The 55641-nt window shown below is 60.8% G+C and carries 56 protein-coding genes and 4 pseudogenes (1 of these 60 running past the window's edge); 21 read left to right on the top strand and 39 right to left on the bottom strand.

From position 1 onward, the window contains the following. The 4 genes from IVB13_RS12440 to IVB13_RS12425 all read right to left on the bottom strand — a co-directional run. A protein-coding gene (locus tag IVB13_RS12440; RefSeq protein ID WP_051113078.1) for a hypothetical protein crosses the window boundary here: on the bottom strand, nt 1-391 show its 5' portion. The gene continues 62 nt to the left of window position 1, outside the view; the window shows 391 of its 453 coding nt (coding positions 1-391); the start codon lies at nt 389-391; its stop codon lies beyond the left edge, outside the window. Then, nucleotides 363-557 (bottom strand): hypothetical protein, encoded by a 195-nt coding sequence (locus tag IVB13_RS12435; RefSeq protein ID WP_018460409.1) that lies wholly within the window; start codon nt 555-557, stop codon nt 363-365. The genes IVB13_RS12440 and IVB13_RS12435 overlap by 29 nt, the downstream gene beginning before the upstream one ends. A 1001-nt stretch (nt 558-1558) precedes the next feature. Further along, a complete protein-coding gene (locus IVB13_RS12430) occupies nt 1559-2446 on the bottom strand; it encodes a sigma-70 family RNA polymerase sigma factor (protein WP_018460410.1) in 888 nt (295 codons plus the stop codon). Nucleotides 2447-2466: 20 nt separating this feature from the next. Further along, on the bottom strand, nt 2467-2775 hold the full coding sequence (locus IVB13_RS12425) for a hypothetical protein (RefSeq protein WP_026234026.1): 309 nt from the start codon (nt 2773-2775) through the stop codon (nt 2467-2469). A 197-nt stretch (nt 2776-2972) separates the two neighbouring features. Here IVB13_RS12425 and IVB13_RS12420 point away from each other — a divergent pair, with 197 nt between their 5' ends. Together IVB13_RS12420 and IVB13_RS12415 are read left to right on the top strand one after the other, a co-directional pair. Continuing rightward, a complete protein-coding gene (locus IVB13_RS12420; protein WP_018460412.1) occupies nt 2973-4379 on the top strand; it encodes a DHA2 family efflux MFS transporter permease subunit in 1407 nt (468 codons plus the stop codon). A gap of 1185 nt (nt 4380-5564) precedes the next feature. Continuing rightward, nucleotides 5565-6041 carry a hypothetical protein gene (locus IVB13_RS12415; protein ID WP_247489076.1) on the top strand — a complete coding sequence of 159 codons (477 nt, stop codon included), beginning with the start codon at nt 5565-5567 and terminating at the stop codon, nt 6039-6041. A gap of 51 nt (nt 6042-6092) precedes the next feature. Here the strand turns inward: IVB13_RS12415 and IVB13_RS12410 are convergent, their stop codons facing one another. From IVB13_RS12410 to IVB13_RS12390, 5 genes are read right to left on the bottom strand one after another with little or no spacing between them, the layout of a single operon-like run. After that, nucleotides 6093-6755 carry an ATP-binding cassette domain-containing protein gene (locus IVB13_RS12410; protein WP_039801403.1) on the bottom strand — a complete coding sequence of 221 codons (663 nt, stop codon included), beginning with the start codon at nt 6753-6755 and terminating at the stop codon, nt 6093-6095. Between the two features lie 5 nt (nt 6756-6760). Beyond that, nucleotides 6761-7504, bottom strand: coding sequence for an ATP-binding cassette domain-containing protein (locus IVB13_RS12405; RefSeq protein WP_018460416.1), 744 nt, complete (start codon nt 7502-7504; stop codon nt 6761-6763). Further along, nucleotides 7504-8460, bottom strand: coding sequence for a branched-chain amino acid ABC transporter permease (locus IVB13_RS12400; RefSeq protein WP_085359164.1), 957 nt, complete (start codon nt 8458-8460; stop codon nt 7504-7506). Before IVB13_RS12400 ends, IVB13_RS12405 begins: the two co-directional genes overlap by 1 nt. Continuing rightward, a complete protein-coding gene (locus IVB13_RS12395; protein WP_018460418.1) occupies nt 8460-9359 on the bottom strand; it encodes a branched-chain amino acid ABC transporter permease in 900 nt (299 codons plus the stop codon). Before IVB13_RS12395 ends, IVB13_RS12400 begins: the two co-directional genes overlap by 1 nt. Nucleotides 9360-9414: 55 nt before the next feature. Continuing rightward, a complete protein-coding gene (locus IVB13_RS12390) occupies nt 9415-10716 on the bottom strand; it encodes an ABC transporter substrate-binding protein (protein WP_018460419.1) in 1302 nt (433 codons plus the stop codon). Between the two features lie 265 nt (nt 10717-10981). On the opposite strand from IVB13_RS12390, the pseudogene IVB13_RS12385 reads away from it, so the two are divergent. Next, nucleotides 10982-11980 (top strand): annotated as a pseudogene (locus tag IVB13_RS12385) (IS256 family transposase); the annotation flags it as partial. Between the two features lie 297 nt (nt 11981-12277). Here IVB13_RS12385 and IVB13_RS12380 read toward each other — a convergent pair. Further along, on the bottom strand, nt 12278-13495 hold the full coding sequence (locus IVB13_RS12380) for an IS110 family transposase (protein ID WP_247489123.1): 1218 nt from the start codon (nt 13493-13495) through the stop codon (nt 12278-12280). Nucleotides 13496-13763: 268 nt separating this feature from the next. Here IVB13_RS12380 and IVB13_RS12375 point away from each other — a divergent pair. Then, a pseudogene (locus tag IVB13_RS12375) lies at nt 13764-13979 on the top strand (transposase); the annotation flags it as partial. 1320 nt (nt 13980-15299) lie between these two features. Here IVB13_RS12375 and IVB13_RS12370 read toward each other — a convergent pair. The 12 genes and pseudogenes from IVB13_RS12370 to IVB13_RS12315 all read right to left on the bottom strand — a co-directional run bounded on the left by IVB13_RS12370 (nt 15300) and on the right by IVB13_RS12315 (nt 24620). Further along, nucleotides 15300-16333, bottom strand: a pseudogene (locus IVB13_RS12370) (Gfo/Idh/MocA family oxidoreductase). Between the two features lie 6 nt (nt 16334-16339). After that, nucleotides 16340-16786 (bottom strand): type II 3-dehydroquinate dehydratase, encoded by a 447-nt coding sequence (gene aroQ, locus IVB13_RS12365; protein WP_018460420.1) that lies wholly within the window; start codon nt 16784-16786, stop codon nt 16340-16342. A 13-nt stretch (nt 16787-16799) separates the two neighbouring features. After that, on the bottom strand, nt 16800-17546 hold the full coding sequence (locus IVB13_RS12360; RefSeq protein ID WP_018460421.1) for an amino acid ABC transporter ATP-binding protein: 747 nt from the start codon (nt 17544-17546) through the stop codon (nt 16800-16802). 62 nt (nt 17547-17608) lie between these two features. After that, nucleotides 17609-18436, bottom strand: coding sequence for a transporter substrate-binding domain-containing protein (locus IVB13_RS12355; RefSeq protein ID WP_018460422.1), 828 nt, complete (start codon nt 18434-18436; stop codon nt 17609-17611). Between the two features lie 51 nt (nt 18437-18487). After that, the gene (locus IVB13_RS12350; RefSeq protein ID WP_018460423.1) at nt 18488-19144 is read right to left on the bottom strand and encodes an amino acid ABC transporter permease; all 657 of its coding nucleotides are present in this window, start codon (nt 19142-19144) and stop codon (nt 18488-18490) included. A 12-nt stretch (nt 19145-19156) separates the two neighbouring features. Further along, nucleotides 19157-19825 (bottom strand): amino acid ABC transporter permease, encoded by a 669-nt coding sequence (locus IVB13_RS12345; RefSeq protein WP_007601261.1) that lies wholly within the window; start codon nt 19823-19825, stop codon nt 19157-19159. Between the two features lie 51 nt (nt 19826-19876). After that, the gene (locus tag IVB13_RS12340) at nt 19877-20731 is read right to left on the bottom strand and encodes a shikimate dehydrogenase (protein WP_247299819.1); all 855 of its coding nucleotides are present in this window, start codon (nt 20729-20731) and stop codon (nt 19877-19879) included. Between the two features lie 15 nt (nt 20732-20746). Beyond that, the gene (aroE, locus tag IVB13_RS12335) at nt 20747-21574 is read right to left on the bottom strand and encodes a shikimate dehydrogenase (protein ID WP_018460426.1); all 828 of its coding nucleotides are present in this window, start codon (nt 21572-21574) and stop codon (nt 20747-20749) included. A gap of 3 nt (nt 21575-21577) precedes the next feature. Beyond that, on the bottom strand, nt 21578-22804 hold the full coding sequence (locus IVB13_RS12330; protein WP_018460427.1) for a CoA transferase: 1227 nt from the start codon (nt 22802-22804) through the stop codon (nt 21578-21580). Next, complete coding sequence (locus IVB13_RS12325; RefSeq protein WP_018460428.1) at nt 22801-23271, bottom strand: MaoC/PaaZ C-terminal domain-containing protein; 471 nt, start codon at nt 23269-23271, stop codon at nt 22801-22803. The genes IVB13_RS12330 and IVB13_RS12325 overlap by 4 nt, the downstream gene beginning before the upstream one ends. 13 nt (nt 23272-23284) lie before the next feature. Further along, a complete protein-coding gene (locus IVB13_RS12320; protein WP_026234029.1) occupies nt 23285-23671 on the bottom strand; it encodes a VOC family protein in 387 nt (128 codons plus the stop codon). Between the two features lie 4 nt (nt 23672-23675). Then, nucleotides 23676-24620, bottom strand: coding sequence for a ketopantoate reductase family protein (locus IVB13_RS12315; RefSeq protein WP_026234030.1), 945 nt, complete (start codon nt 24618-24620; stop codon nt 23676-23678). A gap of 102 nt (nt 24621-24722) precedes the next feature. On the opposite strand from IVB13_RS12315, the gene IVB13_RS12310 reads away from it, so the two are divergent. Next, nucleotides 24723-25703, top strand: coding sequence for a LysR family transcriptional regulator (locus IVB13_RS12310; RefSeq protein ID WP_018460432.1), 981 nt, complete (start codon nt 24723-24725; stop codon nt 25701-25703). A 707-nt stretch (nt 25704-26410) separates the two neighbouring features. Here the strand turns inward: IVB13_RS12310 and IVB13_RS12305 are convergent. After that, nucleotides 26411-26731 (bottom strand): hypothetical protein, encoded by a 321-nt coding sequence (locus IVB13_RS12305; protein ID WP_247489060.1) that lies wholly within the window; start codon nt 26729-26731, stop codon nt 26411-26413. A gap of 268 nt (nt 26732-26999) precedes the next feature. Between IVB13_RS12305 and IVB13_RS12300 the strand changes: the two genes are divergently transcribed. Further along, nucleotides 27000-28052 carry a MobA/MobL family protein gene (locus IVB13_RS12300; protein ID WP_247489059.1) on the top strand — a complete coding sequence of 351 codons (1053 nt, stop codon included), beginning with the start codon at nt 27000-27002 and terminating at the stop codon, nt 28050-28052. A gap of 135 nt (nt 28053-28187) precedes the next feature. Here IVB13_RS12300 and IVB13_RS40315 read toward each other — a convergent pair whose 3' ends face one another. From IVB13_RS40315 to IVB13_RS12250, 9 genes and pseudogenes are all read right to left on the bottom strand, one after another. Next, complete coding sequence (locus tag IVB13_RS40315) at nt 28188-28598, bottom strand: hypothetical protein (protein WP_276578368.1); 411 nt, start codon at nt 28596-28598, stop codon at nt 28188-28190. Nucleotides 28599-28706: 108 nt separating this feature from the next. Next, a pseudogene (locus IVB13_RS12290) lies at nt 28707-29615 on the bottom strand (2-dehydropantoate 2-reductase); the annotation flags it as partial. A gap of 268 nt (nt 29616-29883) precedes the next feature. Next, a complete protein-coding gene (locus IVB13_RS12285) occupies nt 29884-30309 on the bottom strand; it encodes a cupin domain-containing protein (protein ID WP_247489057.1) in 426 nt (141 codons plus the stop codon). A 318-nt stretch (nt 30310-30627) separates the two neighbouring features. Then, nucleotides 30628-30867: a hypothetical protein gene (locus tag IVB13_RS12280; RefSeq protein WP_247489055.1), complete on the bottom strand. Its 240-nt coding sequence runs from the start codon at nt 30865-30867 to the stop codon at nt 30628-30630. A gap of 234 nt (nt 30868-31101) precedes the next feature. Then, the gene (locus tag IVB13_RS12275; RefSeq protein WP_247489054.1) at nt 31102-31368 is read right to left on the bottom strand and encodes a hypothetical protein; all 267 of its coding nucleotides are present in this window, start codon (nt 31366-31368) and stop codon (nt 31102-31104) included. Nucleotides 31369-31803: 435 nt separating this feature from the next. After that, a complete protein-coding gene (locus tag IVB13_RS12265; protein ID WP_247489050.1) occupies nt 31804-33129 on the bottom strand; it encodes an adenylate/guanylate cyclase domain-containing protein in 1326 nt (441 codons plus the stop codon). 296 nt (nt 33130-33425) lie between these two features. Continuing rightward, nucleotides 33426-34511, bottom strand: a complete 1086-nt coding sequence (locus tag IVB13_RS12260; protein WP_247489049.1) for an IS5 family transposase — start codon at nt 34509-34511, stop codon at nt 33426-33428. 401 nt (nt 34512-34912) lie between these two features. Further along, nucleotides 34913-35677: a substrate-binding domain-containing protein gene (locus IVB13_RS12255; protein ID WP_247489047.1), complete on the bottom strand. Its 765-nt coding sequence runs from the start codon at nt 35675-35677 to the stop codon at nt 34913-34915. Between the two features lie 226 nt (nt 35678-35903). After that, nucleotides 35904-36824 carry a hypothetical protein gene (locus IVB13_RS12250; RefSeq protein WP_247489044.1) on the bottom strand — a complete coding sequence of 307 codons (921 nt, stop codon included), beginning with the start codon at nt 36822-36824 and terminating at the stop codon, nt 35904-35906. 96 nt (nt 36825-36920) lie between these two features. Between IVB13_RS12250 and IVB13_RS12245 the strand changes: the two genes are divergently transcribed. Further along, entirely contained in the window at nt 36921-37508 is a 588-nt protein-coding gene (locus IVB13_RS12245) for a hemerythrin domain-containing protein (protein ID WP_247489042.1), read from the top strand. 199 nt (nt 37509-37707) lie between these two features. Then, nucleotides 37708-37926, top strand: coding sequence for a hypothetical protein (locus IVB13_RS12240; RefSeq protein ID WP_247489041.1), 219 nt, complete (start codon nt 37708-37710; stop codon nt 37924-37926). A gap of 162 nt (nt 37927-38088) precedes the next feature. Here the strand turns inward: IVB13_RS12240 and IVB13_RS12235 are convergent, their stop codons facing one another. Together IVB13_RS12235 and IVB13_RS12230 are read right to left on the bottom strand one after the other, a co-directional pair. Further along, a complete protein-coding gene (locus tag IVB13_RS12235) occupies nt 38089-38358 on the bottom strand; it encodes an antibiotic biosynthesis monooxygenase (protein WP_247489039.1) in 270 nt (89 codons plus the stop codon). 281 nt (nt 38359-38639) lie between these two features. Beyond that, the gene (locus IVB13_RS12230; protein WP_247489037.1) at nt 38640-39602 is read right to left on the bottom strand and encodes an AraC family transcriptional regulator; all 963 of its coding nucleotides are present in this window, start codon (nt 39600-39602) and stop codon (nt 38640-38642) included. 148 nt (nt 39603-39750) lie between these two features. Here IVB13_RS12230 and IVB13_RS12225 point away from each other — a divergent pair, with 148 nt between their 5' ends. From IVB13_RS12225 to IVB13_RS12215, 3 genes are all read left to right on the top strand, one after another. Beyond that, nucleotides 39751-40686, top strand: coding sequence for a hypothetical protein (locus IVB13_RS12225; protein ID WP_247489035.1), 936 nt, complete (start codon nt 39751-39753; stop codon nt 40684-40686). A 44-nt stretch (nt 40687-40730) separates the two neighbouring features. After that, complete coding sequence (locus IVB13_RS12220; RefSeq protein ID WP_247489033.1) at nt 40731-41303, top strand: OsmC family protein; 573 nt, start codon at nt 40731-40733, stop codon at nt 41301-41303. Between the two features lie 319 nt (nt 41304-41622). Continuing rightward, nucleotides 41623-41892: a hypothetical protein gene (locus tag IVB13_RS12215; protein ID WP_247489031.1), complete on the top strand. Its 270-nt coding sequence runs from the start codon at nt 41623-41625 to the stop codon at nt 41890-41892. A gap of 644 nt (nt 41893-42536) precedes the next feature. Here the strand turns inward: IVB13_RS12215 and IVB13_RS12210 are convergent. The 3 genes from IVB13_RS12210 to IVB13_RS12200 form a co-directional block, all read right to left on the bottom strand. Continuing rightward, the gene (locus IVB13_RS12210) at nt 42537-42812 is read right to left on the bottom strand and encodes a DUF2934 domain-containing protein (protein ID WP_247489029.1); all 276 of its coding nucleotides are present in this window, start codon (nt 42810-42812) and stop codon (nt 42537-42539) included. A gap of 174 nt (nt 42813-42986) precedes the next feature. Further along, nucleotides 42987-43187, bottom strand: coding sequence for a hypothetical protein (locus IVB13_RS12205; RefSeq protein ID WP_247489026.1), 201 nt, complete (start codon nt 43185-43187; stop codon nt 42987-42989). A gap of 455 nt (nt 43188-43642) precedes the next feature. Next, entirely contained in the window at nt 43643-44800 is a 1158-nt protein-coding gene (locus IVB13_RS12200; protein ID WP_247489025.1) for an MFS transporter, read from the bottom strand. A 947-nt stretch (nt 44801-45747) separates the two neighbouring features. Here IVB13_RS12200 and IVB13_RS12195 point away from each other — a divergent pair. The 8 genes from IVB13_RS12195 (at nt 45748) to IVB13_RS12160 (ending at nt 53374) form a co-directional block, all read left to right on the top strand. Next, on the top strand, nt 45748-46584 hold the full coding sequence (locus IVB13_RS12195) for an N-acyl homoserine lactonase family protein (RefSeq protein ID WP_247489023.1): 837 nt from the start codon (nt 45748-45750) through the stop codon (nt 46582-46584). 106 nt (nt 46585-46690) lie between these two features. Then, nucleotides 46691-47638, top strand: a complete 948-nt coding sequence (locus IVB13_RS12190) for an ABC transporter ATP-binding protein (RefSeq protein ID WP_247489021.1) — start codon at nt 46691-46693, stop codon at nt 47636-47638. Further along, on the top strand, nt 47635-48336 hold the full coding sequence (locus tag IVB13_RS12185) for an ABC transporter permease subunit (RefSeq protein WP_247489019.1): 702 nt from the start codon (nt 47635-47637) through the stop codon (nt 48334-48336). The genes IVB13_RS12190 and IVB13_RS12185 overlap by 4 nt, the downstream gene beginning before the upstream one ends. A 10-nt stretch (nt 48337-48346) precedes the next feature. Beyond that, complete coding sequence (locus tag IVB13_RS12180) at nt 48347-49945, top strand: Gldg family protein (RefSeq protein WP_247489017.1); 1599 nt, start codon at nt 48347-48349, stop codon at nt 49943-49945. Then, complete coding sequence (locus IVB13_RS39970; RefSeq protein ID WP_247489015.1) at nt 49927-51003, top strand: DUF4340 domain-containing protein; 1077 nt, start codon at nt 49927-49929, stop codon at nt 51001-51003. The genes IVB13_RS12180 and IVB13_RS39970 overlap by 19 nt, the downstream gene beginning before the upstream one ends. Beyond that, nucleotides 51000-52091 (top strand): HupE/UreJ family protein, encoded by a 1092-nt coding sequence (locus IVB13_RS12170; protein ID WP_247489013.1) that lies wholly within the window; start codon nt 51000-51002, stop codon nt 52089-52091. Before IVB13_RS39970 ends, IVB13_RS12170 begins: the two co-directional genes overlap by 4 nt. A gap of 646 nt (nt 52092-52737) precedes the next feature. Continuing rightward, the gene (locus IVB13_RS12165; RefSeq protein WP_247489011.1) at nt 52738-52938 is read left to right on the top strand and encodes a hypothetical protein; all 201 of its coding nucleotides are present in this window, start codon (nt 52738-52740) and stop codon (nt 52936-52938) included. Between the two features lie 16 nt (nt 52939-52954). Continuing rightward, nucleotides 52955-53374 carry a hypothetical protein gene (locus IVB13_RS12160; RefSeq protein ID WP_247489008.1) on the top strand — a complete coding sequence of 140 codons (420 nt, stop codon included), beginning with the start codon at nt 52955-52957 and terminating at the stop codon, nt 53372-53374. Between the two features lie 168 nt (nt 53375-53542). Here the strand turns inward: IVB13_RS12160 and IVB13_RS12155 are convergent, their stop codons facing one another. Both IVB13_RS12155 and IVB13_RS12150 read right to left on the bottom strand, forming a co-directional pair. Next, nucleotides 53543-53869: an MOSC domain-containing protein gene (locus tag IVB13_RS12155; RefSeq protein ID WP_256467691.1), complete on the bottom strand. Its 327-nt coding sequence runs from the start codon at nt 53867-53869 to the stop codon at nt 53543-53545. Between the two features lie 26 nt (nt 53870-53895). Continuing rightward, nucleotides 53896-53979, bottom strand: coding sequence for a hypothetical protein (locus tag IVB13_RS12150; RefSeq protein WP_247489119.1), 84 nt, complete (start codon nt 53977-53979; stop codon nt 53896-53898). A gap of 184 nt (nt 53980-54163) precedes the next feature. Here IVB13_RS12150 and IVB13_RS12145 point away from each other — a divergent pair, with 184 nt between their 5' ends. Together IVB13_RS12145 and groL are read left to right on the top strand one after the other, a co-directional pair. Further along, on the top strand, nt 54164-54478 hold the full coding sequence (locus IVB13_RS12145; protein ID WP_027518760.1) for a co-chaperone GroES: 315 nt from the start codon (nt 54164-54166) through the stop codon (nt 54476-54478). Nucleotides 54479-54522: 44 nt separating this feature from the next. Next, nucleotides 54523-55641: chaperonin GroEL (gene groL, locus IVB13_RS12140; RefSeq protein WP_247489006.1), on the top strand; the 1119-nt coding region annotated here is incomplete at its 3' end.

The raw sequence follows: 55641 nt of genomic DNA, 5'->3' as shown, positions 1-55641 counted from the left end.
GGATCCTCTCCGCCGGAATGTGCCGCGAGATCGCCGGGGCAAGCTCTGGTTCTGAGGGAGGTTGTTGGGTGGCAATCGGCGCTTGGTCCGGACGAGCTTCCATCAGACCGAGCACGGCGCGGCCCTTGGCCGTGATGCGCCACCCGCCATTTGTCCGGTCGATCAGCCCTTGCGAAAAGATGTCCAGCCCCGGCACCCGCCCGGCGAGCCGCCGGGTGCGCTCGGTCCAGTCGCGACCGCTGGTCGCCAGAATGGCCATATCCCGCTTGAGATCCTCCATGGCCGCGAACCCATCCGGGTAGCTCACCAGGATCTTGAGGACCGTCACGTGGAAATTCACCCCTGCCCCCACATGACCATCATCACATCGTCGGGACTTCTGAAAGGGCATTGCGGGCCGCTAGTTTGAGACGATCCGCAGAGATGTCGCCCCTGCTTGCAGTCTCCAGAAGCTTCGAGGCTACGCGAGTCCTGGCGCCGATCTCACAGCGTGGAACAGCTTCACACACCTCGTCGAGAACGGTGCGCAACAACGCCTTGGTCGCGGTATCGATCATGGAAAGCCCCGGCGGAAAGGTTCACGGTAGGGCAATCGCTCCGGCCAGGGATTCAACATTGTTAATGATCTTAAAATTTCGCTGCCTGGCCACTGCCGGCTTGGCGATGTCTTGGGCCTGCTGTGCGCGACCTTGCGGGCTCCTGCTCGGCATTGCTCGTGAAATCGGGGAACCTCCGTCGTCGGCCAATCGTTCGCATGCCATGGAGATTGTCGTTTTCGCGGTCCTCGTCCTCCTGGTTGCGACTGTAGTTCGGCATGCGTGATGGCGAACCGCGCAGCTTCGCATCCTCGCGGCTGATTCCGCCCGAGCTTTGCTTCGTCGCTTCACCCTCTTGTCCAAGAGGGCGCAGGGAAGGCCGGGTGCCGGCTGGCACCCGCGGTCCGCTGCGCGAAAATGTAGCGCAAGGGAACCGCACAGCAGCATACAGGTGTAGCCAATCACTCGGCCTTCCCTGCGCGATGGTTGGACGGCTTATGCCGTGCTCTCCCGGGAGCCGAGTTCGTTCTGGCCTCCCTCGTCCCAGCGAAAGTCACCGGCACCGGGCAGATGCCGCATTCGCCAGGGCTTGACCGTAGCAACGATGGCCAGGACCACACGGTTTTTGCCGTACGCACGGCTCGCCATTTCGCCGCAGTTTTTCCAGCCCTGTCGACGGAGCCGGAAACTTACAGACGAGACGAAGCCTAGCAGCGCCGCTCGTCGGAACGCAGCCTTGGGCTCACGGAGAGCAATCCGCCCTGCCCTTGGCCTCTCGCACCCGAACGCTGCCGCGTCCACCGCAAGCCCGGCTCGCGAACATGACGACCACAAGATCGCCCCTCAAGGATGAGCCGGGATGGCCAACACATACGCCGTTTCCGAATTTCGGTAAAGCGGAATATATTTGTGGAGAGGGGTTGACGGGATGGCGGGTGTTTTGCCCGACGGGCAGTCCTCCCATTCAACCTGCCACGGCCTTCTAGTCAAGCGACGCGCCTGCTCCGATGGAGAAGGCGAGTTCACCCTCTATCCACCACGCACTCCGCACCATCAATAACATAGGCTGCGTGACGAAAATCCCTGATGGTGGCGAGCTTGCCGGCGGACCAGTCGAGAAGCATGAAATATTTCGCCCGCCCGGCCGGCTTATTCGGATCGAACACGAGGATCGCGGGACGTCCCTCGACCTGCCCCGTCACCAGGTGCCAGTCGCTGTTCTTCGAATAATTGCCGAAATAGTTCGACACCTCGGCCTTGCCTTTCAGCCTGGTACGGTTGACGAGCTCGAGCCTGACGTCGTCGGCGATCATGGCGCGGATCGCGTCGAAGTCGCGGGCATTGAAATGGCCGACATAGGCGTTGAGTCGCGTGCGATCTGCTTCCGACAGGCCCGGCTGCGGCACATCGTCGGGCTCTCCGGCGAACTCCCGCAGCTGCGTGCGTCCGCGATGCAGCGCGGCCTTCACCGCCGGCAGGCTGAAATCCATGATGTCGCAGACCTCGGCAAGCGAGCAGCCGAGCACGTCCATCAGGATCACGCTGGAGCGCTGCGCCACCGGCAGCCGCATGAAGGTGCGAAGGCTGGTCGCGGCGATCTGGCGGCTTTCCACATCATCGAGCTGGTCGGCAATCATCTCCACCTCTTCAGCCGAGTGCAGCGCCTCCTGCCGGTTGCGGCGACGCAGGAAATCCAGCGCGGTGTTGTGCGCGATGCGAAACAGCCAGCCCTCCGTATTGACGGGCGTGACCGATTGCAGCGCTTCCATCGCCTTGATCAGCGCATCCTGCAACACATCCTCACCGTCGATGACCGAGCCGACCATGCGGGCGCAGTAGCGATGCAGTTTCGGCCGCATCCGCGCCAGCAGGGCCTCGGTATCGATGGTGGCCAGCGGGTCTGGCGCCATTGCTCCTCCGCTTCGCTTGTTCAGGACTCGTCCAGCATACGATAGTTGCCGACGATCCTCACATCACGAACCAGCGGCGGCTCCGCGCAGCGGTCGCGGATGCCGTCCTGGAACGTCTGAAATGCCTTGAGTTTCGGAATCGGGCTCGAGCCGTTTTCGGCCGCGGCCTCGACAAGATGGATGAAGGTGTCGTCCTCCAGCCGTAGCGTCAGGTAGCGCACGCCGTCCGGGCCGGCCGCCTTCAATTCGGCAAATACGGCCGAAACCAGCTCGGCATTCCGATCGGCCAGCTCCGGCCTGGCCTTGTACCTGATCAACGTCCTTCTCATCGCGCGCTCCTTGCTGATGTCGCGACCTGGTTCGCTCAAAATCGGGCAAATGGCCGCATCACCCCTAGGACGTTTGCCGGCAGGCGAAGGATGCGGCCCGGAACAAATTATTATTGGGCGCATCCTTTGCCGCTCAGCCCTCGTCTAGCCCGCAGAACGCGCCGCGACAGGCTGGCGCGACACACGGAGACAGGGCGATGCAGACCCCGATCAATCGCGCCGCGCAGAACTGGGTGCTCGGCGTCACCGCGCTGGCATCCTTCATGATGGCGCTCGATGCCATGATCATCACGACAGCATTCGCGACCATCCGCGCCGAATTCGGCAGCCCGGTCGAGACGCTGCAATGGACCGTCAACGCCTTCAATCTGACCTTTGCCGTGCTGCTCCTGACCGGCTCCGCACTCGGCGACCGCTTCGGTCGCCGCCGGATGTTCGCGGCCGGGCTCGCCCTGTTCGTCGTTGCATCGGCGGCCTGTGCGCTCGCAGGCAATGCCACCGCGCTGATCGCCGCCCGCGCGCTGCAGGGCGCCGGCGCCGCGCTGGTGATGCCGCTGGCAATGGCGATCCTGAGCGGCACGTTCGGCCGCGAGGAGCGCGCTCGCGCGCTCGGCATTTTCGCCAGCATCACCGGCTGCGCGCTGATCATCGGTCCCGCCATCGGCGGCTTCATTACCGAACATTTCGGCTGGCGCTGGGTGTTCTGGATCAACCTGCCGATCGGCCTGATCGCGATCGCCCTGGTACTGGCACGCTTGCGCGAAAGCTTCGGCCCGGCCGCCGCATTGGACATCCCCGGACTGGCGCTTGTCGCGCTTGCGGCGCTGGCGTGGGTGTGGAGTCTGTTGCGCGGCAACGCCGTGGGTTGGGCGAGCGCCGAAATCATGGCCGCGCTGATGGCAGGCCTGGTGTTCACAGCCGGCTTCGTTCTCTGGGAATTGCGCGCGACCGCGCCAATGGTGCCGATGCGGCTGTTTGCATCGCGGGCGCTTGCCTCCGGCATGTCCGCCAGCGTGCTGTTCTACGCCGCGATGTACGGCGTCTTGTTCCTGCTGCCGCAGTTCCTCCAGACCGCGCTGGGCTTCGACGCCTTCGGCGCCGGACTTCGCCTGCTGCCCTGGACCGCGACGCTGTTCGTCACCGCCCCGATCGCCGGCGCGGTCGTCAACAGGTTCGGCGAGCGGCCGCTAGTGGTGACGGGATTGCTGATGCAGGCGATCGGACTTGGCTGGATCGCGGAGCTCGTGAGCTCTGCGGTTACCTACTCCGCCCTGGTCGCGCCGCTGGTGCTGGCCGGCGTCGGCGTCTCGATGGCGATGCCGGCAGCACAGAACGCCATCCTGAGCTCGGTCGCGGTGGCCGAAATGGGCAAGGCGTCCGGCATCTTCAACATGGGCCGCTTCCTCGGCGGCATGTTCGGTATCGCCGCGCTGGTGGCGAACTTCTCGGCGCATGGCGGGGTCGATTCGGCCGCGCATTTCGAGAGCGGATTTGCCGCGGCGATGAGCCTCGCCGCGACGCTGTCACTGGCCGGCGCGATTGCGGGGTGTTTCCTGCCGGCACGGCGGCGGACCGCCGGAGCAGCCGCGCCGCAAGATGCGTGACACTGACAGCCATCAAAGCCGGAGGCGAGATGATCGCTTCGCGACCAAGTGCTGGCCTTCAATGATCGGCTAGCAGGTAGAATACCGGTTGCAGTTTCGACCACGCCGCCGCCGCGCCCAAGGCACTGTCAGGGCGCGGCGGCCTTGCGGACGATGCCGGCTGCGCGATCGGACTCGCGCTGGAGCTCTTCGCGGGTAACGATCCCGGTTGGCCCTGTGGCCGCGTCGACATCGACCGCGGCGACGCCCCCCGGCAGCGCCTTGACGTCGCTCCTCGATCACCTGCCCCGGCGAACAAGCGAATGCGCACGGGGCCGCGACGCCTTGGAGAAATTCTCTGGTTGGCGAAGCTATCGAGGCACGAAACCGAGAGATACTCGGTGATCTTCTCGGGCTCCAGGAGCCCGAGCTGGAACGAATGCGCAAAGACGGGGTCATCTAGCCCGTTGGGCAGCATCCTGTGACGATACCAACCGATTCTGCAGCAGCGGTCCCCTGCGGCGACGGGGCAGAAACAAAGGAAAGTCTCGCAGCAATCCGACCGCAAAAACGCCGACAACAAAACGTCGCACGAGACCCGTTTTGTTCTCAGCGACCCTTCTCGTCAGTTCTTGAAGAAGAGGGCTTATGCTTGGTGGGCGCACCAGGGCTCGAACCTGGAACCCGCAGATTAAGAGTCTCATCTTTCACAATAACTTTCAGCTACTTAGCTGTAAAACGCCGTCACAACAGCACTATCGAAATCAACAGGTTACAGACGAAATGTAAATTGCTCGGCGGCGCCTTCTGTACCTGCGACCGCTGCGTCCCGAACGCAGTGAACATCTTCTAAGTTGTTGATCTTTCTCTCATCGGCAGGTGCTTCCGTCCCGTTTTTGTTCACGCTCGTTTCACCCAATTCGTTGCGATTTCGTTGCGGCGGCGGCGAGGGAGAACGGCGCTCGGCGCGTCAGTGGGATCTTGGACTTGCGGCGGAGCAGCCGAGGCCTGCGAGGGTAAGCGTATTAGATTATGCGGTGATCTGTCGGGGGTTCGAGTCACTAGGGTGCTACCGTCTTTCCCCACACCAACCAGACCTGCGATATCTGATCCGATCCTTCGCGTGAGGCAGTTCATGGGCCTCGCACGATGGTCTGCACGGGTTGAACCATAATGGGCACGCACAGCAAACGGTCGCTGCCGTAGATGCTCGACACCCGGGCGCCACCGAAGTGCCGCCTACCGCTCGACACACGACACAACGACCCGGCAGAAATTGAAGGTGAAGCGTCCGTAGAGAAAGCCGCTTCCTGGCTCCAGTGCAGCCAGGCGATACGAATTGCCGAGAGCGCGGATAATCTCGACCATTTCCATGAATTCATGGTGCGTCAGCGCCGGGTGACGAAGCATGACATCGCGACACTCTCGAATGACATCGTCGCGGGCAAGTTCGGCAAGCCCTCCGTCAGCAACGCACGTCATATGCGCAAGGCCGCCTCGGGGTTGTTCAACTGGGCGGCTGAAGCGGGCCGCGACCATGTGACGGCCAGCCCCTGCGGACAAACTAAAACACCTGCACTAAGCCGACGTGCCCGAAATCCAACGTCGGTCGATCTGAATCGCGACGATTACGAGGAACGGTCGAAACAGAGTGCCACGATCACGTGGCAGAGCGGACGCTGAATCGGTAAACCGCCGAGGTCTGCTTAGGCCGGCGGCTCCTCCACCGCGTCTTCAATTAGCTTGGCGGGCCTCGATCTCACCTCTTTCAATGGTAAGCGTCACGTCGGCAAAGGTTTCGAGCAGCTTTGGATTCGACTCGGTGATCAGCAGCGTAATGTCCTTATCCTGCAAACGAAGCCGCCGGAGTGCTTCCGCATATCGCTGCGCTAACACAGGCGCGAGACCCTGAAATGGCTCATCCAGGATAAGCAGCCGGGTACCAAGCATAAGCGCCCTCCCAAGCGCCACCATCTTGCCTTGGCCGCCCGAGACCGATCCCGCCGGACGTTTGGCAAGCTCTTTGAGTTCCGGCAGCACCGAATACGCTCGCTCCAGCCGCCGCCGCGTCTCGTCCGGATTCAGCTTGGCGACACGACCGGGAAGCAAAATATTTTCTTCGACGGTGAAGGCGGAAAACAGACGCCGGTCCTCAGGCGCGTAGCCAAGACCCAGCGACGGCCGGCGATGCGGCGCGATCGCTCCAAGATCTTCGCCGCCCAGACGAACGGTGCCGCTCGCTTTTGTGAAGCCCATGATAGTGCGCACGGTCGTGGTCTTGCCGGCGCCGTTTCGCCCGATAAGCGCTGCGCTCACACCCGGCAGCAGCGAGAAACTCACATTTCGCAACACAGGCGCGTCAGCAATCGCGACGTTGACATTCTCGAAACTCAGCATCGGTGTCATATCCCGATCACCTGTTCCCGGACCTTCGGGTCCGCCAGAACCTCAGCCGGCGTCCCAACCATCTGGATCTTGCCGACATTCCACACGGCGACGCGGTTGGCATAGCGCTCCACCATATCCATGTCGTGCTCGACGAAGACCGAGGTGACTTTCTCCTTTGCCAGCGCCGTGGTTAGAATGTCCATGATGGTGAGTTTCTCTGATGACGCGACGCCCGAAGTCGGCTCATCCATCAGGAGGAGCTTTGGCTTCAGCGCGAGCGCGAGTGCAATATCGACCAGCTTGCGTTGCCCTTCGGGCAGTTCGCGCGCCGTTCGTTCCGCATACGATTTGACACCGACGAGATCCAGCAGCCGCTTCATTTCCGGCACTTCCGGCATGAGAGAAAGAGCCTGGAAACCAGACGGACGGCCTCGCAGGGAGGCGGCCGCGATCAACATGTTCTCCATCACGGTCTGGTCGAGGAACAGCTGTGGTATCTGGAAGGCGCGGGCAATGCCGAGCCTGGTGATCGTACGTGGCAGCTGCGCGGTGATGTCGTGGCCGAGAAAGGTAACGGTGCCGGCTTGCGGCCGAAGATAACCGGTCGAGATGTTGAGGAACGTCGTCTTGCCGGCCCCGTTCGGCCCGATGATGGCAAGGTTTTCGCCTTCCAGGACGTCGAGGTCGATGCCATCGGCGGCGATGACGCCGCCGAACCGGATCTTGATGTTCTTGGCAGAAAGCAGGACGTTGGCCATTAATGCCCTCCCCGCCCGGATTGACCGTAGCGCTGGCGGAGGCCGATAAGGCCGTTCGGCGCGTAAAGAATGATGACGACCAGCACGACGCCGAGAATGAGCTGCCAAGAATCCGCCAGATGCGCCGCGGCATAGAACCGTACGCATTCGAACATCGCCGCGCCTGCAAACGCACCGAAAGCATGGGCGCTGCCACCGAGGATCGCGATGAACACGAACTCGCCGGACTTGGTCCAGAAGCCGAATTCGGGGGTCGCGATCTGCTGAATGATCGATACCAGAGTGCCGCCTATGCCGCCGAGAAATGCGGAGAACACGTAGCCGATGAGCAGCACGCGCCGCGCCGACATGCCAAGATATTCGAGCCTGGTTTCGTTAGATTTCATTGCCCGCAACATGTGACCGAGCGGGCTGTCGAGATAGCGTTGCACGCCGTAGAAGGCAGCAATCGCGACCAAAAGGCTCACGTAGAGAATAACGTATTGGAACGTCTCCGGCGTGAACGAAAACCCAAACAAGCCAGGACGGGCGACCCGGATGCCGTCCGCGCCGTTAGTGTAGTGGAACATTTTCTCGAGCAGCGACCACAAGACCATGGAGAATGCCAGGTTCAGCATTCCAAAGAAAATTTCCCTGTAGCGAACCACGAACAGGCCGACGATCAGGCCAAAAACGGTAGAGGTTATGCCTCCCAGCGCGAGAAAGATCAGGATATCGCCGCCGCCGATGTACTTGCCCCAGAACGCCGCGGTATAGGCGCCGGTGGCGAAGAACATCGCGTGTCCGAACGATACTTGTCCCGCCTGCAGCAACAGGACGATGCCGAGCACCACGATGCCCTTGGCGAGGATGAGCGCGAATAACGTCGCCCAGCTCGCGACGAAGAGCGGCAGTACCGCGCTGGCCAGAAACAAGATGATTGCGACTGCCGTGATCGGCTTGATACGGCCCGCCATCAGATTTTTCTCATCTGCACCGTACCGAACAGTCCGAACGGACGCACCAGAAGCACCAGTACCATCAGCAGATAGGGTACGAGAACTTCGAACTCCGGCTGCAGATAGATGACGAAGGCGCGCGTCAAACCGATCATAAGGGCCGTAAGGGCGGTGCCCTCGATCTGCCCCAGACCCGCAGTGGCTGCCACCGCGAACGAGAGCACGATCATGTCCGCGCCCATGCCGGGCACCAGCGACGTGGTCGGCGAAGCAAGCGCGCCGCCGAGCGCCGCCAGGCTCGCCCCGATGATGAACGTAATAGAGTAGACGCGTTGGGCGTCGATGCCGATGGCGGTTGACGCCTCCCGATCCTCGGTTACTGCTAGAATCACGGCTCCCGCAAGAGTTTTCCGCAAGAAGTAACGCAGTCCGAACAGCGTCGCGACTGCCACGCCTGGAAGCAGGACGACCTGGTAGGACGTATAGTTCACGCCGAATACGCTGATGTTCGGCAACAGCTTCAAGGGCTCAGCAGCGAAGATGGGCTGCACGCCCCAGATCAGACGCTGCAGATTGTCCATGATCATGAAGGCCGCGAAGGTGATCAGGAGCTGCAACACGTCGTCTCGTCCGTAAAGCGGCCGCAACAGGAAGCGCTCGATGAAACCGCCGCACACAAACCCTATGACGATGGAGGCAACCAGCAATGCGGGATAGGTAAGCCACGGCGACACCTGCGCAATCACGAGGCTCAACGTCGCGGCGAGATAGGCGCCAAAGGCATAAAGCGACCCGTGCGCGACATTCACCACGCGAAGCACACCGAAAATCAGGCTCAGCCCGACGGAAACCAGGAACACCAAGGCGGCGTAACTGATCCCGTCAAGGACGGCCAATATGGCGAGAGTCGAATTCATGGAGACCTTCAGGAAAGCCGTCCTGCGGTTTTTGCCCGGAGGACGATGATCTGGCCTACTGCTTGAAGGTCGGAACGTCCATTTTAACGAATTCCGGCTTGAGCGTCTTCAGCCACTCGACCGAGCGCACGCCCGCCGGATTGGTGATCACCTTCGGATCAAAGATCATCATGTTGTCGAGCAGTTTGAAGTCATAGCCCGGGAAAGACTTGGTGACGCCGACGAGCTGCGCTTCCAGACCTTGGTTGTCCTCGGGCCTCAGCGTGATCGGCCGGCCGAAACCGGTCGCGAACTCGGTGCCGGAGGTTGCGTCTACGACCTGCTCCCGTGTCGGCCAGTTGCCGCCATTGGCCTTGATCGCCTTGTCATAGGCAGCTTGCAGCGCCGTGAAAGCCTGCGCCATGTGGTAGACGGGGTAAATCGGCCAGGCGCCGGTCTTTGCCTTGAATGCCTCGGCAAACGCCTTGAAGGCCGGATCGTTCTTCTTTTCAGGATGCAGGAACCAATGATCGCCACGCGCGCCGACGATCAGGCCTTCCGGCAGATCCTTGCCCAGTCGCTGGATCGAGGATTCGCCGATGCCCAACACGAAGGTCGACTGTTGCAGCAGGCCGCGTTGACCGGCCTGACGGACCAGCGTGTCGAGATCGCCGCCCCAGGAGGTGGTTAGAACGACATCCGGCCGCAATGCCAGTAAGCGCGAAACTTCGGTGGAATAGTCCGGCGCACCGAACTTCGGAAAAAGCTCCGCCAACACCTGAACGTCGGGCTTCAGCGCCTTCAATGCGGTGGAGAAGATTTCCCAGCTTTCGCGGCCCCACGCGTAGTCCTGATTGACGACCGCGATGGTCTTAAAGTCGGGCTTTGTCTTAAGGAGATAGACGAGCACCGCCAGCATCTCCGGCGTGCCGTTAGCCTGCGTGCGGAAATTGTAGCGGTATTTCTTCGTCTCCAGAATAGAAGCCGCACCGCAATCCCACATAAAGTTCATGACTTTGAGGTCTTCGGCGACCGGGACAAGCTGATTGCAGCTGCCCGAGGAGATGGAGGCGAAAGTCACGTCGACCTTTTCGTCTTGCACCATGCGCCGGTAGTTCGAGACCAATGCCTCGCCGCCGGCGCCTTCATCGATGAAAGACAGTTTTACCGGTACACCGCCGATTCCGCCCTTCTTGTTGAGGTCTTCTGCAATCATCTCGGCCGCGGCCTTTGCCGGTACGCCGAATACGGAAGCCGGTCCCGACAGGAAAGTGGTGATACCGATCTTGATTTCCGGCGGCTTGCTCTGCGCAAGCGCAGCGCCCGTAAAAGCTGTGATGACTAGACCGGCTGCAACTGCGGCTTTCAGCAAAAGCATTTGAATCTCCCCATTTTTAACTTGCGTTGACCGGGCGGCCATCGCGATTTTTCTTGCCGCGACGCTACTTATAATTCTGAAATATTGCCAGCACTTACTAGTTGCTGGGGTCGTGTCCCCGGTGGTGGTGTAGCTCGGTAGAGCAAAGCCGCCCGGATGCGCGCCTTCAAATAGCGCCGTAGCGGGCGGGCAGCTTTGCGGTGGTCACCGGCAGTTCTCCGGTAGGATCGGGTTGCGACACGCCAACGCAACCGAGGAACCACCGATGACCGAAGACATGATGAACCTGCGCACGCTCGTAGAGAAGACCCCCGACGCCGATCTGCTGCGCGAGATGATCGGCTTTGCCGCCCAGCGCCTGATGGAGCTGTGGAAGGCCAGACCGGGGCGGCCTACGAAGAGAAGAGCCCCGAACGCCTGGCCCAGCGCAACGGCTACCGCGACCGGATCTGGGAGACCCGCGCCGGCGCGGTTGAGCTGCACATTCCCAAGCTGCGCGAGGCTCCTACTTCCCGGGCTTCCTGGAGCCGCGACGCATGGCCGAGAAGGCGCTCACCGCCGTGGTGCAGGAAGCCTATGTGCAGGGCGTCTCGACCCGCTCGGTGGACGACCTCGTCCAGGCCATGGGCATGACCGGCATCTCCAAGAGCGAGGTCAGCCGGCTGTGCGGCGAGATCGATGACAAGGTGAAGGCCTTCCTCGCCCGTCCGATCGAGGGCGACTGGCCGTATCTGTGGATCGACGCCACCTACGTGAAGGTGCGCCAGAATGGCCGCATCGTCTCAGTCGCGGTGATTGTCGCGGTTGGCGTCAATAGCGACGGCCGACGCGAGGTCCTCCGCATTGGCATCGGCCCTTCCGAGGCCGAGACGTTCTGGACGGCGTTCCTGCGCCAGCTCGCCCGCCGCGGCCTGCGCGGCGTCAAGCTGGTCGTGTCCGACGCCCACGAAGGCATCAAGCCCACCGTGGCCAAGGTGCTCGATGCCAGCTGGCAGCGTTGCCGCGTCCACTTCATGCGCAACGCGCTGGCGCATGCCGGCAAGAGCGGGCGGCGCGTCGTCTCCGCCTTCATCGCCACAGCGTTTGCCCAGGACGACGCCGAGGCCGCGCGAACACAGTGGCGCAAGGTCGCCGACCAGCTCCGCCCCAAGCTGCCCAAACTTGCCGGCTTCCTCGACGAGGCCGAGACCGATGTGCTCGCCTACATGACCTTTCCGCACAGCATCGGACCAAGCTGCACTCGACGGATGAGATGGACAAGCTATTTTTTTCAGGACCGAGATGACGATTGCAGAAATCGCGTACGTCCATTCTTTTGTTCGGCTGCGCCGCGGGCCATTCTTCCGTCCCGGCCATCGATCTCGCAGGGGCGGTCAAGGCTGGCCGCGTTTGCGGCCACCGCAAGGCTTGGCCTTGACCGGCCCGAGCACGGCGGCATGCTGGCGTGGAACGGGACTGCATTCCTGGCTGGCACTTGCCCTCAGGCGGGATTATCCTTGGCGGGCGCGGGCGACCTCGTGGCGAAGCGTGGCGCATCGGCTGCAAGCGCCACCAGGCTGCCCTATTTTGTCTTGCCGAGCTGAGGCGCCCGCGCGCCGGTTTTTGGCCGCCGTGGTTTCCATTGCGTCACCAGGCGCTCGTAGCTTTGCTCCGCCTGTGCGGCAATCAACATCTCGCGGTCGCGCAATGCCTTGATGTTGTAGGCATACGCTGGCCCACGCCGGCTGCCTTTCTGTTGCGGATGTCCGGCTTGAAGCTGCATCGCGCGGGTCTTGATGGCGACCAGTGCCGGGCGCGCCCACAGGTAATCCTCGCCCTTCGTCAACAAATGCCAGCAAAGCACGGTGAGCTTCCGGGCCACGGCCACCGCGGCGATCTGATGGCCGCGCCGGGCGCGGATGCGCACGAAAAACGCATGCAGCGGACCGGGCGCCTTGGCCGCTGCCCAGGCCGCCTCGACCAGCATGGCGCGCGCGTGACTGCGGCCGATCTTGCTGATGCGGCCGTGATGGGCGGCGCCCAGTCCGGACTGCCGCACCCGCGGATTCAGCCCAAAATAGCTCACCAGCTTCTGCGGGCTGTTGAACCGGCTGATGTCGCCGATCGCCGCCATGATGCCGGCAGCGACCGCCAAGTTGACGCCGGTGATCGTCATCAATCTGTTGACCGCGGAATCGTCGATGGCGTCCTGCGCGATCTCGCGGTCGAGCAGGGCCAGATCTTCCGCCAGCCGGTCAAGCTCCCGGACGTGCCGATCGATCGCCGCGCGCTCATCGTCCGGCAACGCTTGGGCGGCCAACCACGCCCGGCCGCGGCCGTTGAAAAGATCGGCATGCGGGCACTTCGGGATCAGGTGCGCGTGCAGGATCGAATGCACCTCGTTCTTGAGCCGCGTGCGATGCCGCACGACCTGGTAGCGCCGCGCCACCAGCCGACGCTTGCGTTCCGTCTCCGCGTCAGGCGTCCAGATCTGCGGCAGGTACCCAGCCGCCTGCAGACTGGCGAGCGTGCCGGCATCGATCTTGTCGGTCTTGACGTGAGCCTGGGCGATCGCCTTCACCTGGAGCGGATTGGCGATAATCACCCGTGCCACGAACGGTGCCAGAACCCGCGATACCGCCATGCTGTTGCCGGTCGCTTCGACCACCACCTCATCACTGGCCAGCAGGGTCTTGCCAAATCCCTCCAACGCAGTCCGCGTCATATCAACCCGGCCCGCATGTCGGAGCCTGCCATCCTCCCAAATCACCACCTCCCCGAAAGTTCGGTGGACGTCGATGCCAATCACCCGTCGCATTCGCACCTCCTGCCAATCAGACCATATGACGGGAGCTACGGGCGACACGACAACTACGGATTCGCGCTCTCAGCGCAACCGGGCGAGTCGCAGAGGCGGCCAGCTACTAACTCGAGCTCGCGGCTCATCAAATGCATCGGCCTGCCCGCACCTTCGTGCTCCCGGTGCCTCTGTCCCGATGGTCGCACCATAAGCTACGATCTTGAATATCGCAGCGGAACATCGGCACCGAGAAACTCTCATACCGGTTACCAACCCGATCGAGCGTCTCAACGGCGAGATCAAACGGCGGACCGAGGTGGTCGGCATCTTCCCCAACGATGACGCCATCACTCGCCTCATCGGCGCGATCCTGCTCGAACAGAATGATGAATGGGCCGTCCAGCGTGCCCGCTACATGGCACTGGAAACCATCGCGCCGTTGAGCGATGATCCGAGCGTCAGCATCACGGCTATCGCCAGCTGACCAGCCCGGCTCTCCAGCCGGCGAACGCGGTGACCCGCCGCCAGCTACACCACGCCACGGGACACGATCGGTGCTGGTGGGAAGGGCTTCCGCGGCTCGACAGTATATAATGAGATTGGTTCAGTATGCTCATGAACCTTACCGACCGTCCCACTTGCCCCCACTCGGAGCGGTTATCGACTGCGAAGCGTGAATGCGCGCTTGGCTACGTATGCCTCTGGAGAGAGAAGTGATCAATTTAAAGGGTGTGGTTGCACTCGCTTTCAAAGCGAACGCGCTGTCGCATCACCACTGTCCCCTGTGAGCCCTGCCGCGCATGCGATAGCAATCGTTCGACAGAGCCGTTTAGCAATTTCGAGTTCCGTTTTCCGCTTCTGCAGAATAGCTATCGCCATCGCAGAGCCAATAGTCGTCGAGCGGTTTGAAACCGTCAAAATTCACTGCCACCCCCACTGTCCAGTGGTGATCGAACCGGTCTCTGCCAATCGTCTCCACGGAAAAAGGTAATTTCTGCGGTTTGGGCTGGAGACTTTCGACGACTTCTCGCCAAGGTTGCCGGTTTCAGAGGAGCAGAGACTTTAGAGAGCCGCACAAAAATCCCGTAAAATGCGGCACTTTCAGCCAATACGGTCCCACTCTCTATAATTGAGTGACTGCTTGGCTGCGGCGGGAGAGATCGAACCTCCGAATGGCGGAATCAAAATCGCCGATGCACAAATCGGTCTATCGGCGCTTCGAGACCGGATCGGTTCTCCTCTATGACCGCATGGCGGCTTATTGGCCAGACAACATAAGAGTTCACATCGACTTCAAGCACTATTTCGGTGGAGGCGCTGCGCGGCTACCCAATGCGTCGCTGATGAAATTGAACAGAAGTGGAAAAATGCCGGCTATGTCGGGCGGCTCTGATCTACATACAACATCAAGGAAGTGGTTCTGCCGGACGGCCTTCGAGTCGCCTTGGCCTCCGTCGAGACGGACAGAGTAGATCACAATGCCGAGAGTGGACTCGCCGGCTGGCCGTCAAGAACACCGTTTGAAAAACCGTTTTAGTCCGTCGGTCTCAAACGGTTTCTCTTGCTAAGGTCTTGATTTATTTGGTGGGCGCACCAGGGCTCGAACCTGGGACCCGCTGATTAAGAGATAGCGACGGGTAGAGAACAATCAATGACTTACCAATCGCACCACTGGGTTTATCCGGCCGAAAACGGGCCTTCGTCGCAGGATCATAGTGCTCCCAGCATTGTCTATCAGCGGCACCTTGATGGTTCGCCAAATAAAATATCGATACTTCAGCGTAGACACCTGTGCTTACCAGAGTCAAAACGACACGAGATCTCCGGTTTCCGCTGCGCGCTTGACCGCGTCGATCACCCTGAGCGTTTTTAGCCCTTCGCGCCCGCTCACCACAGGCGTGGCCGTGCCGCGGATAACGCCACAGAAATTTGCGATCTGCAGGCCAAGCGGGTCTTCTTTCTCGAACCTCAGCCGCTCGCGCTCGATCGGCGCCCACCAGCTGGCCTTGCTCGGGTGATGCCACAGATCGAGTTGCGGAATGGCCAGCGATGCCCTCGTGCCGCCGATCTGGTAGCAGGTCTCCAGCGTATGCTGTAGGCCGGATTCTCTCCGGTGGTGAATTCCCAGCTCCAAGGCGACTGGATGGTATCGGAGACATTGACCGTTCCCAGCGCGCCGGACGCGAAGTGCAGGATGATCACCGCGGTCTCTTCGACCGCATTTCCACGCAGCCGATTGGATTGGGCAGCCTGTACCGCCACGATATCCCCGCACAGGTACCGCAGCAGGTCGACATCGTGGATGAGATTCACGAAAGCGGGACCCGCTCCTTTCTCGCCGCGCCAGGGCACTTCAAAATAATCGTCCGGCTTGATCAGCCAGAACATGCCATGCACTGACACGATCTGACCGAGCCTGCCGCTGTCGATCTCCGCCTTGGCGCGCTGGATCATCGGGTTGTGGCGACGGTGGTGGCCGGTTAGCAGCGGCACGCCCGCCCGCTCGGATGCTTCGACCAACGTCTGTGCCGCCACGATATCATCCGCTAACGGCTTCTCGATCAGCGCCGGGATGCCCGCAGCGATACAATCCATGCCGTTGGCCACGTGCATCTGGTTGGGGGTGGCGACAACCACCCCCTCCGGCCGGTTTTCAGAGATCATGTCCTGAACGGACGAAAACCAGTCCACCTTGAGCGATACCGCCAACTCCCGTGCAACCGGCATCGGATCGACGATTGACGATAAGACCGCCTCCGGCCGCGCGAGAATATGTTCAATGTGTCGCTTGCCGATGAGACCCGCTCCCATGACCGTCAGGCGGACGGGTGCACTCATACGATTCTATCCCTTCTCATCGAGCAGCTTGGCCAACCGACGCAAACCGAGCAGATAACCCTGAGTGCCGAAGCCTGCAATAACGCCATCAGCTCGTTTGGAAACGAACGAGCGGTGGCGGAATTCCTCGCGCTTGTGCACATTGGAAATGTGCACCTCGATTACTGTCCCCTCGAACGTGTTCAAAGCGTCTAGGATGGCGACCGAGGTATGGGTGAAAGCCGCGGGATTCATGACGATGCCGACAGCCGTCTCGCGCGCCTCGTGGATCCAGTCGATCAGCTCGTATTCCCTGTTCGACTGGTGAAAGCGCATCTCCAGAGCCAGCTCCGTGGCTAGCCCCCGACAATCTCGCTCCACATCCGCAAGCGTCTCGTGGCCATAGATGTGGGGCTGACGCTTGCCAAGCAAATTGAGATTTGGCCCGTTGAGGACGTAGACAAGACGGCTCATGGAATAACTCCGTTCAGTGATGGGCGAGGATCTCGCCAAGGAACTGCTTGGTGCGAGCGTGCTGCGGATTGCGGAAGAAAGCGTCGGGCACACCTTCTTCGATGATCTGCCCTTCAGCCATGAAGATGACACGGTCGGCAACCTGGCGGGCAAAACCCATTTCATGGGTGACGCAAATCATGGTCATGCCGTCGTTGGCGAGGCCAATCATCGTGTCGAGCACTTCCTTGACCATTTCCGGATCGAGAGCCGAAGTCGGTTCATCAAACAACATGACCTTGGGCTGCATGCAGAGAGCACGCGCGATCGCGACACGTTGCTGCTGACCGCCCGAGAGTTGCGCCGGATACTTCTCGGCCTGCTCGCCAATGCGCACCCGCTCGAGATATTTTCGCGCGCTCGCCTCCGCTTCGGTCTTGCTGATGCGGCGCGCGCGAATGGGCGCGAGCATGCAGTTCTGCAAGACCGTCATATGCGGAAAAAGGTTGAAGCTCTGAAAGACCATGCCGACGTCCTGGCGTACGACATCGATGGCTTTGATGCTGTCGTCAAACCGATGACCGTTCACCACGATACTGCCCTGCTGGATTGCCTCCAGGCGGTTGATACAGCGTATCAGCGTCGACTTGCCCGAACCGGACGGACCGCAAAGCACGATCTTTTCCCCTCTGCGCACAGTGAGGTCAACGTTGCGGAGAGCCTGATACCCGCCGTACCATTTCTGCACGCCCTTCATTTCGATCAGGATCTGGTCCTGCATGGATTCGGCCTCCGTTATCGGACGGCGGCCAACGCGCCCAACGCGTCGGCCGCTTGCAGTGACTATTGAACTGTGAACGGAACGCCGGGGACCGAGTCGGGGAAGACCGGCACGGGCGCCTTCATCCACTTGGCGTAGAAAGCGGCCAATTTGCCATTGGACTTGATCTGGTCGACGAATTTGTTCGCCGTCTCGTTCCACTCCTTCTCTCCGAGGCGCGTGCAGGCCCCGTTGTACAAGGCGGTGAAGTGAAGCTTGGGCTCGAACCCAAGTTCCGGCTTTGCAGCGTTCAGACGCTGCGGGTAGAAGCTGTTTGCCCCGACCGCCTGCACCTGACCCGAGAGCAGTGCCTGGATCGTGGCCGCGTCATCATCAAACCTGCGGATTTCGGCGCCCGCAGGAGCATTATTGGTTACCTGGGTGTCCTGCGTGGAGGAGCGTGGGACGCCGATAACGTACTTCCCCATATCGGCGTTACTGTTGATCGGCGTTGCCTGGGCAGCGACAAGTGTAATCTCATTGGCAACATAGGGTTTGGAATATTGTACCACCTTCGCACGCTCGGGCAGCATGGCCATGGTCGCGAACAGAATGTCTACGCGGCCTGTGGTCAGCGCCGGAATACGATTGGCCACCGCCAGCGGGACGAACTCGGCCTTCACGCCGAGATATTCAGCGAAGGCACGCCCCATGTCGGCATCGATCCCATCCTGCTTTCCTGAGCTATCGACATAGCCCCAGGGCGGATTATCGCCCTGAATGCCGATGACGACGACGCCCTTCTTCTTCACGTCCTCCAGAGTGCCCGCCTGCGAGCCGCCTGCGACAACGATGGCCGACAGCGTCAGCAGCGTAACGCCGAGTTGGCGGCGATTGAGCGAAAACAACATGAGTATCTCCTCCTGGTGATGGCTGTGTTTGATTGAGTAGGTGCGCCGAACCTACCTTTGACCGGCCAGGGCGAGCCTGGCCTCCATCCGACTGCCCCACCACGAGAGTGGCCAGCAGAGGATGAAATACATCGCGCCGACCACACCGAAGACGAGCAACGGCTGGTAGGTCTGGTTCGACACGATTTGACCGGCGCGGGCGAGTTCGATGAAGCCGACGATGGCAGCGAGCGAGGTACCCTTGATGAGCTGCACGAGATAGCCAATGGTCGCCGGCAGCGCGATGCGAATGGCTTGCGGCAGCACGATGTCGCGCATGCGCGCGGAATAGTGTAGACCGAGCGCCATCGCGGCCTCGGTCTGACCGCGAGGCACGGCCTGGATTGCGCCGCGCCAGATCTCGCCCAGAAAAGCCGAGGCGTTGACGGTGAACCCAATCGCGACCGCAACGAATGCTGACAGCTTCAATCCGAGGAGCGCCAAGCCGTAATACACCACGAACAGTTGCAGCAGCAGCGGTGTCCCCTGGAAGATTCCGATATAGATCCGAACTATCCATTCCACGGTCGTGCGACCGCAGGTGCGCAACAATGCGACGACCAGGCCGGCGGTACAGCCACCGACGAATGCAACCAGCGTCAGGAGTACCGTCCATTGCAGACCACGCAGGAGGAAGCCGAACTCGGGAACGCCGAAATGCGGTGTCATGATCTGTGCTCCTCAGCGCGTCGGATATGAGAAGAAGCGGTGAGAGATGATTGCGAAGCCCGCCATCAGCAGCCAGGAGATCGCGAGGTAGAGGAAAGTGACGAAAAAATAGACCTCGAAGCTGCGGAATGTGTCGCTTTCGATTCGCTGCGCGACCGACGTCAATTCGTAAGCCGACACAGCCGAACAGATCGACGAGGTCAGCGTCAGCATGATGAACTGTCCCGTGAGCGAGGGATAGATCGCGCGAAGCGCGGGCTTGAGTACGATGGAACGGAATACCTGCCCTTTGTGCAGTCCGAGCGCGTAGCCAGCCTCGATTTGCCCTTTGTGAATCGATTGCACGCCGCCGCGGATGATCTCGATGGCGTACGCGCCTCCGTTGACGCCGAGTGCGATAATGGCCGTGGCGGTCGGATTGAGCTTTACCCCGACGAGCGGCAGTGCAAAGAACAGAAAGAAGATCTGCACCAGGAACGGCGTGTTGCGCACGATTTCGACGAAGCCGATCACGATGGCGCGCAACCAGGCCGCCTTCGCATCGCGGGCCGCGACGCCCGCGACGCCGATGATCATTGCGAGCGTCATGCCAGCAAGCGCCAAACCCAACGTCCCCACGCAACCCCACAGCAACGCGGGCATTGCGTGCCAAACCACCGAGAAATCGAGCGTGTAGCCCATCTTGCGTTTCCTCTCGGGCGTTGTGCGTGCCGCTCGCCCATCGGCCGGGTGTCACCCTCCCAGGGATGCGAAAGTTGCGAAGAAGACGTCTGGATCAGGCGAGACGCCCGTGAACAGGCGGAACGCTTCGGTGCCCTGGAAGATAGCCATTCCGCCACCATCGACCGTGCGGCAGCCGAGGGCCCGCGCCGCGCGCAGCAGCGCGGTCTCCAGCGGGAAGTAGATGATCTCGGCAACCCAGAGACCGGAACACAGCATCGCCAGCGGCAGCGGCGTTCCCGGATATTTGTCCATGCCGATCGGCGTCGCGTTGACAATTCCGTCTGCGGCCGCCACGGCGGCGGCAACATCCTGGCCGACCCTCAAGCGCCCTTCTACAAATCGAGAGGACAAGCCGTCGACCACGCTCTGCGCCTTGGCCAGGTCGACGTCTATGATGGTCAGTTCCTGCACGCCAAGCTTCATCAGCGCGAAAGCAACCGCCGCACCGGCGCCGCCTGCGCCGAATTGCACGACGCGACCAAGTGGTGCACCTTGCATGTTGCGGCGGAAATTCTCCGCGAAGCCGAACCAGTCGGTGTTGTGGCCGGTCATTCGGCCGTTCCTGACGACCACGGTGTTCACCGCACCAAGCGCCTCGGCGTCGGGCGAAAGCTCGTCCAGCAGTGGAAGGATCGCCTGCTTGCAGGGATGGGTTACGTTCAAACCGTCAAAGCCCATCCGCCTTGCGGCCGTGAGCAATTCCGGCAATGCTTCGACGCCGAGGTTCAACTCGGTCAGATCGATCTTCTTGTAGAGATAGCGGATGCCAGCGGCGTCGGCGGCCGCTTCGTGCATGGGCGGCGTGCGAGACGCCGAGATGCCGCTGCCGATCAGGCCGACGAGAAAGCCGGGTTTGCGATGCATTGTCGGCGTCGTCCGTCAGCTCAATGGAACAGTCAATTCGGCGATGACCTGGGCCGTGCTCGGTCGCACGCCGCGCCACCAGACGAAGGCTTCCGCCGCCTGCTCGACCAGCATGCCGACGCCGTCAGCCAGTTTGGCCACGCCTTCGGCGCGGGCCGCTTGCAGAAAGCGAGTCAATCCTTTGCCATAGGCAAGTTCGTACGCCAGCTCCGCGCCCTGGAAGACATTCCCCGGAAGCGGCGGCATTTCACCTCGCAGGCTGGCAGAGGTCGCGTTGACCACGACGTCATAGCCCTCGGCAAGGTCCGCCAGTTCAGCGTAGCCGCTCACCATCAGGGGACCACAGCCGGCAAACTCTTCGGCCAATGCCACGGCTTTGGACAGCGTTCGATTGACGAGAACCAACTCGGACGGTTGCTGGCGCAGGAAAGGCAGCAACGCGCCACGCGCCGCTCCCCCGGCGCCGAGCATCAGGACGCGCCGACCGGCCATTTTGACGCCGAGATTGGCAGTGATGTCCTGCACCAGCCCTACCCCGTCGAAATTTTCGGCGATGATCCGGTCGCCCTCGAATTTCAGGCAGTTTGCGGCACCTGCCCGTCTGGCGCTCTCTGAAAGCTCATTTGCATAAGCGAAGGCATCGAGCTTGAAAGGGGCGGTGATGTTCAGCCCCTTGGCACCCTCTGTCCGGAATTGGTCGACCCGTCGGCTGAAGCCATCGATAGGTCCCTCGATCGCCTCATAGACGAGATCCTGTCCCGTCATTCTGGCGAAAGTGCCATGGATCAAGGGTGATTTGCTGAAGCCGATCGGATTGCCAATCACCGCATAACGATCGCTCATCGCTCACTCCCGCACTGCAGCTTCGTTGTAAAGCACGCCGTCGCGCACCATCGCGTCGACGGCTTCGGCCGACAGTCCCAGCGATGCGGCAATGCGGCGATTGTCCTGCCCAAGCAGTGGCGCCGGAGTACGCACCGTAGTGTCGCAATCGGAGAACCGGAACGGCAGGTTCGGCAGCGTTACCTTGCCGAGCACCGGATGCTCCTGCTCGACCAGCATGCCGCGCGCATGGATCTGCGGATCCCTCGCGACCTCTTCGATGGTCTGCACGGGAGCGGACGGCACACCTGCTTCCTCGAGTGCCGCAAGACACGCATCCCGAGACGGCTGTGATAGCGTCCAGTTGCGCACAATCTCCATGGCTTCAGCATAATGGGCGTTCCGCGCGGCGGGCTTGGCGAAACGCTCGTCCAATGCCAGCGTGTCTCCTCCAATCAGGCTCGCCAATCGTCGCCACGCATCATCGACTTGCGCAGCGATGACAAGATTGCCGTCCTTGGCCGGAAAGACCCCGTAAACGGTCGAGTCCGGCTGTCCGCTGCCGGTTTGCTTCGGCAGGTCAGCGCCGCCCGAGAGGAAGTAACGCTGAACCGCATAGTCGTGCATCGAGACCATGCAATCGTACAGCGCCAGATCGATATGTTGGCCGCGCCCGGACGACGCACGGCCAACCAGCGCCGCATTGATAGCAGCGACGCCATGAATGCCAGTGTACATATCGGCCAGCGGCATCCGCAGCAGTGGCGGCGCTTCGCCGGGATTGCCCAATTGCGCCAGGGCCCCCGACATCGCCTCTGCGATCAGGCCGAAGCCCGGACGATCGGCATAGGGACCGGTGTGACCATAGGCGGAGACCGAGCAATAGATCAGCTTCGGATTCCGCCCCGATAGCGCTTTGTAACCAAGCCCGAGACGTTCGAGTGCGCCGGGTCGGTAATTCTCGATGAAGACATCGGCTGTGTCGACCAGCTTCATCATCATGTCGAGACCACGCTTGTCGCGCAGGTCGATGCAAAGTCCCTGCTTCCCCATATTCTGCTGTAGGAAGTAGCCGGATTGTTCGTCCTTGAAATATCCATGGGCCCGGCCTGCGTCGCCGCCCTTTGGACGCTCCACCTTGATGACCTCCGCGCCCATCGCGGCGAGGCAACGGCCCATGAACGGGCCGGCCAGGAAATGGCTGTAGTCGATGACGCGGACGCCTTTGAGCGGCAGATCTTGCGCGGTCATGCGCGCTCTCCCGCGACGCCGGTCTTCGGGCGCATCGGAATCATCAGCCGATGCTCACCGAGCTGCACCACTTCGCCGCGCTGATTAATCAGCTCCGAGGGCAGCACCACGATGCCCCACCCGTCCCGCTTTGTCTCGCGCATTGAACCCACGCGGAACTTCACGTGCACGGTGTCCCCGAGCTTGATCGGCAGCTTGAAATCCCACGTCCAGCCCAGCGACATTCCCGGGAGGAAGCGGTAGTAGGCACGGGTCTTCAAACCGTCGGCCAGCGACAGACCAAACAGCCCGTGCGCGACGCGCGTGCCGAACGGCGTTGTCTTCGCGTACTCCTCGTCGACATGGACCGGCGTGAAATCGCCCGTCAGTTCGGCGTAGGCATTTACCATTCCTTCTGTGACCGTCACCGGTGGCGTAACGCATTCATCGCCGACCTTGGCATCGTCCCAGTAGCGCTCATCTGTCATATCGCGTCTTCCTCTAGGCACGGGGATTGATCGCCAGGGCGGCTTCCACGGCGCCTGCGCTGGCTTGCAAGATTTCGACGTTGAGCCCGCCCGGCAGCTCGAGCCAGTTCGGCCCGGCGGGCAACGCCTTGGCGCCCCAGGCGGCGGCACGGGTGAGTACACCTTCGTAATCGTCGACCATGATGCCGAGATGGGCGAGACGCCCCTCTGGTCCGACGAAATTCGGATCTTCAATGAGTTGCACGCTTCCGAGCACCCAAACCTGACGCGGGCGCGTACCATCGGCGGGTTGCTCATCGCGATTGGCGAGACCAAGCACCTCACGAAAGAAGTCGACGTGACGATCAACGTCCGGCACACGGATCGCGACGTGTTCGACATAAGCGCGGGGCAATGACATTGTCTCAAGACCTTCCAGGATAGTCGCTGCGGGCGTATTCGATGCCTTTGACCAGCGCGACGAGGGTGGAATTGACGGGGGTCGGCACGTTGAGCCTGGCGCCCCAACGCACGACGGAGCCGTGGATGTAGTCAACCTCGGTCAGATTGCCGGACTGCAAGCTCTGCAGCATCGACGTCTTGAACTCGGGCGGAAGTCCGGCGGACGCCATCGTCCAGGCGCGTCGCGGATCGGTAATCGAGATCTTCACGCCGGCAGCTTGCGCAACCGCGATGCCCTCCGAGATTGCGGCCAGCGCGCAATCTTCCAGAACTGGCAGCGAATACAGGCCGCCATAAGTCAGCCCGGTAACGGCGGTAATTCCTCCTCCGGCGACGTTGATGAACAACTTGTCCCACATCGTGCCCAAGATGTTGTCGCTGAGCCGCGTGAGAATTCCGGCGCGATTAAAAGTCCCGGAGATTAGCTGCGCACGTTCCGTCAAGCGACCGTCAAGCTCGCCGATGATGGTCTCCTTGCCGAGGACCCCGGAACGAACATGACCAGGGCCGAGCAGCACACCGCCGACGTAGGTCTTGCCCGCCATGACCCGGTCACGACCAACCTCCTCCGACAGGATGTCCTCGTGACCAAGACCGTTCTGAAGCGACATCACGACCGTCCGCGGCCCGATGATCGGCGCCGCGGCACGGATGGCATCCCGCGTGTGGTAGGATTTGACGAGGACAATGACGAGGTCTGCCTCTACGCCAACCTGGGTCGCGGAAGTGCACGCAGTGACCTTCACAACGGTCTCGGCGCCAACTTCGAGCACCCGTAGGCCGCCGGCATTGATAGCGTCGACATGAGCCTGGAACGGATCGATCAGCCAGACCTCGGCCCCGCCGCGCGCCAGCGTACCGCCGATGGTCGAGCCCAAGGCTCCCGCTCCGATAAAGCAGATCCTCATCCGAACGCTTCTCCCGCGCCATTCTCGGCGTTGGAAGCACGGTAGCCGGCCGCTCGATATTTAGATATATTATGATCTTTATAGCAATTATTGTGAATCGCAATGAAGCACCAGGATCCCATCGAGACCAACCTGCTGGACCCGCGCCTGCTCAGGCTGTTCGACGCATTGTTCGCAACGGGTAGCGTCACCAAGGCAGCCGAGAAGCTCGGTCAAAGTCAGCCGACCATTTCGATCTGGCTGGCCCGTCTGCGAAAGGAATTAGACGATCCGCTCTTCGTCCGGTCAGCAGACGGCATGCTGCCGACGCCGCGCGCGGAGGCTCTGATCGGCACGGCGAGGCAGGCGCTGGAGATGCTGCGTCGCCTGGCCGAGCTTCGCAGCGACTTCGATCCGACAACCGCGAAACGCCGTTTCGCCATTTGCATGACGGATGGAAGTCACGTCACGCTGCTTCCCTCCATTCTCGCTCAGGTCCGTCGCGTTGCGCCTGGCGTTCGTATCGAGGCGACACAGATCGGCCCCGACACCCCAAGAATGCTGCAGTCCGGAAAGGCCGATCTGGCGCTCGGCTACATCTCGGATCTCGACGCGGGACACTTCCAACAGGCACTGTTTCCGCAGGATTGGGTCTGCCTGGCGAGCGCGAAACATGCCCGGATCCGCGACCGCATCACGGCAAAGGATTTCAGGCGTGAGGCACACGTCCTCATTCGCTCCGGCACCGGGCATCAGTTGCTCGCCGCTGCGCTGCAGGAGCAGAAATTAGTCCTAGACGTTGGGCTGGAGCTACCCGGCTTTTTGGGGTTGCCTGCAATCGTCGGGACGACTGACCTGATCGCCACCCTTCCAAGGCACATTGGTGAAACGCTGGCTCACTATTACGGACTGCGCGTGCTCGACTGCCCGCTGGCAATCGCCGGATTTACGGTGAAGCAATACTGGCACGCCCGCTTCCATCATGACCCGGCAAGCCAATGGCTGCGTGGCGTCTGCGCGGAGCTCTTTCAACAGCAGGAAGTGCGGGGTCTATATCGTTCCGGTCGGCCAAGGAAACGAAGGCCACGCGATTTGCAGTCGTAATGGTCCCCGGTAGCGGGGCAACGACCGCGCCCGAGGCCACCGGCCGGGCCGACTGCGGCACGGCTGCAATTCCGCACATGCGCATCTGGACCGGTTGTCCGCTTCGTTCGCCGTAGCACCCTATTCTACGATGAGGGCAAAACACCTGCCCGCCCAGCTTCCACGGTATATGTTCGGATGGAAGCCTCGGAGATAAGCCAGCATGGCCACGCCGTTTAGTTCGATTCTGGACCGAGCCTTAAAATCTGTGTTTCCAAACGCGCCCAAAGTGAAACTGCTTACCGAATGAACTCAACAGCTTGACATCTGGCTGGGGCGGGAGGGTACTGAGCCAGATTTCGCCCCGTCGCCGCTATAGCTACACACCTGAAAACACTGAAGAAAATTCGGGCGACACTGGGGATGTGTAGCACCCACGTGCTTCATCATCAAGTGCGCCAATGAGCTGAGGACAGCGCGTCGTCAGACAATGCGTTCGTTGTACGCGCCACGATGGTCAGGAACACGCGGTCGAGACGATCGCGAATCGGTATATGGCGGGCAGCAGGCTCCGGGTTTGCGGCCTCGGCAATGGCCTCGACGTCGACGGAAACGACGGCTAGAAGGGCGGGGGCCCGCCGCTCTCACAGAGCGGGACCAGTACGCACACGAACGCGTGCCGCTCCTTTGAGTGTTGGGCGTCCGTTTGCAGGCGACCCAGCGCATTGCTACTCGAAGATCGTGCCGCGGAAGGCGGCGGCCTGCGCCGGCGTCAGATGGACGCGCAGCTCGGCCCGGATCAGATCAATCACGGCATCGCCCAGCTCGGCCTGTTCGATCAGATGCCACACCGCTCGCCCCACCTCGCCGTCGCGAATACCCTGCTCTCGCACCGAGGCGTTGCGCAGCTGACGCCGGCCAATAGCGAGCCGGCGGCGCGCAGCGTTAAGGCGCTCCTCCGCAATCTCGACCCGGCTGCGCGGCAGCTCGCGCGGGTTCGGATCCGTTTTGACGGCCACATAGCAGGGCGCGAGCCGGGGGAAGGACATGGAGAGCTCCTGTTCGATCGATTACTGGAGCGGTTCATTATCCAGTTTGCGCAGCAAGGCGCCACCCCTCTCGCGAGGGTTTCTGGGCGACGATGCCGCGGCCATTTTCCGGAAGGGGCGACTGAAACGGAAACCCGTTCGGAGGCGGCGACGTCGCGACCTCCTGGTAGCGGTCGGTCCTGTCAACCACTCGGCCGCTTCCCACGGGCTTCGACGCAAGGACCAAGGGTCAGTCTCTTGGGAGCGGCTCGAGCCGAAGTCCGAGCCCATGACCCGCGCCCTGCTCTTGAAAGTTTTCTCGCCGCCCTCTGGCTTGGTCTCTTTGCGCTTGCGGCGTGCGGGCTTAGCTTGCCAGGCGTCAAGAAGCAGAACGACCCGCATCGGATTCGACATGGGATTGGTGCAACGCTCGCGAGGCGGCGATGCGCTGCGGCATTCCGCCTACGTGTGCGGCGGTTCGGCGCGCCTCGCCGACGGATCGGTGGTCGACTTTTCAACGCGGAATGACGTTGTCGCCGCTTTCGTCGTGAAGCCGCAAGGTTCGCCGGCCTGGGCTGCCGACTGTGCGCAACTGTGGAAGCGGGCGGTTGCGGCGGAGAAACGGGCGGATGCTCAAGAAGCCCGCCTCTTCGAGTTGACGATCCCACGCTCCATTCCAAAAAAGTATTGGATGGAGCTTGCGCGGCACGTAGCCCGCGCCTTCGTCGTTCACGGAATGACGGTGCAAGTAGGCATCCACTGCCCGATGGCGTCCGACGGCGACATCAATCCTCACATTCACTTTATGACCACGATGCGCGAGATCGTAGACGGACAGTTTTCGCGCCAGAAGGCGCGCCATTGGAACAAGATTTTCTACGGGGCTGCCAAAACCTTCCGCTACAAAATGGCGGAGATGTTGAACGAGTTTTGCCGAAGGAAGGGCGTGGACTGTCAGGTCGACCCCCGCTCGAATGTCGAGCGCGGGTTGCCCGCGGCCGAAATCCGCTTACCGCACTGGCACGTCCTGCACTACAAGCGCACGGGTCAGAAGACCCCCGCGATGGAACAACGGGACAAGGAACGCGCGGCGCGCTCGGAAGTCGCTCGCCTGGAGGCTGAATACGCTGAACTCGAGCGTGAACTCGAGGCAGCTCGTGCCGAGGCGAGAATGACCATTGCTGAAGAACCTTGCTTGGCCGACCCGCCGCAGTCGACCCGTTATTCCGCCAAGAATGCGCTGCCAGGAAAGCTCGGCGGCTACCCGAAGTTGGTTGCAGCTACGGCCGTTGCCGAGATCGCGACGGACCTTGATCTCCCAATTTCGAGGTACGGACCGTGACCATCGAAGTCGGCGAGCCGCGGCGAAAGTACAAAAGAAGCTCCTGGCGTGCAGAAAGGCCCAATCTTACGTGACCCGAAGGCGATACCAGCGGGTCGCGCCGTCGGGGTCAGGCCACGGCCGGGTGCGGGTACCTCAAATCCATCTTCTTCCGAAGCGACTATCAGTGTGCAACAAACGCCCACGATCGACCAAGCCGTGAATGGCCGCCAGGTCCGGCGCGGCGAGATGTTTGCGGCATTCCTTGCCGCAGCGAACTGCGACCCGGCAAGGTTCGAGCAGCCCCACACGTTCGACATTACGCGCCACCCAAATCCGCACCTTTCGTTCGGCAAAGACATACCACACGACCAGCATCCGGATCATCAGTTCCGGTTCAATCGACGGGCGCCCCATCGACGAATAGTGAGATGCTAGTTCGCCGCGAAGCCAGGACAGATCGAGAGCAGCATCGATCTTCCGCACCAGATGATCTTCAGGAACCGCGTTGCCAAGATGAAACTCGTAGAACAGGTGACCTTGGTCACTCTTCAGACGGCCCATCATGGATCGACCTCACCGAGATTCGCGTCAGCACAACGGAATCACGCTTCGTGACTTGTCTCAACCGACTTTTGCAACAAAATCGGCCAGACCCGGACATCGGTAAGGCAATCAGGACAAGCGCCCTGCGGCGCGCCGTTGCTCGAAAGCCTTGACGTTAGTGTAGGCAAGTAACAGCGTGTTGCTCGGTATTCTCGCCTTCGCCGCCTTGTCCAGCATGAAGCCGAGGATGTGCTCCACCTCCGTCTGCCCGCCCCTTTCGATGTCGCGTAGCATCGACGTCGAATACTGCGAGTCCTGCTGGGAGAACGTTTCCTCCCACGATTTCATAAAGGCCGCGCTGGGCGCGTGGCCGTTCGCCGCAGCGATCGCAGCGCCACAGCGAAGTTGATCCAGAAAAAGCTCACGGCCATGAGGGGTGCGGACAATCTCGCCGACATTTGCCCGCATCAGGCAAGTCATGGCGGCTGCGGTCGAGAGGTGAACCAGCTTTTCCCACATTCGCTGAACGATATCGGCGACCGCAAAGACTTCAACGCCCTTCGCAGCCTCGAACTGCGCGGCCAATTCTCTCACGCGCTCCGTCATCTCCCCCGATTGCTCGCCAAAGGTAAGCGTTCGCCAGTCGTTAAACTGCCGGATTGCGCCATCCGGCAGGATCGTCGCCTGTATCTTTGCCGTGCCACCGAGCACCCGGTGCCAGCCAAATTTCTCATTCAGGACGTCGATATGGGCAATGCCGTTTAGGAATGGCAGGACATAGCCGTTCGGGGCCATGGCGGGCGCGATTGCCGCGACTGCAGCGTCGAGATCATATGCCTTGCAGGTCAGGATTACCGCGTCATAGAGCGGGGTCACCTCCGCCGCGACCACTGTTTTGACTGCTATTTTTGCGTCCCCGAACGGGCTCTGGATCCGCAAACCTTGCTCGGAAAGACTTTTGCGCCGTCCGTCGCGGACGAGAAACGTAACATCGGCTCCGCTCTCGGCAAGGCGACCGCCGAAATAGCCCCCGGTGCCGCCCGGCCCAACACTAGGTACCGCATTTGGTTGCCCCGACTGTTCGCTTTTGGCAGATGCATCAAAGCATGCTGAGCAACCCTTAGGCTAGGGGCGACGTCCGCGTTGGGTCAAAATGCGAAGAACTCAACCTGAGCAAATCTGGTCCGCCATGCCTCAATGAGCAGACCTCAATGAACCGGATCGCTACTTCGCTGATGAGCCAACAAGCGACATTCTGAAATAACTCGGTTCGCAAGCAGAGCGCGCATGCAGCCAATCCACTTAATCAAGATGGCGCAGGTATCAGGCCGTGGCGTTTCATGATCTCGCCCATCCGGGCAGGATCAGGAGGCGCAGGGCCGCCGATGGCTACGGCCATTTCCCGGAAGAATTCCGGCCCGAGAATGCCTGGCGTGAGAACGCAAAGCATTTTCGCAATCGCCTGCGTCTGGTTGACGAACCCGTGCACAACACCGCGCGGAATGAAGAGATCGTCTCCGGGGTTGATCTCAATACGCTTGCCGGCGACGGTCCACGTGATGACGCCCTCAAGACCATAGATCGTTTCTTCCCAGTCACGGTGATGGTGCGGCACCGGCATACGAGAGTTTGGCGGGATCACTACCTCAAACATATCAAGCGCCCCGCTGGTATCATACTTGGTGCGCAAAAACCGTAATTGCATTGCGCCAACCTTAATAAGTTCAGCCATTGTCGTGCCTTCCGTTAGGCCATAGAAAGATCGCGGGACGGCTCAGCTCATCCGCACCGAGATCAGCAGAAAGCCTATGGCCGGACTTTGGGCATGTCTATTGGGCAATGATGTCTGGGATGGGTCCAAAAGCGGCGGCCCGGCGCTCGCATACGGCAGGTCTGATCTACTCTTGACAGCGGACCTGTCTACACCCATCTCGCGAACGCCACGGCCTCCTCACCGCTGAGCCTCGTGGCGGGCAGGCACCACCCTTAAATTTCCCAAGTGTCGGCAACCGGGCTCACTGGTAGGCAGGGCGGCAGGTTGAGGTGCCGCTCAGTCAGATTTCGCTCGCGCAGCAATCTCTTTGACCTTCGTCAGCGTTCGTTCGAATTCCGACCGAAGATACTGCTCGTGCGCGAGGTCTCTTGGCTCCGCCAGAAATGCGATTTTCACGAGGAAGCGGTTCAACAGCGATGTAATCGGAAGGTTGCCCGAGTGTTTCGACCGGAGCGCCGTAAGTTGGCGACGCATCTCGATAAGATCAAGCGTTGCGTGGTGCGGCTGCTCTTTCAAGTGAAGCTCGCGCGACTATCCAGTGACGAAGTCGCTGCACCAAGTATGATGGTGCGGCGACTTCGCTGGGGTGGACCGGACAAGGGCAATGTCCGGTGTGCGCAAACCTAATCCTCTGGAGCGCGGCCGCAATCACCGTCTGGAATTAAGATTGATGTTCGTGTTGCAAGTTAATTCTGGAACTGTTGAACTTCTCGATTGAGGGGATGCATTTGATGCGCTGCCCGGCGCGGGTCAATGTTGTGCGCAGCGTGGACACTCCCCGTCCGCTGCTACGCTGAGCTGCCGTGCGATTTCTTCCCTGAGGTCTTGCGTCTCCCAATTCGTGCCATCGCTCCTAACCATCCTCTTGGCGCGCTCGAAGGCGTGGCTTTCGGCTGCATCGTCGCCTACGCCGATGGTGACTTCGGAGTGGAACGGACAGACCGCGACGGCACGGGTTGTCGCCAGCGCGTAGTGCACAGTTGCGCTGAGATCATCGGCGTAGTCTTTGGTGGACATGTCGGGCGCCCTTCGCGGTTGACAGCGCAAGCAAAAAAATGGCCCCGAATGTCGGGGCCATTTTCCTTAATCGTCGTAGTCCCAGTGATGGTGACGCCTAATAACTACCGTGCGGTCTCGATCATGGTTGTACCAGCCGTGGTGCCATCCGCGATCATACCCACGGTCATATCCGTAGTCCCTGTCGCGATAGTATCCGTGGTCGCCACCGATCCGGAAACCGAACTCCTGAGCACTGGCGAGCGTAGGTGCTGCCACACTGAGTGCCGTCACTGCGGCGAGGACATAACAAGCCTTCCTCATTGTGCTTCTCCCTTCGCTGGTTACGATTGGCAAACGCGTAAGAAATGTCGCCGTTCCGGGAACAGCCGCGAAACTTTATTGAATAGGTGTTCACCATCATTGCAATGTGGAAGTACAAGTTCCAGCCGAGATCTACAGGCCCGCAGCAAAGAGATCCCATCGGCCCGGAAGGCCCTTAAGCTCGTGCGATCCGCGATCGGAGAATTTCAAACCTGCTTCTGCCACAAGATCGGTTACGACCCTCGAAACAAGGACCTCGTCAGCGTTGGATTGCGCCATGACGCGAGCTGCGGCGTGCACGGCAATACCGCCGATATCCCGGCCTCTGATTTCGATCTCACCAGTGTGAAGGCCCGCGCGTAACGGCAGGCCAATTTGTCTTGAAGCGGTCTCAAAGGCAAGCGCGCATCGAACAGCGCGACCCGGCCCGTCGAACATTGCGAGAATCCCATCGCCAGTGTTTTTGATGAGCGTGCCGCGATGCTTTTCCACCACCTGCTTCGCCAATTGATCGTGGGTATCCAGTAGCTGTCGCCATTTCTGATCACCCATACGAGCGGCGCTGTGAGTGGAGTCCACGATATCTGTAAAAAGAACCGTCGCCAGGACACGCTCAGTATCAGTCGACAAGCTATCGCGGTGTCCAGTTATGAACTCTTCTACATCCCCCAACAGAGATTCGACGTCGCCGGACGCCGTCATGATGTGATCGCCTTCAGGATATTCTATATATTTGGCTCCGGGAATCTGGGCGGCCAAGTCGCGTCCCATCTCGACTGGAATCAAGGTGTCCGTTCGTCGATGAAGAACCAACGTGGGCACTCGCACCGCCGACAAAATGGGTCTGACGTCGATGGATGCATTTAGCAACATGAACGATTTAATCGCACCTGGACTTGCTGAGAGCCGTTCATATTTAGCAAAACGACTTACTTCTTCAGGATTATTGGATTGACTGGGATTGATAAGGTGAATCAGCTTGCCGCTTCCCCAGTTCTTCACGCGTTCAGACACTATTTCTTCATAATTATCCAACTTTGCGGCAGGGGAGCGTGCGAAGCCGGAATATAGAATAAGTTGGGACACACGCTCGGGATATGTAGCGGCAAACATTATGCTCATCGCCGAGCCTTCGGAAATCCCCAGAACCGCCGTTCGCTGCAGCCCAATGTCACCCATAATCGCCCGAACGTCGTCCATTCGCTGTTCAAGCGAAGGCGCGTCTGACACCCTGTCGGATAATCCCTGGCCTCGCTTATCGAATGTGACGACCCGGGCGAAATTGGACAGGCGCCGCAAACTAGCTGTGTAGCCTGGTCCCTCATGCATGAACTCAACATGCGATACCATTCCGGGAACGATGATGAGATTGAACGGTCCGTCGCCCATGGTTTGGAATGCGATGCTTACATCGCCGCTCTTCGCATAGCGGGTTACAGGCAACATAAAGTCACTCATCGCCCGTCGAGCCTTCCTTAAAGATCTAGAATCTTGTTGTCGATTCAGGCGGCCTTTTGCCATCGCGCAGGGCCAGAATTTAGCTATAGAAATGTTCACCAGAGCTTATCGCTCATCCGGCCTCCAGAGAAGCCAAAACCTAACGGCTGCCGCCATCAATGTCCGAATTGGGTCTAGCAGTCTGCTGAAAAACTATGAAGTTGAGAGTTTTTCTTTGTTCGGTCGCTGACGGGGCGGAGCGCTGGAGGTTGGATGCCGTGTTCGGCCCGGCGCCGGGTTACCCCGGCGCGGGGTGGCTAAGCGGCAAGCAGTTTGGGAATGCGGATCAGGTTGTAGGCGATCAGATTGAGCAGGAAGTCGGCGGCGACCCGAGCAATGCCACGATGTTTGGTCTTGCGCATGGTGCCATGCTGCTTGCCCCATCCGAAGATGCACTCGACCATCGCCCGGCGTGATTGCGACATGCCATAGCCCTGATGCCGCGTGGTGCGTTCGTCGATGGCGCTGTTGCGGATCTTGCCGGTTTTGGTGACGGCCTGGTTCTGTGTCACATGCGGCGTCACGCCGATGGCGCGAAGATTGGCCACGTGATCGGCGGCATCGTAGGCCTTGTCCTCTCCGGCCGTGATGCGGCGGCCTGCAGCTTTGCGTCTCGCCTTCAGCATGGTCTCCGAAGCCCGGCGTTCGGCGGTGCCATTGGCATGCGTGACCCTGCCGGCCACCGCCAGCCCATGCCGGTTCTCCATGGTGGCATGGCCCATATAGCAAAGCTTGGCCTCCCGCCCGGCCGCCTTGCGATAAAGCCTGCTGTCCGGGTCGCTGGTACTCGCATGGGTGTCGTTCTTGCGCTTCTTGCCGTGGAAGTTGGCGCCATCATCATCGTCGCCACTGCCGTCCTTGGGGCGAAAGCTCTTCTGCGACGCCCAGGCTTCGATCAGCGTTCCATCCACCGAGAAGTGCTCGTCCGACAATAGTGGCTTGACCTGAGAATGATTCAGAAGCCTGGTCATGAACTTCGTGAACACATCGCCATTTTGCAGTCGCTCCCGGTTCTTGGTGAAGGTGCTAGGGTCCCAGACCGGATCGTCCGGCGACAGCCCCACGAACCAGCGATATAAAAGATTGTAGTCCAGTTGCTCCATCAACTGGCGTTCCGAGCGGATGCCGTAGAACACTTGCAGCAGCAAGGCGCTTAGCAATTGCTCTGGAGGGATCGAAGGACGCCCCTCGCTGGCGTAAAGCCTCCCAAGGCTGCGGTTCAAATCACTCAAAACATCCCGGACAAGTTCCCGGACCTTCCGCAGCGGATGGTTCGCTGGCACACGCTTATCCGCTGCGATGTACGAAAACAGGCCGCCCTGGTCCGTAAACCTGCCGCGCATGATCGTCTCCACCGATTCGAGATGATAAAGTGAATCATCAAGCACCCTCCGTGGCGAGGGGGTTCTTCAGCAGACTGCTAGGCTGTGTGAAAACGCCAGGACGCTACGCGGCGATAGAATAAGTCATTCGCTCAAGACCGTCTTCGTGGTCAAACGCGCAAGCGCATTGAACTTAGAGAACGAACTGAAGAATGTAATTCTAGCCGAGTTTCGATCTTTCGCGTTCTTACAGACCCAGGGTCACAGGCTGACTTCCGCGGCCACTTGACCTGGGGTCGGCTTATCTCCTGAAGGCAGACATAGCGGCTGTGTAAGCGGCGATCGGCAACGGGCCAACAGCGGGAGTGGGAAACGTTTGGAAGCGCGGGAGGCGTTTACCGCCGGCAGGTTGACCCGTCGGATCAACCGGGATCCATGCCCTTGGATTTGATGATTGCAACGGCCGCCGGACCTTTGAGGTATTCAATGAGGGTCTTGGCAGCGGCGGTTTCTTTCGCTTCCGATCCAACCGCCGCCGTAAAAACTACGTTTTGTTGCAGTTCGGCCGGAAATGGACCGACGACTTCCAAACCCGGAGCGGTGAGAACGTTGATAAGGAATATGCCCAACTCGACTTCACCCGTGGCAACAACGGCGACGACCTGCGCAGGGTTGGGCTGCGCCCTCATCTTCGCCTTCATCGGTTCGGTGATCCCAAGACGATCAAACACCTTTGCGATTGAATAGCCAGTGGCGCTCTCCGGGATCGAGGCAATGGACTGAGCTTTGAGCAGCGTTGCTTTGAGCGCGTCAGCGTTGCCGATTTCAGGCTTTTGAGCGCCGGAGCGGACGGCGACGCCGAGGCCGACGTGGGCAATATCAATTGTAGGACTTGGCACGAATTTAGCTCTGGCTAACGCATCCTGCATAACCTCGACAGGTACAACCCCAACATCGAACGGCTTGCCGGACGTAGCCTCCTTTATGAGGTTCGGAGTTGTGCCAAAGAATATTTCGAGCTTGTGACCAGAGGCTCGCTCGAACTCAGGTTTAATATCTGCCCAAACGCTCGACATTGCTCCACCCGCCAGAAGTTTGAGTTCGGCAGCCTGCACATTCGTGGACGGCGACAGCACGAGCGCCAAGCCCAGCACTGAGGCGGCCACGGTGAGCGAATACGTCTTCATGACACAACACCTCGTTGATTGCAGCGCTCTATTATGGATTTGACCGATCACGCGAACGAGCCCGGAATATTCACGGTTCTCGATGTTTCTGCAAGACGCGCGGCGGGAGCCCATGTCTCAGTTGGGTCACAAGCCGCTCCGGTCTGTCCCTGTGAGTCGACATGCAGCGACACCCCGCCAACGGAAGCGATGGGCCATCAACAGACGTCACCGAAGAAGCTGCGCCCTATAAGTTCGGTAGATCAAACGCGAAAATTCGGCCGTAGCTGGTAACTGGCGCTCGCGCGCCTGATAAGCGCAGAGCGCACCAAAACGCTACTTGATTTGCGGTCAAAACAGGACGGCCCATACTATCCTCCAGCGCCTTAATCACGCTAATGGCCCGAAAGCCATTACCACCAATGAAAACAGCTTCAGCTTCGGCAGGCACATGGGTGCGGACCCAGTCGAAGAGTTGCTCCGGCTGGATAGCTTGCTGATCCGACGGCAGTCCTGCGGGTCCGCTGTAAACAGTTTCGAACCCTTGGCTCTGGAAATAGCGGGCACCTTGCTGATCCATTTCAGCTGAAAACCACGGCGGACTGATTAGAGCAACCCGTTTAGCCGAGAGTGCAACCAGTGCAGTCGCCGCCGCCGTGCACGGGATGACAACCGGGATGCCTCGCGTGCGAGCTTCCAAACGAGATTTGAGTGCCGCGTCATCGGCTGCACCGCGCACATAACTGCTACTAGTGAACCCGAAAACCGTTGCATGTAGTGGGGCCATCGCCAGCATCTCGGCGGCATCGTCCACCGCAGGCGGGTCGACGATAGCGCGTACCGGGTCATCGGCGATGGTCGGATCCATCTTTCCACCTGGCCTATAGCCACCAAACGGAATGCGGGCTGCGTGGATCGAAATTCCATCAGGAGCAAGCGCGCTAAATTCCGCTTCTGGAACGATGTCAGCGTGAGGCGTAAGAATACCGATCCGTGTTTGTGCCCATCCATCGGGTTGCCACATCGCCACCTCCAGCCAGAAGTTGATCCGCGAACGGTATCTGAGATTAGCGTGCTGGTCGATATGTCCGATGTCCGCGTCAAAACCAGACCTCCCGACCGCCAGTGGCAAAATAGGCGACATAGAAACAAGCGGATAGCGCACCATTGTTCCGTCCGAAATTTGATTTAGCGCAAAGAGCTGAGGCGACTTGGGACTAAACTTTCTACGCCTCTCAATCGGTCACCTTTGTGGATCGCAGCAATGATCATTGAGCGCTTAAGCCAAGAGCACCGCAATATTGAGAAACTGCTTACCGTCCTTGAGCGGGAGCTTCAGATTTTCGACCGCGGCGACCGCCCCGACTATGAGGTTATTGGTGCGGTTATTAGCTACTTCGAACTTTACCCGGAGGTTTATCATCATCCTCAGGAAGACCCGGTCTTCGCTAAGTTGAAAATTCGCGATCCCGGTGCGGCTGCGAAGGTCGGTGATCTCGCGCTCGAACACCAAAGAGGGGCCGAACGTTTGCGCCGCGTCGCTCACGCGGTCGACGGTGTCCTCGCGGATCGCGAACTCCTTCGGCAAGATGTGCATGCCATTATTCATGATTTCATAGAGCACGAGCGGCGCCACATCATGATGGAAGATCGCGATTTCTTTCCTGCCGCCCTAAAAGCTCTCGAGCCTCAAGATTGGACGGAGGTCGCTTCGGCTATGACCAATCCTGAGGATCCGCTGTTCAGCGAGGCAGCCGAAGAGACGTTCGACGCGCTGCGCGAGCGCATCTTGCAGTTGGAACATGAAGCCGAGGCCGAACGACACCAGTCGAGCTCATCCGCATCGCGCTGATCGGACTCAATGTCCGAAAGGAATCAAAAGCGTCGCTCTAATCGCCGCTAGTCACTACCGGTGTGCCAGCCGGACGATTGCTCGGGGCCGGCCCGCCCATGCGCGTGGGGTTGGATCTTGGGGCAGTCAATCGCGTACCGCCCGATTTTCATGGGTGCTACCTGGTTGGAATAGCAAAATGGAGCAGGAGACGCCGATCATGACTGACGATCAGGTCAATCTCGTCGTTCAGCACCTTTGCGAGCAATTGCACTTGGCGCTCCGATTGAAGGACAGCGAGGCACATCCACCAAACGCCAAGAATATTGGATTTGATCCTGCCTCTGTAAGAACTGTGTTGCTAACCGGGTTGCGTTCGGCGCGTGTCACGATCAACCACGAGGCAGCCGCGGCGGGCGACGAGCCGCCGTGGTCTTAAACAAAAATGCGGCTTCTTGTTCACCGGCCATCGCCGACCTGACCGCGGCATGACAGCCCGCCAGTATGCCTGCCCGCCCGCCCTCTAACCGCCGGTTTGGGCCCAACAGGCGACATGGCACACCACAACAAAGAAATCCCGGCACTTGGCCGGGATGATATTTCACGCCTTGTTCGTAAACCAAATCGTTGGAGCTCCTGCCACTCCCGCGTTCTGCATGGCATCCTTCAATTCAGCACTCTCCGCGAAGGCTTGCGCAGCTTCATTCGTGGCAAACTCGTGAGTTACTGTGATGTCATTGGGATTTTCGACTGCTCGGTAGACAGCCTCGGCTGTTACGCCCTTCGCCTTCTGGACCGGGGCAAAATCGTCGTAAGCCTTCCGCCAGGTCTTGTAGTCGGAAACCGTGTGTCTAACAAACATAGTCGTCATCGGATGTTCCTCCCTGACTGATCGTAACAATGTTTCCACGAACGCTTGAAACAGCGCTTGCAGCAGCACCAGTATAGTGCTGGCCACGGCGTGGAGCTATTTCATTTCCGGGTTGCACTGATGTCATCGGACCGTTTGCCCTTTGTCCGATAGAACGGCCTGATCAGTCGGATGTCCGCTGGGGGCCAACAGGACCATTCACGACCCCGGATGAGAAGACGTCCACAGGACCAATCGTTGAGGGGGCGATCAAGCCTCGAATGTAACAGGTTGCACGCAGCCTATTTGCTCGAACGTCGCCAAGTGGCTGGCGCAGTCCCGAACGCCTTCTTGAAGGCGCGGGAAAAAGCCGCCTCGGAACTGTAGCCGACCATATCGGCAACTTGTGCAAGGGATGCGTTCGTATTGCGGAGCTTCTGGGTCGCAACTTGCATGCGCCAACTGGCGACATAGTGCATTGGCGGCATGCCGATCAAGCCGATGAAGCGATCGGCGAGCGCCGAACGGGAGAGACCAACCTCCCGACTGAGGTCATCCACGCTCCAGGGCCGCGCGATGTCCCCGTGCAGCAGCGCCAGTGCCCGCGCAACGTGTGGGTCGCGTAAACCGGCGAGCCAACCGATTTGGCCCTCGGGCAGGTTTTCTGCGTAGCGCCGCACGGCTTCAACGAACAACAGTTCCGATAGCTTCGCCAGCACGGTCTCCGAACCCGGGCGGCCGGCGGCGACCTCATCTGCGGCATATTGGAAGGTCGAACGGATCCATTCTGCTGCCCCACCTTGCTCAGCATCGAGCTTTAGCAGCCGCGGCAAGGTGGAGATGACCGGATTGTCTTCGGCTCTATCGCAGCCGAGGTATCCGCAGATCATCCGTGTGCGTTTTCCTCCGCCACCGTGATGGATCGTGAACAGCCCACCTCCTTTTGGGGGCTGGATAATTTCACTGCCCGCGACCGGCGGTAGGTTCAGGTCGCTACCCACCAGATGCAAGTCGTTGCGCGGCAGCAGAACGACGTCACCGATTCCAAGCACGAGGCCTTCACCATCCTCGCCGTCAACCCGGATATGGAGCTCGCCCTCGACGACGTAGTGATAAAGAATCATGTGCGACGTTGGCCCGAGCGCCGGCGCGCAGTGCTCTGGAGCCACGCGGGCAGCCATACACCATGGCGCAGTGAAATCGGCGTGCAGGAACACGCCGCCGGTCAAATGCGCCACTCTGAGAACGTCGGATAATGCATCCATACCGACCTCACTATCAGAAGCCGGCGTTCCAGTCATGTCTCAAGGTAGGCCGGTCATAGACCCTCGCGCGTCCATCGAACTACGATCGCTGCATCAGCCGATCAACTGTATGTGCCATCGGCGCCCCGATACGCGAAGGGAGTTCGAAATGAACGTGGTAAGCAATATCGCTGACAGCAGCGAACGGTACGCACGCTGTATTCAAACGTCGAAGCGGGTGCGCTGGGACATCGACAAGGATGTGATACGTGGGCGCAACTTCGATACTGCGCAGAAGTTTCTCCCGGACCGTCTTTCTCTGGCGGAAGCGTTCTCGAGCCTGTCGACAGATGAAAAGCGCTACGTCAGCCAGATCCAGGGCCGGACCTACGCCAATATCTTTGGTTTGGTCGAGCGCTTCATCAACGCCAAGGTCCTTGAGTTGAGCGAGGACCACTGGTTCGGCGATCAGGTCGCGCTCGAGGCGCTGGTACGGTTCAGCGACGAAGAGTTGAAGCACCAGGCGCTGTTCCGTCTTGTCGACGCCATGGTCGGCGACGTGCTGCCCGGCGGCTATCGTTTCGATGTCGATCACAACGCCGTCGCCCATGTCGTCCTCGGCAAAAGCACCTGGGCAGTGCTGGCATTGACGCTGGATATCGAGCTGTTCACCCAGCTCCACTATCGCCAGAGCATCGACGCCGATCCGCAACTCTCCGAGCTGTTCAGGGACGTCTTCCTGTTTCACTGGAAAGAGGAAAGCCAGCACGCGATCCTCGACGAGCTCGAATGGGTGCGCCACGACGCCGGGGTGACGGTGGAGGAGCGCGATGCCGCGGTCGACGAATTCATTGAATTGGTCGCCGCGGTCGACGGCATCCTGCAGGCCCAGGCCAAGGCCGACGCCGGTTATTTTGCGGCAACATGCGGCCGCGCGGTCGACGACGCGGAGACGCAAGCGATCCACGCCGCATTCCTCAAGGCCTATCGCTGGCAATACATCCATTCGGGCGCGCAGCACCCGCATTTCGGCAAGGTGCTCTCGAGCCTGATCACCGAAGCCCAAGGCCAGCGTATCCAGTCAGCTCTTGCGACGCTGAACTAGTCCAAATCTGAAATCAGCCTAAACCGAGGCAAGGAAGTCTCATCATGAGTGCACAAATCAAGACTGTCCAACCCACCGTCGTCAACGGCATCAATGTCGACGACCTGTTTGCCCTGATCGACAGCGTCAAGCGCGATCCGGCCAAAGGCAAGACAAACTGGCGCGTCACCACGACCTGGCAGGGCCAGGCGCGGAGCCGCGCGGAAATCGAGAGTTTCGAGATCGGCGGAGATAACGTGCCGCGCCGGTTCTTGATCGACATCGACGAGCCGCTCCAGCTCGGCGGATCGAACAGCTTCGCCAATCCGCAGGAGCATCTGATTGCGGCGCTCAACGCCTGCATGACAATCGGATACGCGGCCCAGTGCGCGGTGCGCGGAATCACCCTCGAAAGCCTCGCGATCGAGACCGACGGCGAGATCGATCTGCGCGGTTTCCTCGGGATCGATCCTGCGGTGCCGCAGGGCTATGAGAATCTGAACTACACGGTTCGCATCAAGGGTAACGGCACCGCGGAGCAGTTCGCCGAAATCCATCAGGCAGTGATGGCGACGTCGCCGAACTTCTACAACATGTCGAAACCGGTGAAATTGAAGCCGGCCCTCGTGGTGGAGTGAACCTCCGGCGCTGCGTCCGTTCAAGCCGCGCCGCGGTTGCGCCGACAAGCAATTTGTTTCGCGATTCCAATTTCGACAATTCACTTGCAACGAGCAGGAGTTTTATGATGCGAACGATCAAGACAGTTCCCACAGTAATGCTCCCGTGTCGCTCGGGACCGGAATCCTGATGTTGATGTCAGGGGCTGCGTTTGCCCGCGATGGCGGTCATCAGGACCACAACGATCATCAAGACCATGGTGACAGGCGAGGCGGGAACCAGCGCTTCGCTCCCCACTCCGCGCATTTGGGCGGGACCGGCAAAAGGGACAGCGGCAAGGTGACCGTGACCAAGACCGGCGCCGGGACCGGTCCGGCTTCCACGATCAACCCGCCGATCCACGCCGGCAATCCGCCGCGAGGCCCGGTGGCCACCAAGAACGCGCCGTCACCTGCTCCCGGTACCGGCGGCACGAATACGATCCACCCGATCCCTGGTCCGGCGCCAACCACGAACCTGCCGCCGCCGACCCATGGAGGCACTCCTCCCAGGGCTCCGGTAGCGGAAGCCCCGGGTGGCCCCGCGGTCGTGTCCAACGCCACTTACTAGTCGCTGGTGGGAAGGGCTTCCGGGGCTCGACAGCACACAATGAGATTGGTTAAGCATGCTCATGAACCTTATCGGTGGTCTCGCTTGCCCCAACTCGGAGCGGTTATCGACTGCGAAGCGTGAAATGCGTCGCTTGGCTACGTATGCCTCTGGAAGAGAAGCGATGAATTTAAAGGGTGTGGTTGCACTCGCTTTCAAAGCGAATGCGCTGTCGCATCACCACTGTCCCCTGTGAGCCCTGCCGCCCATCCGATGGCAATCGTTGACAGAGCCATTTAGCAATTTCGAGTTCCGTGCTCCGCTTCTGCAGAACAGCTGTCGCGAGCGCTGAACACGGCGATGCGTCGAAAAGGCGACCCAGTTTCTCCGCGCCGATGTTGATCGTTCACAGCGAGAATTGATCCGCGACCATCCAGATGTATCAATGAGACCTCCCTCGCGTCGAAACATTGATCGGCCAAGTCTGGAAGATCAAAGTGTTACGCTGGATTTGGTAGCGGGAGAGCGCTACGGACGGTCCCCCACACAGTTTGAGCCTTTGTTTTCAAAGACTTATCCGGCAGCATAAGCAGGCGTTTGCAGATCGACTGTACGACGACAGCGCCGATGGTACATCGGCAGGACGCTTCTCCACCGGGATACTGCTAAGCCCGCCTAACCGGGGATAGCTCCCGCTCGGCGCGCAGCCAGAACTCCAGGTCCCGGCCCTCGGGCCGCCCCGCCTCCTCCCAAAGCTCGTGCGCCCGTCTCCGGGTCTCCTCCTCGAGGCGGGCCGTTTTGAGGATGCTCAGTCTCTCGCCGATCTCGCGGGCGAACTCTTGAAGGCGCTGCACAGTCTCCCTGTCGCCGATCCGTCCGATTGCTCGCCGAGCCAATTCAAGCTGATGGTCCAGTCGCTGAAACTCGGGTAGGTAATCCATCACGCACTCCGCACCTAACCGAGGATGCGAGCAAACGAAATACCCCAGGTCTAGGGCATGGGAGAGCTGGGGCTATGCTAGGTCTCTTTGCGCCCGGGAGCGCGCCGAGAACTACTTGGCACGGAAGCAATTGTTCCGCGGCTGCAAACCCGCAAGCGGTTTCGGGACTACAAACTAGGCCGTTTCGACGCCCATCGCCTCGCAAGCCGCGCGAAACGGCTCCAAGCACTTCTTGGATTCAAAGCAGAACCGGGTACCGGCGCTCTCTTTCTCCGCCCACCAAACAATCTTTTCGGCCCGCGCTACTCGCGAAGCCTCGGCTCGCAACCGATCAATTACCCGCGACTCTCCGCGAACAATAATGCTGTGCTGCATTTAACAATCCCATTTGACCGAGCAGCATGGTCACCCCACAATGCTTAACGGAGGGTTGGCACGATGGACTGGAAAAAAGAATTAGAAGCGCCGGTTAAAGAATCCGGGGCACTCGCCGAAAGTGCGGGAGGAGCAGCGCCTATCGAGAAGCCGACAGAATCCACCGAGTCGAATGCCCCCGCCATCGCGTCCACATCGGCACGGTTATACGCCGCCGCAACTGTCCGAACGCCCCTCTTGACGACCCAATAAGCTGAAATTCGAGAGCTACGTCGCTCCGGTGTTGCTTGCGGCCGCCTGCTTCGAAAGGCTCCGACGGGAAGCCGCCAGTCGGCTCCAGCCATCTCTTCCGGCCGCTGAACTGGCGGAAGGCACGAGCCAGAAGGCGCAGTCCCGTATCCGCTTTTTGACGGAGTGTAAGCCGGCGGCCGTTCCCCGTTCTCGCTCGACAAGGATCAGTCCCTCCCATTTGCGAAGCCAAACCAGGCGAATGGGAGCGCGACGACGCAGAGCGCCGCCATAGGGAAAAAGGCCGCCCCAGCATAGGAAGCATACACTGCGCCGGACAAGAAGGTCAGTCCCCCCGTTAGCAACCCTGAGCCAAACGCATAGAGAGCTTGCGCAGTTGCGGCGACGCTTGGTGCGACCAGCGTCCCCATCATCCGCATGCAAGCGAGATGAAGCAGAGCGAACGTTAATCCGTGCAACGGCTGTATCAGCGAGAGCAGCAACACGGAGGTGGTCACGCCCGCTACAGACCAGCGAACGATTCCGGCCGTAGCTGCCAAGACAGCCGCGCCGCGCACGCCAAACCTGTCTAGGAGTTCTGGACCGACCAACATGAACACGAACACTTCAGCAACCACTGCTTCCGACCACAGGAAGCTAATCGTCGACGTGCTGATGTCCGCATCACTCCACCTAATAACTGCAAATGCATCGTGCACCGCATGGCTGCCATAGATCAAAGCTGATGCGATAATCATGACGCGAAACTGCGATACGCTGATCAGGGCTTTCATTTCTGATACAGCAAAGGAGGGTGATCTCTGTGGCCGGGCTTGCCCAGGTAGCAATGCAGTGGCGCCACTGGCGGTGATCAGGAACGCTGCATTCATCCAGATAACGGCAGTAAGATCCGCTGGGCCTACGAGTTGTCCGGTGATCAGTGTTCCCAAGACGAAAGCCGCGGAGGCAGCCCCCCGTATCCAGCCGTACTCGAATGGCCTTCCCGCGAACCGAGGCCTCGCTGTATTGACCGATAAGGCATCGGCGACGGAGGTGGTGGGGGCGAGAGCGGCAGCCTGAACAAGCGCGACAAGAAGCAACAACCAGAATCTGTCGGCAAAGAGCAATGCGACGGCTGCTGAGGCCGCGACGGCAGCAGAGCCTGCGAGCACGAGGCGCAATGATCCGAGCCGATCCGCCAGCATAGCAACCAGCGGTCCGGAAACGAGCCGCGTCAACATTGCGGCTGCGAGGATCAGACTGATCTGCTGTGCCGCCAGAGCTCTCGTTTCGAAAAATTTCGGCCAGAATGGAGATGCGGCGCCGAACGCCGCATAGAGGGCGACATAGAGGACTATATAGGCGATTGATGCGGGAATGCGCACAGGGGCCCTATATCGGTTACTGCATCGCCTGCACGCCTTGGCAGGCCAAGCCGCAAATGAATCGAAGAACCGGATCAGGTCGATCTGCGCTGCTCGGTTCGCGAACTGAAGGCCGCCTTCTCACTTGTACAGCAAAAATGAAACCTGATCCTTCGCAAATACGTTCGGTGATCGGGGCTCGCATGACATGAAGGAGCGAGCCAGATGACATTAAGCGAGATGTTTGTCCCCGCGATCACAGCGCTCGCTCTGTTGATCGAAATCGGCCTTTTCATCGCACTCGGACTGATTTTGATTAGCGCTTTCTACCCCCACTATGAGACGTTTTTGCCGGCTTGTAGCTCGGCGATCTGATCCAGTTCCATCGGAACGATAGACGGCGACTCTAGCTCTCGAAGTCGCTGCATCTGTCTCTCAATACTGGATGGCAACTCGTCCTGGTCTTTCAGCATCAGGCGCAGGCGTGACCGATGTCGACGGCGATTGCAGGGCTGTGTATCTGGTCACTGTCGAGCTTTCGCATGCCGTGCTCCAGCGACATAGCGTGAGCGGGCGCCCGCTGCACCACTGGCAGATCCCTAGCCAACTCTCGATTAAATTGGCGGAGACCGGCGCCTTTGTTCTGCGCAGGCGCTAGTGGCTAAACAGCGGGCCCTTCGCCAACGACTGTGCGCTGCTGTCTCAGGCCGCGGGGCGAGGCCTCAACCAATCGGGCCGACCTCATGGCAGGACAAGGTCGGCGGCCGTGTCAATTGCATTGCACAAAAAGGCGGAACCGCGCCCCGGTCAATTTTTTTGGCACGTTCGCGTGCGATGGGCGTGCACAGCCGCGGTAGATTATGGTAAGGTACCTTCATCCGCTCAAGAAAAGTGCGTCGAACAGGGAGGACGACATGCGGGTGATTGCGTCGAAAGTCCTTGGCTCGCTGGCTGCAGGACTTTTTTTCATGTCGGCTACCGCGATGGCCGGGGACCCGCCGAAAGAGATGAAGCTTTACGTCTTCTCTTCAGGGGCGCTCAATCTCGACAAGTCGATCATTCAGAACGGCAGTAGCGGCAAGGTCCAGATCCCCGTCGGCTTTTTCCTGATCCGGCACCCCAAGGGTGACGTCCTGTTCGACTGCGGCAACAACGACCGGATCATTAAGGATCCGGACTATTGGGGCCCGTTCGTGAAGGCGCTCGACCCCGGCCGTGATCCTGACATCGCCATCGATGCCCAGCTCGCCAAGATCAACGTCAAGCCGTCGGACATCAAATACCTTGTGCTTGGCCATTTCCACGTCGACCACGCTGGCAACATTGGCAAGTTCTTGGACTCGACCTTGGTTTTTCAGCGTGACGAGATCAGGAATGCGTTCTGGCCGGCGCCGGGCTACGCCACCTTCTTCATCACCGACGACTTCGCCATGCTGCGCAACAGCGTCGGCGGCGGCATGCCGGCCAAGTACAAAACCATCGAGCTCGACGGCGATCTCGATCTGTTCGGCGACAACAGCGTCTTCATTCACCGCACCGTCTCGCACACTCCCGGAAGCCAGATTCTGGTGGTTCGTCTACCCAAGACGGGCACGGTGGTGCTGACCAGCGACGCCGTCTATCTCCAGGAGAATTTGGACAAGAACATCCTGCCGAGCATCGGCAGCGTCTATGATCCGGTCGGCATGCTCGACGCTTATGCCTGGGTGAAGCGGGTGCGCGACACCGAGGGCGCCGACATTATTTATGCCCATGATCCCGATACGTTCAAGGCGCACAAGCACTCGCCTGAATTCTACGAGTGATCGGCGGCGGATCGCATCGTCGCACAAATAGTTATCCCGGGCCGTCGCGCCCGGGATTGTTCGATGCTCCCCGCGGAGCATCCGTAGATGGGTGTCCAGTATCGCCATGCCCCCGGCTGTCTCACCGGTCGTTCTGGTCGAGCACGTGACGAAGTGGTACGGGCCCAGGCGCGCCGTCGCCGATGTCTCATTCGCCATCGAGCCCGGCGAGATCGTCGGCCTGCTCGGGCCCAACGGCTCCGGCAAGAGCACGATCTTCCGCATGCTCACGGGCTATCTGGTGCCGACGAACGGACGGATCACGGTTGCCGGCCATGACGTCGTCGAAAATTCCATCGGCGTGCGCCAGGCCATCAGCTACGTCCCAGAAGATGCGCCGCTCTACGATCACATGCGGGTCGGGGAGTTCCTGCTTTTCATGGCCGGCATCAAGGGGCTCCACGGTGCCAAGGCGAGAGCGGCGGTCGACGAGGCCGCCGAGCGCCTCGACCTTGGCCTTGTCATGAACCTTACCGCTGCCAAGCTGTCGCGCGGCTTTCGCCAGCGCGTCTCGATCGCACAGGCGTTGCTGGGGGATTCCAGGGTTCTGGTCCTCGACGAGCCGACCAGTGGACTCGATCCCCATCAGGTGATCGCCGTGCGCGACCTGATCAAGTCACTCGCCGGGCGCCACACTGTGCTGATGGCTTCGCACATCCTGCCCGAGATCGAAAAGATAGCTTCGCGCGTGATGATCCTGCTCGATGGTATGCTGCTGACGTCCGATGCGCTGAGGGATGCAGCGCCGTATCTCAGACTCTGCCTATCGGCGGACACACCGATCGACGCTGTTCGCGGCGTGGCCGGCTCCCTTGTCGGCGTGCGCGGGATCGTTGCCGATCCCGAAGTCGGCGGGCGTTTCGTCGTGACGGCGGAGCGCCGCCCTGGGCTTGCGGCGGACCTCGTATCCGCACTGGTCGCAGCCCGGATTCCGGTGCGGGAGCTGACTGAGCTGCGGCCCGATCTCGAGCGGGTGTTTCTCGACCTCACGCGCCGGCCGGATGTGGCCGCATGAGAAGCTTTGGGGTGCTCCTGGGCAAGGAAACGACGGCGCTGTTCTCCTCGCCGATTGCCTACGTGCTGATGACCGTGTTCTTGCTGATCATGGGCTACAGCTTCACGCTGACGCTGTTTCTCAGCCACCAGCCCAGCATGGTGCACGTCTTCTTCCAGATGTTCGTGCTGTTTTTGCTGACGGCGCCGCTGATCACCATGCGACTGTTTGCGGAGGAGCGGAAGCTTAAGACACTGGAGGTGCTGCTCACCTCGCCGGTCTCCGAAGTCGCCATCGTGCTTGCGAAATTCATGGCGGCGATGAGTCTGGTCGTGGTTATGCTGCTGCTGTCGGGCGCCTATGCGGCTGCCCTCGCCTGGTTCGGTGATCCCGATTTCGGCCCGATCTATAGCGGTTATCTGGGCCTCCTGTTGCTCGGCGCGGCGCTGGTCGGGACCGGCCTGTTGGCTTCGGCGCTCACGGCCAACCAGGTCATTGCGGCGCTGATTTCGCTCAGCGTATTTCTCCTGCTTTGGATCATCGATAATTTCGGCTGGCTGCTGCCGAGCCCTTTCGATACGCTGGTGGTGAATTTGTCGCTGTCGGTGCATTTCCGTCCCTTTGCGATCGGTTCGATCTACCTGTCCGACGTGGGCTTCTTCCTCAGCGTCACGCTGTTGATGCTGTTGTTGACAGTCCGCGCGCTGGCGCGACGGTGAGAGGGGATGAATGTCCGGCCCCGTCAGATTCAACGTTGCCCTTCTTGCCGTCGTAGCCAGCGCCCTGGTCTGCGGTGTGCTCAGTTTTTCCGGCCTTGGTAAGACGGTTGCGAACGGCCTGCTGTTCGGCACCTGCATTCTCGTTCTGCTCGCACTTTTCATGCTCGCGATCCGGCTTCCCCTGCGCAGCGCGGGCGCACGCTGGTCCGCATGGCTTGCTAACGCGTCGATCGTCGCCGCCGCGATTGCGGTCGTGACGGGTGCGAACGTCGCGTTCTATCGGCACGATGTGCATCTCGACGTCAGCCGCGAAGGACGCAACACGCCGCCACAACAGCTGACTGACGTGATTGCGCAATTGCGTACGCCCCTGGCGCTAACCTATTTCTACAATGCCGGCGATGCCAATGCGGTCAACGTCAAGGAGCTGGTTCAGACCGCCGCACGGAATCATCCGCTGCTCGCGTTCCGTGCCATCGATCTCGACAAGGAACCCGGCCTCGCCCGCGACCTCGGAGTGCGTGCCTACAACACGGCAGTGCTCCAGGCCGACGATCGCAAGGTCATGGTCGAGAACCTGACCGATCCCGCGCGTCTCGGTTACGCGGCGCTGCGCGTGCTGCGCAAGCGGGTGGAGACAGTCTGCTTCGTCACGGGTCATGGCGAGACGTTCCGGCCGCTGCCCTCACATTTCCATTTCAGTCATGTCGAGACTCTGAAGGGGCACGAGATGCCGGGCGCCAGCGACGTGCTGGAGGCGGCGCCTGAGCAGCTCGACCGTCTCCAGCTTGCCCTCGATCAGATTGGCTTCCAGATGCGCGAGGTCGTCGCCGCGACGGCCTCCGGCATTCCGCCGGACTGCTCGGTCGTCGCGGATGTCGGTCCGCGTACCGCGATCGCCGCGGACGAGGCGATGCTCCTCGCGAATTATGTAAAGGGCGGTGGCAGGCTTCTTCTCCTTCTTGATCCGCTGTCCCAGGTCGACGGTGATTTCGAACAATTGCTGCTGAAGCCCGTCGGCTTGTCGAGCGACGCCGCGGTCGTGATCGATCCCCTCAATCATTTTCGCACCGATGCTGACAAGGTCGCGGTGCCCTATTATCCGCCGCATCCGATCACAAGGCGCCTGGCGCTCACCGTGTTTCCGCAGGCAAGACCGATCGCGACGACGCAACCGCCATCCGGCGTCAGTTCGATCGTGCTCGCGGCGAGCAGTCAGGACAGCTACGTGCGCTCGCCCAAGTCCGTTGCCGCTGCGACGGACGGCACGGCACCCGGCGCTCGCGGCGCCCGGCCGCTTGCGGTCGCCCTCGAGGGCGTTTGGCCGGGCGGATCGCCCGACAAGCGCTTCCGCATGGTCGTTGTCGGTACCAGTAAGGTCGCCAGCAACGAATATTTTCCTTATGTCTCCAATGGCGAGTTGTCGCTCGCCACGCTGCGTTGGCTCGCCGATGACGATGCCACGCCGAGCGTTGCTCCGCAGAGCTTCAGGCTCCCGGAGATCGTGCTGACCAGCAGCCAGATGCGTGACACTTTCATCGTGTTGGAAGTGCTGCTGCCGCTCAGCACCGCATTGTTCGGAGTTGGGACGTGGTGGAGGCGGCGGTGAGGGCGCGGCTCGCCAGCGGCGGCGTGTCTCAATGGCTGATGCCGCTCGTCGCTGCAATTCTGGTGACGCTGCTTGGGCTGCTCATCCTCAGCGGAGAATGGCCGGAGCTGCGCAGCAAGGTCGCCTTCGCGCCAAAGGGCATCGTCACCATCGCGTCGGCCGATGTGAGGAGAGTGGAGATCCGTGCGGGCGTCCATGGCATCGTTCTGCTGCGCAAGGCCGGCGCGTGGACGTTCGAAGGGCGGGATGGCGTCGTGCCGACCGAGCTCGGGACGCATCTCGAGACGGCGCTGCGGCTCGTCACGGTCAGCGAGCCTGCTCGCGAAATCCCGGCGACCGAGCTCACCCCGGCGAGCTTTGCTGCGTTCGGTCTGGATCCGCCGGCAACCGTTGCAATGATCGAAGCGGCCGATGGTTCGGCGACCTCTGTGAATATCGGGGCACTCAATCCGGCGAGCACGTCTTATTATATTCGCATTGCCGGCCGTCCCGCGGTGTATTTGATGCCGCGCCATGTCGGCGAGGAGTGGCGTGTCACCCTCGATATGGCACGCCGTCTGCGTGGTCCGGTCGGTGCGGATGCGGTCAACCGCGGCAAAAGCCTGTTGCTGCCGGTATCGATGGCGCAGGTGTGGGCGCTCGAGATCGTCTTCGGGGGCAAGCTCACCCGCTTCGAGCGTGATCCTGGCGGCAATTGGTTCCGTCACCTCGGCCAGCACAATCATGCCTTCGGCAACCTCTTACATGTCGCTGATCCCGAGCAGGCCCGGATCATCGATGCGGCACTGAGTGCGTTCGATGCCGCCGCGGTCGAGACGCGCGTCGGACCGGCTGATCCGTCGCAGCTCGCGCGCTACGGGCTTACTCTCCCTGATCTGATCGTGCTGCTGTTCGCGCGCGATGGGGCTGCGCCACTGGCAAAGCTGGAGTTCGGCGCGTCGGCGGACAGTCTCGATCGTTACGCCCGGCTCATGCCCGGCGGCGCGGTGGTGACGGTGGCCGAGTTCGAGATGCGCCGGCTGACGGAGCTGCTGCGTGCGGTCGGAGCAGGATCATGAGGTGGCAACGCCTGATGTTGCCCGGCATAGTCCTCCTCGGCATCTGCCAACCGGCATGGGCGCATCAGGTCAACCTCTCGACGGCACGCCTGGCCTTGAGCGCCGAACGCTCGGTGAAGGTCGAGGTAGCGCTCAAGGGCAGCGACGTCGACCGGCTCGTCGGTATCAAAGTCTATGACGCGAAGGAGGATGCGGTCGACCCGGCTGCGGTCGATGCAGCCAGCACGTCGATTCTGGCCTATATGAGATCGCATCTCGCCGTGACCGGCGCGGACGGCGCGGCATGTCCGGCCGGGACGGCTGCGATCCTGGCGGACGGCGATGGCGTCGTCTATCGCAGCAATTTCAACTGCGCCGGCGTGGCCGGGGACATCGTCTACCGCTCGACGGTGCTGACCGGGAAGGATTCCAGCGCGCGCCAGGTGGTGCTGGTCGCGCAGGGCGGGAAAGAGGCGCAGGCGCTGCTCGACGCCGGCAACACGACCATCACGCTGTCTGCTCCCGCGCCGTCGCTGTGGTCGACGATGCAGCGCTATCTTCTCACCGGTATCGAGCACATCTTTTTCGGCTACGATCACATCGCCTTCCTCGTCGCGGTCGTTTTGTGGGGGCGCGAGCTCATTCCCGTCATCAAGATCGTCACCGCTTTCACGATCGCTCATTCGATCACCCTGTCGCTGGCCGCCTTACACGTCCTTGTCATCCCCAGCCGGGTCGTGGAACCCGCAATCGCCGCCTCTATTGCGTTCGTGGCCGTGGAGAACTTCTTCTCGCGCGACATCGATAGGCGCTGGCGCGTGACCTTCCTGTTCGGCCTGATCCATGGTCTTGGCTTCGCGGGTGCGCTTCAGGAGATCGGCCTGCCGTCCGGCGCGGTGGTGCCGGCGCTTGCCTCCTTCAACATCGGCGTCGAGATCGGGCAGGCCGGGATCGTCGCGATCATGCTGCCGGTGCTCGGCCTGATCGATCGCCTCTTCGCTACCGACCGGACCCAGCCGGTGAGAGCGACCAGGCTGGTCTATGCGGTATCTGCTGTGATCAGCCTTCTCGGCGGCTATTGGCTGCTGACCCGCGTTTTTGAGGCATGATCCGATACTGCTTGCGCAACAGCTTGAGCCGGCAACGCAATGCTTCGCGGATGCGAGCGCGGGCGAGCTGTTGCGCCTTGTGGCGGTCTCTGTCCACGTTCAAGGCAACCGGGCCGGAGTTCGGCGCGGAATTGCACGAAAGCGGCACCTATGTGCGGCTGCTCGCGCCTGAAGGCCTACTCGCGCGCTAAGTCGTATCCTTCGGCAGCGACTCGCTCGTTTGGTCTGCTGCTTCCGCAGTTGCTCCTCCGCGTAAACCACGATCATTGCCCGGAAAGTCACCGTTCTACCGTCAAGTACGGGCGCCTGTTCAATCGCGTCGGCCACCTCGCCGGACGGCCCCAATCAGCCAGAACACGACCCTTACGAAACCGATCGCAGCCGCATCCAGAGGAAACCGCCGAGCGTCGGCCGGCGGCTGGGTTTCCGGCTTTTGTCGTGGGGCCGCATCTCACTGGGGCTGATCGCGCCTCTAGCAGCCCGCCGGACAGGCCCGCAGCATGGAGGCGATCGCCTCGCGTCCCGGCACGCCCCGGCGCCTCTGCTTCCCTAGATTCCGGGCGCGTTTTCCCTAAAAATTAGCATGCCTGAGTTCCCCGCCCGGGAAAACCAGCCTAGGATGGGATTTTCCCGCCTGGGGGCACTCATGTTTAACAAGGCAACCACCCCGCTTTTGCGCGCGGTCCTCGGTGAAGTCCGCGAAAGCGTCTCGCAGGACGAGATCGGAGCACGTACTCGCGTGGCATCGAAGATCCTGGAGGCTGCTACCGAAGGCCAGGTTTCTCCCGATGGTCTTAGGCAGATCGGGCATGAAGCCCTTTCCCGCGCACCCACGATGTGGTCCTGATCGCGCGGGGGCCGGTGTGAACTTCCAGGTGACTGTCCTCAAGATCCTGGTGAGCTATCCGGATGGCTTCGCCGTCATGGAGGACCTGAAACGCGACATGGCCATCCTGGCGACCAGTGGCCGCGAATGGGCGGACCGGACCAAGCGCCTCGCCGCGCGGGTGCCCGATCTCGACATCTTTTCCCACGGGTTGGTCGAACGCGTCAGCGGCGGATGGCAGGTCACGTCCAAGGGACGGGCAGTGCTCGAGTTCATGGAAGCTCCCCCCGCTGCGCCCGAATTGGCCCAGGCACCTTTGATCCCGGAGACTACGGCGGCAGTCGCTGCGACGCAGTTTCCTGCGCTGCGGCAGCCCGTTGACCGCGCCAAGCGGCGGCGCGAACGCCGCGAACGTCGCCGCGATGCGCGCGAGCGAGCGAGGGCGAACGCGTCCTGATCAAGAAAAAAGCCGCCAGCTGGGCGCGGCGGCTTGATTAGTCCCGGACTGTCGATTGCCTCCCCAGCCCCAAGCGTACCGCCGTTACCTTGTTTGCGGCCATGCCAGCGCGATCTACCGAGCGCGTTTCGATTCGGCCATCGCGTTGCTCACTTGTGCACGGGGTCCTTACAGAGCCGGCAGCGCGCGAAAAGAGGAGGACGGGAGCCGAACCCGCGCCCTATCGTTAGCCGCGACCGCTCCCCCGGCCCGCACCACGCCAAGCACCCCGCATTTGAATGGAGGGCCCGTTTCCGCCGACGAGAGCACCTGCCGCTTCAAGCCGGCCTGGAAGCGGTCGATGAGGACACAGGGGGTCCGGAGGCCGGTCAGCTCCACGATCGCCGTGGGGCCAAGCTCGATGAGCGTCCCGAGCGGCATCCGCTCAAGGTCCAGGCCGGCGGTGGTAATGTTCTCGCCGAGGCCACCCGCTGCGACCTCGAAGCCCGCTTCCAGAAGGGACGCGAAGAGCTCGGACGGGATCAGGTGACTGCGAAGAGCGGACCTCGAGCGGCCTTAAACCAAAGTGCTAGAGAATCCTTCAGCACCGTGAAGTTTGGAAACATGTCGTAGTCCTGCCAGACGCAAGTTTGCGGCAAGCAGCAACGATCCGGACGGCGAGAGAGAGAGAGAGAAGCCAAACATCGTGGCCGAAGCCCTTGCGCCCCAGTGTCATAAGTGTAAAGAGCGGTTAGCACTCGCGCATTGTGACTGCCAATCCTAGAAAATTACAAAGCCAAGGAGGATCGCATGAAATTCCGTCCGCTTCACGACCGCGTCGTGGTCAAGCGCATCGACGCAGAAGAGAAGACCGCTGGCGGCATCATCATTCCCGACACGGCGAAGGAAAAGCCCTCGCAGGGCGAGATCGTCGCCGTCGGCCCGGGTGGCCGTGACGAAGCTGGCAAGCTGATCCCGATCGACCTGAAGGTCGGCGACCGCGTGCTGTTCGGCAAATGGTCCGGCACTGAAGTGAAGATCGACAACGTCGATCTGCTGATCATGAAGGAAAGCGACATCATGGGCGTCCTCGACGTCCCCGCTTCCAAGAAGAAGGCGGCCTAAGAGGCCCCCTCTTACGCAGCTAAACCCCTCAAGGAAAAATCCAGATGGCAGCTAAAGAAGTCAAATTCGGCGTCGATGCACGCGACAAGATGCTGCGTGGCGTCGACATCCTCGCCAACGCCGTCAAGGTGACGCTCGGCCCCAAGGGCCGCAACGTCGTGCTCGACAAGTCGTTCGGCGCTCCCCGCATCACCAAGGACGGCGTCACCGTCGCCAAGGAGATCGAGCTCGAGGACAAGTTCGAGAACATGGGCGCGCAGATGGTGCGCGAAGTCGCTTCGAAGTCCGCTGACGCGGCCGGCGACGGCACCACCACTGCGACCGTGCTCGCGGCTGCGATCGTGCGTGAAGGCGCCAAGTCGGTTGCCGCCGGCATGAACCCGATGGATCTGAAGCGTGGTATTGACTTGGCCGTGGAAGCCGTGGTCGCCGACCTCGTCAAGAACTCCAAGAAAGTTACCTCGAACGAGGAAATCGCCCAGGTCGGCACCATTTCCTCCAACGGGGACGAGGAAATCGGCAAGTTCCTCGCCGACGCCATGAAGAAGGTCGGCAACGAGGGTGTCATCACCGTCGAGGAAGCCAAGTCGCTCGAGACCGAACTCGAGGTCGTCGAGGGGATGCAGTTCGACCGCGGTTACATTTCGCCCTACTTCGTCACCAACGCCGACAAGATGCGCGTTGAAATGGAAGACGCCTACGTCCTAATCAACGAGAAGAAGCTCTCCTCGCTGAACGAACTGCTTCCACTACTAGAAGCCGTGGTCCAGAGCGGTAAACCGCTTGTGATCATAGCTGAAGACGTCGAAGGCGAAGCTCTCGCTACGCTAGTCGTCAACCGTCTGCGAGGTGGTCTGAAGGTCGCCGCCGTCAAGGCTCCGGGGTTCGGAGATCGCCGCAAGGCCATGCTGCAGGACATCGCAGTGCTGACCGGCGGCCAGGCGATTTCCGAGGATCTCGGTATCAAGATGGAGAACGTGACACTCGCCATGCTTGGCCGCGCAAAGAAGGTGATGATCGACAAGGAGAACACCACGATCGTCAGCGGCGCCGGCAAAAAGGCCGACATCGAGGCGCGCGTGTCGCAGATCAAGGCGCAGATCGAGGAAACCACCTCCGACTACGACCGCGAGAAGCTGCAGGAGCGTCTGGCCAAACTTGCA

Source organism: Bradyrhizobium sp. 17, from assembly GCF_023073515.1.
GTDB lineage: Bacteria > Pseudomonadota > Alphaproteobacteria > Rhizobiales > Xanthobacteraceae > Bradyrhizobium > Bradyrhizobium canariense_D.
The sequence above is the reverse complement of the archived record's forward strand: the minus strand, read 5'-3'. Positions and strand labels throughout refer to the sequence as shown.

Excerpts from the sequence above, each read along its gene's own strand:
- IVB13_RS12195 (WP_247489023.1), top strand. The coding sequence starts at position 45,748 with ATGTCGGCTACCGCGATGGCCGGGGACCCGCCGAAAGAGATGAAGCTT.
- IVB13_RS12255 (WP_247489047.1), bottom strand. The coding sequence starts at position 35,677 with ATGAAGACGTATTCGCTCACCGTGGCCGCCTCAGTGCTGGGCTTGGCG.
- IVB13_RS12345 (WP_007601261.1), bottom strand. The coding sequence starts at position 19,825 with ATGGGCTACACGCTCGATTTCTCGGTGGTTTGGCACGCAATGCCCGCG.
- IVB13_RS12425 (WP_026234026.1), bottom strand. The coding sequence starts at position 2,775 with ATGAGAAGGACGTTGATCAGGTACAAGGCCAGGCCGGAGCTGGCCGAT.
- IVB13_RS12430 (WP_018460410.1), bottom strand. The coding sequence starts at position 2,446 with ATGGCGCCAGACCCGCTGGCCACCATCGATACCGAGGCCCTGCTGGCG.
- IVB13_RS12245 (WP_247489042.1), top strand. The coding sequence starts at position 36,921 with ATGATCATTGAGCGCTTAAGCCAAGAGCACCGCAATATTGAGAAACTG.
- IVB13_RS12355 (WP_018460422.1), bottom strand. The coding sequence starts at position 18,436 with ATGTTGTTTTCGCTCAATCGCCGCCAACTCGGCGTTACGCTGCTGACG.
- IVB13_RS12340 (WP_247299819.1), bottom strand. The coding sequence starts at position 20,731 with ATGCATCGCAAACCCGGCTTTCTCGTCGGCCTGATCGGCAGCGGCATC.
- IVB13_RS12400 (WP_085359164.1), bottom strand. The coding sequence starts at position 8,460 with ATGGCGGGCCGTATCAAGCCGATCACGGCAGTCGCAATCATCTTGTTT.
- IVB13_RS12350 (WP_018460423.1), bottom strand. The coding sequence starts at position 19,144 with ATGACACCGCATTTCGGCGTTCCCGAGTTCGGCTTCCTCCTGCGTGGT.
- IVB13_RS40315 (WP_276578368.1), bottom strand. The coding sequence starts at position 28,598 with ATGATGGGCCGTCTGAAGAGTGACCAAGGTCACCTGTTCTACGAGTTT.
- IVB13_RS12210 (WP_247489029.1), bottom strand. The coding sequence starts at position 42,812 with ATGGATTACCTACCCGAGTTTCAGCGACTGGACCATCAGCTTGAATTG.
- IVB13_RS12320 (WP_026234029.1), bottom strand. The coding sequence starts at position 23,671 with ATGTCATTGCCCCGCGCTTATGTCGAACACGTCGCGATCCGTGTGCCG.
- IVB13_RS12360 (WP_018460421.1), bottom strand. The coding sequence starts at position 17,546 with ATGCAGGACCAGATCCTGATCGAAATGAAGGGCGTGCAGAAATGGTAC.
- IVB13_RS12260 (WP_247489049.1), bottom strand. The coding sequence starts at position 34,511 with ATGCGCGGCAGGTTTACGGACCAGGGCGGCCTGTTTTCGTACATCGCA.
- IVB13_RS12415 (WP_247489076.1), top strand. The coding sequence starts at position 5,565 with ATGCTCGACACCCGGGCGCCACCGAAGTGCCGCCTACCGCTCGACACA.
- aroQ (WP_018460420.1), bottom strand. The coding sequence starts at position 16,786 with ATGAGCCGTCTTGTCTACGTCCTCAACGGGCCAAATCTCAATTTGCTT.
- IVB13_RS12225 (WP_247489035.1), top strand. The coding sequence starts at position 39,751 with ATGAACGTGGTAAGCAATATCGCTGACAGCAGCGAACGGTACGCACGC.
- IVB13_RS12395 (WP_018460418.1), bottom strand. The coding sequence starts at position 9,359 with ATGAATTCGACTCTCGCCATATTGGCCGTCCTTGACGGGATCAGTTAC.
- IVB13_RS12420 (WP_018460412.1), top strand. The coding sequence starts at position 2,973 with ATGCAGACCCCGATCAATCGCGCCGCGCAGAACTGGGTGCTCGGCGTC.
- IVB13_RS12235 (WP_247489039.1), bottom strand. The coding sequence starts at position 38,358 with ATGACGACTATGTTTGTTAGACACACGGTTTCCGACTACAAGACCTGG.
- aroE (WP_018460426.1), bottom strand. The coding sequence starts at position 21,574 with ATGAGCGATCGTTATGCGGTGATTGGCAATCCGATCGGCTTCAGCAAA.
- IVB13_RS12250 (WP_247489044.1), bottom strand. The coding sequence starts at position 36,824 with ATGGTGCGCTATCCGCTTGTTTCTATGTCGCCTATTTTGCCACTGGCG.
- IVB13_RS12180 (WP_247489017.1), top strand. The coding sequence starts at position 48,347 with ATGTCCGGCCCCGTCAGATTCAACGTTGCCCTTCTTGCCGTCGTAGCC.
- IVB13_RS12220 (WP_247489033.1), top strand. The coding sequence starts at position 40,731 with ATGAGTGCACAAATCAAGACTGTCCAACCCACCGTCGTCAACGGCATC.
- IVB13_RS12405 (WP_018460416.1), bottom strand. The coding sequence starts at position 7,504 with ATGGCCAACGTCCTGCTTTCTGCCAAGAACATCAAGATCCGGTTCGGC.
- IVB13_RS12305 (WP_247489060.1), bottom strand. The coding sequence starts at position 26,731 with ATGTCCTTCCCCCGGCTCGCGCCCTGCTATGTGGCCGTCAAAACGGAT.
- IVB13_RS12205 (WP_247489026.1), bottom strand. The coding sequence starts at position 43,187 with ATGCAGCACAGCATTATTGTTCGCGGAGAGTCGCGGGTAATTGATCGG.
- IVB13_RS12310 (WP_018460432.1), top strand. The coding sequence starts at position 24,723 with ATGAAGCACCAGGATCCCATCGAGACCAACCTGCTGGACCCGCGCCTG.
- IVB13_RS12285 (WP_247489057.1), bottom strand. The coding sequence starts at position 30,309 with ATGGCTGAACTTATTAAGGTTGGCGCAATGCAATTACGGTTTTTGCGC.
- IVB13_RS12300 (WP_247489059.1), top strand. The coding sequence starts at position 27,000 with ATGACCCGCGCCCTGCTCTTGAAAGTTTTCTCGCCGCCCTCTGGCTTG.
- IVB13_RS12240 (WP_247489041.1), top strand. The coding sequence starts at position 37,708 with ATGACTGACGATCAGGTCAATCTCGTCGTTCAGCACCTTTGCGAGCAA.
- IVB13_RS12165 (WP_247489011.1), top strand. The coding sequence starts at position 52,738 with ATGTTTAACAAGGCAACCACCCCGCTTTTGCGCGCGGTCCTCGGTGAA.
- IVB13_RS12150 (WP_247489119.1), bottom strand. The coding sequence starts at position 53,979 with ATGTTTCCAAACTTCACGGTGCTGAAGGATTCTCTAGCACTTTGGTTT.
- IVB13_RS12265 (WP_247489050.1), bottom strand. The coding sequence starts at position 33,129 with ATGAGTGACTTTATGTTGCCTGTAACCCGCTATGCGAAGAGCGGCGAT.
- IVB13_RS12190 (WP_247489021.1), top strand. The coding sequence starts at position 46,691 with ATGCCCCCGGCTGTCTCACCGGTCGTTCTGGTCGAGCACGTGACGAAG.
- IVB13_RS12390 (WP_018460419.1), bottom strand. The coding sequence starts at position 10,716 with ATGCTTTTGCTGAAAGCCGCAGTTGCAGCCGGTCTAGTCATCACAGCT.
- IVB13_RS12435 (WP_018460409.1), bottom strand. The coding sequence starts at position 557 with ATGATCGATACCGCGACCAAGGCGTTGTTGCGCACCGTTCTCGACGAG.
- IVB13_RS12275 (WP_247489054.1), bottom strand. The coding sequence starts at position 31,368 with ATGTCCACCAAAGACTACGCCGATGATCTCAGCGCAACTGTGCACTAC.
- IVB13_RS12330 (WP_018460427.1), bottom strand. The coding sequence starts at position 22,804 with ATGACCGCGCAAGATCTGCCGCTCAAAGGCGTCCGCGTCATCGACTAC.
- IVB13_RS12315 (WP_026234030.1), bottom strand. The coding sequence starts at position 24,620 with ATGAGGATCTGCTTTATCGGAGCGGGAGCCTTGGGCTCGACCATCGGC.
- IVB13_RS12410 (WP_039801403.1), bottom strand. The coding sequence starts at position 6,755 with ATGCTGAGTTTCGAGAATGTCAACGTCGCGATTGCTGACGCGCCTGTG.
- IVB13_RS12145 (WP_027518760.1), top strand. The coding sequence starts at position 54,164 with ATGAAATTCCGTCCGCTTCACGACCGCGTCGTGGTCAAGCGCATCGAC.
- IVB13_RS12185 (WP_247489019.1), top strand. The coding sequence starts at position 47,635 with ATGAGAAGCTTTGGGGTGCTCCTGGGCAAGGAAACGACGGCGCTGTTC.
- IVB13_RS12325 (WP_018460428.1), bottom strand. The coding sequence starts at position 23,271 with ATGACAGATGAGCGCTACTGGGACGATGCCAAGGTCGGCGATGAATGC.
- IVB13_RS12230 (WP_247489037.1), bottom strand. The coding sequence starts at position 39,602 with ATGGATGCATTATCCGACGTTCTCAGAGTGGCGCATTTGACCGGCGGC.
- IVB13_RS12170 (WP_247489013.1), top strand. The coding sequence starts at position 51,000 with ATGAGGTGGCAACGCCTGATGTTGCCCGGCATAGTCCTCCTCGGCATC.